Here is a 57,119-nt window from a genome sequence, read left to right on the forward strand (position 1 = left end):
GGGCGGGGGCGGGGGCGGGCCGGGGCCGTTCCGCTCCGGAGCGCATGGCGTCGCCGACGAGCAGCCCCCACTCGTCCGCCCCGACCGACGGAAGCCCGCCCGAAGCGGGACCGCCCCGCCCGGCGGCGACTTCGGGGACATCACCTCCGGTCAGTCCCAGGAACCGGGCGGTGTCCAGGGCACGCTCGGGGTCAGCGCCGTTCACCGCCGCGAGCACGGCGGCCACGGTCGCGGCGTCCACGATCCGGTCCTCAGCCCTTCGCACGAGGTCGCGGACCACGCCACGGCCCGTGCGCCCGTTGGAGAGGCCGGCCACCAGGGCGGCGATCCCGTCGACGGCGGCCTCGTGGTCGGCGAACCGGCCGACGGCGCCCGCCAGGCCGTCGTCGTCCCAGTCGTCGGGGTAGGCCACCCGCGACCATTCCCCGTCCCACCAGTAGACGAAGTCCGCTCCGGACCGGCGCGCACGGCCCAGCCAGTCCCACGGAAGCCAGTCGGGGGCGCCCCCGAGCGGGTCCACGGGGCGCCGATGCCCGCTCGCGGGAGAACTCGCGTGGTCGTTGCCGAGCAGCATGGCCCGCCCGCCCTCGACGAGGACCAGACGGAATCCGTCTCCCCGACCGCCGACCACCAGGGCGCCGTCCGCCGCCGTGCACTCCCCCTGCCCGCCGGTACAGCCCACGCACACCACCGCGAGTGCCCCGCCCCTGGCCCAGAGGTCGGCCGGCGGCGGCAGGTCGGACGGTAGTCCGGGCCGGTGGAACCGCATCATCGGTCCTCTCCGCGCGGGAGCGCTGTGAACTCCGGTTTCACGTGAAACATCACGTGCCCGACGCCTGTTCCTGCGCCCCGGGTGGACATGGCGAGGACACGACATGACGGCGGAACGACATGGCGACCAGTCGACATGACGACGGGGCGGTGGCCGTCCTCCGGCCAGCGCCCCGTACGGCCACCCCGCCCGGAGGCGGAGGGCCGTCTCACACCGAGGTCCGCTCACCCACGTGCAGGTCGACGCCCTTCGGCTCCTTGACGAGTGACACCGCGACGAAGGAGACCACCGAGGCCGCCACGATGTAGGCGCCGATGGTCCACGAGGCCTGGAACCGATCCAGCAGCAGTTCCGCGATCATCGGGGCGAACGCGCCGCCGATGATCGCACCCACCGCGTAACCGATCGAGACGCCGGAGTAGCGGATCGCGGCCGGGAACATCTCCGCGTACAGCGCCGCCTGCGGGCCGTAGCTCAGCCCCATGCCGAGGGTGAACACGAAGACCGCGGCGGTGTAGGCGACGATGCTCCGCGTGTCGATGAGCAGCCACATCGGCACCGACCAGACCGCCAGCATGACGTAGCCGATCTGGAAGGTGCGCACACGGCCGATCCGGTCGCTGAGCCACCCGCCGTACAGCGTGGACACGAGCCAGCCGAACGAGGCGAACACGGTCGCCAGCAGCACGGGGCCGCGCTCCATTCCCAGGCCGAGCTCCGCCTCGGGACGGGACGCGTAGGTGGCGATGAAGGCGATGACCAGGTATCCGGCGGCGTTGTTGGCCAGGAAGATCAGGGCGGACAGGACCACCTCGCGGGTGTTGCCCTGGAAGAGCCGACGCAGCGGAGTGGCCGCGGTGGCGCTGAGCTCCCGCATCGACCGGAAGACGGGGGACTCCTCGACGGACTTGCGGATCAGGTGACCGACGATGATGAGCAGGAAGGACAGCAGGAAGGGGATGCGCCAGCCCCACTCCGCGAAGGCGTCGGCACCGACGATCGCGGTGATCAGCCAGACGACGAAGGTCGCGAGGATCATCCCGCAGGGCACGCCGATCTGCGGGTAGGCGCCGAAGAGGCCCCGCCTGGTGGTCGGCGCGTGCTCGACCGACATCAGCGCGGCGCCACCCCACTCACCGCCCGCGGAGAACCCCTGGAGCACACGCAGGGTGATGAGCAGGACGGGGGCGACCACACCGACCTGCGCGTAGGTGGGCAGCACGCCGATGAGGCAGGTGGACAGCCCCATCATCACGAGGGTGCCGACGAGGACCCGTTTGCGACCGAGCCGGTCGCCGAGGAAGCCGGCGACGACGGCGCCCAGGGGCCGGAAGAGGAACGAGATGCCGATGGTGGCGAAGGACAGGACCTGGGCGGTTCCGGGGCTGGCCTCGGACAGGGGCGCGAGGAACAGCGGAGCGAGGACGATTCCGGCCGCCTGCGCGTAGATGAAGAAGTCGTACCACTCGATGGTGGTGCCGACCATCGTTCCGGCGAGGACGCGGCGTCTCTCCCGTCGTTCGGCGGTGGGGCCCGCTGGTGCGACCTGGGGGTCGGAAGATGCCATGGGGGTACTCCGTTTGCTCTCAACCGGCCCGCTCGGGACCGGATCTGACCATCGGACCCGCGATCGGTCAACACCGGACGAGTCCGAGGACACCATGTCATGTGACTCAATCCACTTTTTAATCGGGGTGGGTCTTTTCGCAGCTCGATGGCTATGAACTGACCGAACGGTCGGTGAGTGTTCGGAAGCACCGCGCCATCGCGCCAGGAAAGTCCCTGATCGGAGCGGTGGGCGGTGGGGAGCGGCGGGGGGGCGGTGGCGCCAGTGGAGGTCGGGGGCCGACAACGGGACGGCGCGGGTCGGCCCACCGGCGACGGAGGGACCGGGCGGCGACCCGAAGAAATCCGGCCCCGGAGGGAACCGGTGGCTTGGTTAACAGCAATAGACCACTTAGGTAAACAAAACATCCCATTTGCCACCATTGCCACGAATCACTCCATACCCGCTCTCCGGGAGTGAGCCACAGCGGCGTGGGCCGTGCCCAGGGTGTCGTCACCCGGTGGGGCCCATCGAGATTCTTGGGGAGGATCATTTGCACGCGGAGCTCAGTCGGATCGATGCCGCGGACGTGCTGGAACTCCGGTTCGCGGCCGAGGAGGAGCTCGGGGCCGGTCTGGCCCTGCTACGGGACGGGGCCGACGGGGGCTCGGTCCCGATCCCGGACGTCGAACGGGAGGGCAGGGTCCTCCGCGCCCGTCTCGCCGACCTCCCGCTGGAGGACGGAACCTGGAACGTGGTGTCGATCGACCGCTCGGGACGCCCGGCGCCGGTCCTGACCCGCGACTCCGGTCTCAGCCTCAGCGGCAGGTTCGACTACGTACGCCAGCGACGCACCCGTGACCTGCGCACGATCCGCGACCCACGGGGGCGTTTGCGGCTCGTGACGTCCAGTGTCACCCCGTACGCGGAGGTGGAGTGGGTGGAGGTCGGCACCGACACGATCACCGTCTCGGGCTTTTTCGCCTACACCGCCGGCGGGGACGGCGCCGCGGTCGGCGAGGTCGTCGCCCGTCAGCGGAGCCTCGACGGTGTCGTGACCGCTCCCGCCGCGCTTGACGGCGACGCCTTCCGCTGCGCGATCCCGCTGGAGCCGATCGCGGGCGCGCACGAGCCCGAGCGCAAGCACAACGAGTGGGACCTGTGGCTCAGAACGCCCGACGACCAGGCGGAGCTGCGCCTCGCCTCGCACGCCGACGACGTCGTCGGCAAGAAGGGCAAGGTCGTCTTCGCCCGGGCGGACCTGGCCGGAGGGGGCGGTGACGGCGGACCCGCGGTGCGGATCCGGCCCTACTACACCGTCAAGGACGAGTTCTCCCTCCTGGCGACCGAGCGGAACGAGGCCTCCGCGTGAAGATCGCCTTCCTCATCGCCAACGGCTACGCGATGGGCGGAACGATCCGCACGGTCTACAACCTCGCCGAGGGGTTGTCCGCCCACCACGAGGTGGAGATCGTCAGCCTGGTGCGGCACACCGACACCCCGTTCTTCCCCCTCCCCGAAGGGGTGGGGCTGCGTGCCCTGTCCACGACCGGGGTCGCCGAGAAGACGTTCCACAGGCTGCCCGGCCTGGCCAGCCTCCGCTACCGCGAGCGCGCCATCTCCCAGCTCGTCACCGGAACGGAGGCCAAACGGGCGAATTTCTTCACCGCGCGATCGTTGTCCGCGCTCCGCCGGTACCTGCGGGAGACCCGGGCCGACGTCGTCATCGGAACCCGTCCCGGCCTCAACCTCCTCCTGTCCCAGTGGGCGCCGGACCGTGTACTCGCCATCGGCCAAGAGCACGTCAACCTGGGGAACCACTCCGACGAACTGCGTGAGGCCGTCACGCGCCACTACCCCCGCCTCGACGGGATGACCGTCCTGACGGAGGCGGACCGGTCGGCCTACCGAGACCTGCTCGACGCCGCACCGGAGTGGCTGGCCGCGGTACCCAACCCCCTGCCCGCGCGCGACTACCCTCGGTCGACCCAGGACAACCCGATCATCGTCGGGGCCGGACGCATGGCCCCCGTCAAGCAGTACCCCAAGCTCATGGAGGCGTTCGCGGTCGTCGCGCACAAGCACCCCGAGTGGCGGCTGCGCATCTACGGCGGCGGGAAGCTGGACAAGAAGCTGCGCAAGAAGATCGTCGAACTGGGGCTGAGCAACCAGGTCACGCTGATGGGGCGGACCAAGGACCTCACCGGGGAGCTGGCGAAGGCCTCGCTGCTCGCGGTCAGTTCCCGTGTGGAGGGGTTCGGGATGACGATCATCGAGGGCTTCTCGGTGGGCGTCCCGGCGGTCAGCTTCGACTGCCCGCACGGGCCGGGGGAGATCATCGAGGACGGACGCAACGGACTGCTCGTCCCCGACCAGGACGTGGACGCGCTCGCCGCCGGTCTGCTGCGGCTGGTCGAGGACCGGGACGAGCGGCTGCGCATGGGGGAGGAGGCGGTTCGGTCGGCCTCCTCCTACGCCATGGAGCCCGTCATCGAGCGCTGGAACGCGTTCCTGGCCGAGCGGCTCGCCGCCAAGGAGGCCGGGCGGCGCTCCCGGCGTGTCCGTCCGGCGGGACCGAGCGAGGTCGTCGCCTGAACCGGGCAACGCACCGGCCGCCTCCGCTCACGGAGGAGACGGCCGGTGCGTGCTGGTGCCCCGGCCCCGGCCCCGGCCCCGGCGGGCGAAGGTGTCAGTCCTCGGCCGCCGTTCCCGGATCCGACGTGGCCTCGGCCGCGTCCTCCCGGGCCCCGGCACCCTGTTCCCCGGTCCGCGCGGCCTCCTGCGGAGCCTCCGTGACGGCGGCGATCGACTCCGCGAGCCGCCCACCCGCCTCGGCCGCTCCCGTGTCGCCCGCGGCCTCGGCCCTGGCCACGATGTCCTCCAGCAGGGCGACGGCGGTGCCGCTCGCGATCAGGTCCTCGTACAGATCCGCGTACGCCTGCTGGTAGAGCGCCTCGAAGCCGGCGTCGGCCAGGAACCGTTCCTTGAGTTCCCCGCTGCCCCGACCGCCCATACCGCCGGGGGCCTCCGCGGCGTCGGGCGCCTCCATCCCCTCGGGAAGCTCCATCCCCTCGGGCGGTTCCGCTCCGCCGGGCGGTTCCATCCCCTCAGGCGTCCGCCACCCTCCGGGCGCCCGCGCTCCGACGTCCTCGCCCGTGCCTGCCTCCGCCGCCCCGCCCGCGCCGGGCCCCATGCCCATCGCGTTGAAGGCCCCGTTCAGGTCCCAGGACAGCACGGTGAACCGCTCCCCCTCCGTGTCGTACCAGAGGTAGTAGTTGTTGCCGGGGCCGTCCATGGCGTCACCGTTGGAGATGAGGTCCTGGAGGGCCAGGTAGCGGGCGAAGGCCTCGGTGTCCAGGTACGTGTCGAGCTGCTGGGCGAACTCCTCGTCGTCCGCCTCCCCGATGAACTCCAACAGGTCCATGACGGGCTGGAGGTCGTATCCTCCCTCGTCGTTGATCTGCTTGAAGGCGTCCTCGTAATCGGTGGGGTCACCGCCCAGGTACTCCAGGGACCCCTCGGCCCTGCCCTTGTAGAGGACGCCCTCGCCGAGGGAGTCCGCCCACACGGCGTCGGGCGCGTCCAGGAGGATGCGGACCGCCGTGTCCCCGCCGTTGACCGTGACGGAGGTGAACGTGTAGTCCTGCGTGGTCTGCCCGTCCGCGGCGGTCAGTTCCAGGGCCAGGGCCTCGTTGAGCGCGGTGTCCGAGGCCGAGGTCGCCGGGCGCAGCGCGATCTCGGTGTGCCCCTCGTAGGCGCGGCCCTCGGCGAACTCGTCGAAGCTGATCAACCACGGGAGCGTCTCGGGCCGGTCGTCGGACAGGGTGGTCATGTTCATCCCGCCACCGGCCCGACCGGTGCCCGTCTCCTCCCCGTCCCCGCCGCCGTCCTGGCGCAGACTCATGAGGGTCGAGTTGCCCTTGAGCCGAAGCCCGACGTCGGTGATCGCGGTCCCGTCGATGACGACGTCCGCCCGGATGTACTCCTTCTCCCCCTCCTCGCGGAAGGTCTCCAGCATCTCCTCGTACTCGGACTCGTCGAAGGTCACCTCGATGGTGTGCTCCCCGCCGTCGAACGGGTCCGCGGCGCCCTCGATGTCGTTGGTCACGGTGTCCGCCGAGACGAGCTCGGACGTGACGTAGGGACGGACCCTCGCCCCTCCGAAGACCAGGACGAGGACGGTCAGGGCCACGAGCACGGCCGCTGCCGCCCTCCAGTGTTGGCGGACCCGTACGGGGATCCGGTGGCGCGGGCGGGTGTACCGCGTCCGGCGCGGCCCGAGGTCGTCGTCGGCCATCGCGATCACAGGTCCGTCTGGTCGTATCCGGTCAGGACGGTGACCTTCTGACCGGAGTTGAGCGCGCGCAGCCGCTCGATCACGTCACCCGCCCGGACGCCCTTCTTCAGACGTGCCGTGTAGGCCATTTCCACCAGGGCGCCGCCGCGCACGGTCTCGGTGCTGATCAGTTCGTACTCGTCGGTGCACCGGACGAGGACGTCGTCGATCGCGGGCTCGTAGTCGGTGCCGTCGGCGGGGACCTGCGCCTTGACGACCTGGCGCTGGACGTTCAGCGCGAACCAGTTGAAGCGGTGCATGAGCACGATGACCGCGCAGATGACCAGGGTGGCGATGATCGCCAGCGTGTAGAAGCGGGTACCGCAGGCCATCCCCACTCCCATGACCAGGAAGATGAACCCGACGTCGCGGGTCTCCTTGATCGCGTTGCGGAAGCGGACCACGGACAGCGCGCCGACGAGGGCGAACGCGCGGGCGATGTTGGAGCCGACCACCAGCATGATCAGGGCGATCAGCATGCCCAGGATGACCAGGGTGTGGACGTAGCTCTGGCTGTAGGAGATGTTGCGGTGCGTGGAGCGGTAGGTCCAGGCCACCACGAGGCTGGTCACGAAGGCCAGCGAGAGTGCGAGGACCACGTCCGTGACACTGAACGTGCCGGACAGGTCGGTGATGCCGAAGTCGAGGTTCATGGTGTGCTCTCGGGGTCGGTGCGGTCAGGAGTGGAGGGGGTGGAGGTCGGCGCTCCCGGTGTCGTGAACGGGGCCGTGCCGCGCGGGGACGGGGCCGTGCTCGGATCCGTCCCCCTCCGGGACGTGGAAGACCGAGCGCGGCGCCATCCCGAAGGCCTCCACGCTCTGGCAGTACTTGGAGATCCGTTCGACCTGGAGATCGAGCCGTGCGGCCATGTCCGTCACCCAGTAGGGCGCGCGCTCGTTGGCCTTGACCTCCATCACCACGAGGTGGGGGTCGACGATGTAGCGGCTCTCCGCTTCCGCGCGCAGGTCGAAGTCGCGGTCGCGGCCGCGGACGCGGTGGTCGAGGGTCACGCGCAGACCGAGGTCGGCTCCGGTGCCGACGTAGGGCTCGCGGCGGTACCCGGTCATGGCGGTGGGACGCAGGTCGAGCCGGTGGACCAGGTCGAGGACCTCGTCGACGAAGGCCTGGTCGGTGTCGGCGTGCTCGACCCTGACACGCCGGTCGCACAGGTCCCTCGCCACGTCGTAGGGGAGGAGCACGCGGCGCTTCTGCGTGACGCGGTTGACCCGCTGCTTGATCTCCACCGACACGGGCGTGTCCTCCGGGGCCGCTCCAACCTCGCCGTAGCGGCGTACGCGCAGCTTCCGGCGGAACCTCAGCCCCTCGATCTTCTCGTGGTAGAAGCGCAGCGAACGGGTGTCGTAGTAGACGCTCCAGACGCCGTATCCCCGTCCTCCGCCGTTCCGGTCGGCGCTCATGCGGGCGGCGAGCTCGGCCCGCACGTCGGCCACCCTGGACACGGGGACCAGGTACTTGAGTTCGTACCGGTTGAACGCGTGCAGGGTGCTCGACGTCCGCAGCCGGTGGCCGGTGTCGCCGGGTCCGCCGTCGGGTCCGGCGCTCCTCGGGGCTCGTGGTGGTCGCACGTCGGGTGCCCTCCTCTCGTGGTGACGTCGAGAGGGACACAAGTCGACATGTGTGTGACGCGGGGGAGAACTTCCTGGGAGTTTCCTGGGAGTACCGGAGAGAAGCCCAGGTGGGAGGCGGGATCGGACCCAAGGTTGGAGTCGGGTGAGAAGACGGGGTGCGGGGTTCGCGGCGGATGTCGACATGGTGATTCGCCGTGGAGTCGACGGATCGACCGGTCGACACGACCGGCCCCGGCCCCGGCCTCGGCCCCTGGGCCGGGGCCGGGGCCGGGGGCGGGGCCGGGGCCGGGGGCGGGGCCGGTGACGGTGGGAGGCAGGGTGCCCGCCGTGGGGGAGACTGGAACGGTGAGCACCGACAACACCCGCCCCGAACCGCCGGTGACGAGCCCCTCCATCATCGTGTTGACGTTGGCGCGCCGCGTCGAGGCCGAACTCAACACCGCGCTCGCGCCGCTGGACCTGACCGTCGCACGGCTCGCCCTGCTCGGCCACGTCGCCAGCCTGCCGGGGGCGTCGTTCAGCGAGCTCGCCCGGATGGGCGGGGTCACGGTGCAGAGCGTGCACACCGGGATCAGGGCGCTCCAGTCCGCCGGGCTGGTGCGCGACCTCACCGCCCGAGCCGGGTCCGCGTCGGAGATCGAGTTGACGTCGGAGGGCGCCGCTCTGCTCGGCCGGGCGCACGAGGTGATCGTCGGCGTGGACGAGCGGATGTTCGGGCCGGAGGCGGACCCGGTTCCGCAGGAGATCGCGCGCACCATCCGCAGGGCGTTCGCCTCGGGCGGCTGACCCCGGTTCCCGCTGGCGCGGGACGGTTCCCGGCCCTTTTCCACCCCCACCTTCAACATGGCTGAAGCTCAGGGTAGGCTTCAGGCAATCTGAAGGTTGGAGGGAGAAACGGTGGAGAACGTCCTGCTGTCCGTCCACGTCCTGGCGAGCATCGTGTTCGTCGGGGGAGTCGCCGTCGCCACGAGTCTGTTCCCGCGGTACGCGCCGGTGGCCGAACCGGTGTCCGCACCCACCGCCGGGGCACCGCCAGGTGCCGCCGTCCCGTCCGAGGACGAGCGGAGCCGACGGGTCGCGCTGTCACTGCACCGCGTCACCCGGGTCTACTCGTTCCTCGGCGCCCTCGTCCCCATGGCCGGAATCGCCCTGGCCGTCGCGCAGGGGCGGATGGGCGAGATCTGGGTCAACGTCTCCATGGCCCTCACCGCGGCCGCGGCCGTCCTTCTGGCCTGGCAGATCCACCCGCGCCAGCGGCGGGCCCTGGCGGTACCGGGCGACGTGAAGGCGCTGAGCAGGCTCTCGATGGTCACGGGGGTCTTCAACCTCCTGTGGGCGACCGTCGTCGTGCTCATGATCGTCCGCCCCGGCGACCACGCCTGACCGCCGCCCCACCCACGAACGCACGGAGGAAGAACCCATGACCAAGCCCCACCCCATGCCCGAGTACGACGGCCTGGACCTGCCCGACACCGACCTGGCGCTGAGCGCGACGCGCTTCGCCCGCGACGCCGAGCACCCGGCGGTCTTCAACCACAGCGTGCGCACCTACCTGTACGGGCGCCACCTCGGCGAGCACCAGGGCCTGCGCCCCGGGCACGACTACGACGACGAACTCCTCTACCTCGGGTGCGTGTTGCACGACGCCGGCCTCAGCGACGAGGGCGACCGGGACCAGACCTTCGACGTCGACGGAGCCGACCTGGCCGCCGAGTTCCTCTCCGACCGGGGACTCGCCGACGATCGGGTGGAGGTCGTCTGGGACGCGATCGCGCTCCACCTGAGTCCCCACATCGCCACCCGCAAGCGTCCCGAGATCGCCCTGGTGACCGCCGGAGCCGGGTTCGACCTGGGGCCCCTCGGCCCGGGCGGGCCCGCGCTCCCGGAGGAGTTCGTCGCACGGGTGCACGCCGTGCTGCCCCGTCTGCACGGAGCGGCGGTGCTCCACGACGCGATCGTCGGGCAGGCGCTCGCCAAGCCGCACAAGGCACCGCCGTTCACCTTCGCGGGGGAGCTCGTCCGCCAGACGACGGGAGGGCGGTGGCCCACCTGGCGGGAACTGATGACCGCCGAGCCCACCTGGAACGACTACGACGGCTACCCGCCCGCCGCCTGAGCGGGGCGCCCCCGCCACGTCAGGCCGGGGCGCCCCGGCGAAACTCGACGAGGAAGCAGCCGAACTCGACCGCGCGGGCGTGCACGAGCGCGACCCGCGGGTCGGCGAACAGCTCACGCAGGGCGTCGTCGACCTCAAGCGCCCCCTTCCGGCCCCGGGACGCCTCGACCAGCCGCCCGCCCAGGATGCGCCCCCGGGAGTCGTAGGCCCGCAGGCCCCGGCGCGCCCCGTGGAGGACGGGCGGGGCCGCCGAGTCACCGGCGGGCCCGGAGCACTCCTCGGCGTGGATGAAGACCGGCCCGCACTCGTCGTAGGGCCCGGGGTCGACGCCGCCCTCGGCCGCCCAGCGACGCAGCGGAGCGTACGTGACGAGCGCCATCCGCTCGCCCGGGATGCTCCGCCGCAGGCAGCAGCGCAGCGGAGCGCCGCCCTCGTCGTCGGTGAAGGCATCCCGGCCGTGTCCGGCGTCGTCCCGGACGCGCAGTCCGGCGAGGACCGCGGGACCGATCGCCCGCATGTGGTGTGTCGTGGCCATGAAACCAGTATCGGACCCCCTCCCCGCGTCCGCCAGCGGATCTCGGACATCGCGTTCCCCGCAGGGTCGGAGCGAAGGCCCGCCGGTTCAGGGGCGGGCGACCCCCGTGCGGTACGCCCACACGACCGTCTGGAGCCGGTCACGGGTACCGATCTTGGCCATGGCCCGTCCCAGGTGCGACTTCACCGTGCTGGTTTCGATGAACAGCGCCCGGGCGATCTCGGCGTTCGACATCCCCTTGGCGAGCGACCGGACGATGTCGGCCTCGCGGGCGGTGAGCAGATCCAGCGCGTCGGCGTCGGCCGCACACGGGGGCCTGCGTCGGGCGAACTCGGTCATCACCCTCCGGGTCACCGCCTGGTCCACCAGCCCCTGCCCCCGGGAGAGACGGCGCACCGCGTCGACCAGCTCGTCGGGATCGGTGTCCTTGAGCACGAACCCGCTCGCGCCCGCCTCCAACGCGCCGAACACGTACTCGTCCAGGTCGAACGTGGTGACGACGAGGATCTCCGGCGCCCCGCTCCCGAGCCGCTCGAGGATCTCCCGGGTCGCGGACAGCCCGTCCCCGCCGGGCATGCGCACGTCCATGCAGACGACGTCGGGCATGAGGCGGGCGGCCGCCTCCACCGCCGTGGGACCGTCCCCGCACTCACCGACCACCTCGATATCGTCGGCCAGGTCGAGGATGACCCGAAAACCCGTCCGGACGATGGACTGGTCGTCCACCAACAGCACCCTGATCACCGTTCGCCCCTCCGCTCCACCGGTATCTCCCAACGCACCCGCCAACCACCGGGCCCGGTCGGCCCGACCTCCAGCGCCGCGCCCACGACCTGAGCACGTTCCCGCATGCCGAGGACTCCCAGACCGCGGTGCTCCCGGGCCGTCGCCCGCGCGCCGCCGGCACCGTTCTCGATGTCCAGGACCACGCGCCCGGACTCGTGGCGGACCAGGAGGCGGACCCGCGCTCCGGCCGCGTGGTCGCGGGCGTTGGACAGCGACTCCTGGACCACCCGGTAGGCGGTGACGTCGGCGATCGGCGGCAGGTCGTGAGCCTCCCCCTCGCGGACGAGGTCGATGTCGGCGCCCAGATCGCGTTCGGCCGCCACGAGCCGGTCCAGGGCGGCCAGCCCCGGCACCGGCGCTCCCCGGGCGCCCGGTTCGCCTCGGTGGTGCAGGCCCCCGCTCTCCTCGTCGGGGTCGCGCAGCGCCCCCACGACCAGTCGCAGACTCGCCAGGGTCTCCTTCCCCTGGGCACGCACCCACGCCATCGCCTTCCGGGCGGCCTCGTCGTCGCGGCCGACCAGCCGTTCGGCGGCGCCCGCCTGCACGACCATGCCGGACAGGTGGTGGGCGGCGATGTCGTGCAGCTCGCGGGCCATTCCGGCGCGCTCAGCACGGATCGCCGCCTCCAGGCGCTCCCGTTGGGCGCGGGCCTCCTCGTCGGCGCGGATCCGCAGCAGGTCGACGTAGCGGCGCCGCGTCCCCACGTAGGCGCCGACGAGCGCCGGGATCACGAACACCGGGAGGCCCGCGAGCAGCAACCCCAGCGACGCCGTCAGGGGGCTCTCCGAGATCAGCGGGAGCGTGATCTCGGGCGCCAGCCGCCCTATGACCAGGCTTCCGGCCGCCCAGTGCAGGAGGGTCGCGGCGACGACGACCGCCGCGAGCCGTCCGGGCCTGAGCCGGGTCCCGCAGGTGTAGGCGGCGACGAACAGCGCCGGCCCCTGGAGCCCGACCTCGGCCGGAAGCAGTGCCACCATGGTGACCTGGAACACCGTCGCGCCCAGGAGACAGGCGACGGGGTGACGGCGGCGTGCGCACACCGTCAGGGACTGGGCGACGAGCACGGCGGCGAGGGAGATCCAGGTGCCGGTCGGCACCACGACACCCTCCAGGTACTCCAGTGACGCGAGCAGGAACCCGACCAACCCGATCGAGACCGCGGTCAGCGCCACCGCCAGCGCCACGTCGCGGCGCCTCTCCCCGCGCAGCCCCACCCGGTCGAGCGTGTCGTCGACCAGGGCTGCCGCGGCGAACGGAGAACCCGGCGCCCATCGCACCGGCCCGTCGTCGTTCGTCACCGCTTCCCCCTCCGTTCCGTCCCGAGCATGATGCCGGGGTCAGTACGACACGTCGACCGCGACCAGCCCGTACGCGAGCGCGAACCACTGCACGCAGAGCAGCGCCGCCAGGACCAGCGAGGCTCCCGTCCAGCGCTTCCACCCGGCGCGGCGGCGCACCTCGTCGAACAGCGCCCACGCCGCGGGGAGGACGGCGAGGATCCCCAACAGCTGCAGGCCTTGAAGCCCGCGCAGGGCCGCCTCGGGGACATCCCGCAGTCCCAGGAGCATGACGACCACCACGGCCCATCCGACGAGGGCCGTCAGCGCGGCGGCCACGCCGACACGGGTGAGCACCCGGGCCGCGCGTCCGGTCCCGTCCCGGTCGGGGCGGGGCTTCCGTCGGCGCGCCAGCGCCCCGATCGGCCAGGAGAGCACCGCGACGAACAGGACCGCGACGGACGACAGCAGGACCGGCAGCACCAGGGACGCGTCCTCGGAGGGCTCGGCCCGCAGGAGGGTGAACGCCGGGTCGAACACGATCGCCGCCATCCGGCCGTCGGACTCCCGCATCGTGAGCGTGCGCTGCCCTCCGACCTCACGCCACACCCACGGCTCGACCTCCTCGTAGACCGCGGGGGTCAGGGTTCCCGGCCCCGGGCTCACCAGGATCGTTCCGTCCTCCCGGGCCTGGATCCGGGTCTGGGTGAGGAGGTCGAACACCGACATGAAGGTGCTGTGCATCGTTCTGGACGCCGTGTAGACGCCCTCGGCCATCGCCGCGTGCTCGGCGGCCGTGTCCGTTCCCTCCGGGACCCGCCCCTCGCCCGGCAGGTAGCGGTCGGCGAACCCGTCGACGACCGCCTCCCGCAGGCGCAGGCTGTCGGCGCCCTCGTGGCCCCCGCCGTTGAGCGCCACGAAGATCCCGGTGCCGTGGTCGGGCTGGATCCGCACGTGGGCGTGGAAGTAGAGGGTGTCGCCGCCGTGGCCGAGCGCGCGGCGACCGTCACGGCCCTCCTCGAAGAACCCCAGTGTCATGCGCGGACCCTCGGCGAGCGTGCCCAGCGTGTCGGCGTCCAGCGCGGGGGAGTGCATGAGGGCGAGCGTCTCGGGGGTGAGCGGGGCCGTGCCCGGGTCGGCCTCACCAAGGTGGGCGAGCATGAAGCGGGCCATGTCCGGGGCCGAGGTGGTCAGCGCGCCCGCCGGGGCGTCGTCGACGACCTCGAAGCGCCCGGCCGGCCCGGTGCCGTCCGTGTACCCGTTCGCCAGACGCTCGCGCAGGTCCTCGGGGAGCGGCTGGGAGAAGGTGGAGGAGTCCATACCGAGCGGCTCCAGCACCTCCCGATCCACGTACTCGTCGAAGGGGACCCCGCTGACGCGTTCGACGACATAGCCCGCGAGCGCGTTGCCGTAGTTGGAGTAGGCGGGGACGGTGCCGGGCGGATACACCTGGGCGGGCGGGTCCTCCGCCAGGTAGCGCCGGAGGTCGGGGGCGCCCTCGAAACGGATCATCCCCCTGATGCGCTCCTCGAAGCCGGGGGTGTGCGACAGCAGGTGCCGCAGGGTGACGGGGTCGTCGAACTCGGTGGGAACGGTGAAGTCGAGGTACTCGTCGACGTCGGTGTCCAGGTCCAGGGTCCCGTCCTCGACCAACGTCATCACGGCGGTCGCGGTGAGGAGCTTGGACACCGATCCGACGCGGAACAACGTGTCCTCGGGGTCGACCGGTACGGGTTCGCCACCGTCGGCGCCGGTGTCGGCGTACCCGTAGCCGCGGGCGGTGAGGAGTTCACCGTCGTGGACGACCGAGACGACCGCGCCGGGAATGCCGGTGTCGTCGAGCGCGGCGGGGAGCAGACCGTCGAGCCAGGCGTCGACGTCCCGCGCGGTGAGGTCGGCGGCGGCGGGCACGGGGGTCGCGGGAGCGGGGAGGCCGCCGGTCGCGGGGGCGGAGCAACCTGCGGCGATCACGGCGAGGACGCCCGTCGAGGCCGCCAGGGCGGCGACGGGACGTCGGCGGGGGCGCGGGGGTGGGGCGGTGGGGGTCACGGTCCCTCTCCTTCCGGTGGGGTGACCCCAGCGTCGCGAACCGGACCGGCACGGCACATCGGGCACGGATCGGCATTCCGGTTACGACCTTCGGAGGAGGCGGCTCCCCCGCTCGGCGGACATGTCACCTTGTCGACTCATCGCCGGAGCGATGTCTCGACATCCCGCCCCGCGCGGACGCCCACCGGCCTCGGGTGTGGACGCCGACGCCACCGCTCCCGTCCGGAGGCCTACCAGCCCCAGGCGGGCCGGGTGAAACGCCAGCCCTGCGACTCCATCTCCGGAACGAGCTGGTCCACGGCGGCGACGGTCTGGCTCCGGTCGCCGCCGCCGTCGTGCAGGAGGACCACCGAGGTCGGCGTGATGGCCGCCCGGAGCCGGTCGACCAGGACGCCGGTTCCGGGGGTGGACCAGTCGAGGACGTCCACACTCCAGCCCAGGGGCCGCATACCCATCTCGGCCGCCACCTCCGGCGATTGCCCCCAGGCGCCGAAGGGCGCGCGGAAGTAGCGGATGCGGGCGTCCGGCGCCGCCGCGTGGATCGCGGCGTTGGTGGCCAGCAGCTCCTCGCGGACCTCTTCGGGGGACCAGCCGCTCACGTCGTCATGGCTCATCGTGTGGTTGCAGAGTGTGTGGCCCTCGTCCACGATCTCGCGGACGAGTTCCGGGTACCGCAGCGCCTGGTCGCCCAGCACGCAGAACACGGCCCTGACACCGTGTTCGTCCAGGACGTCGAGCAGCCGCGGGGTGTTGTCGGGGTGGGGTCCGTCGTCGAAGGTGAGGGCGACGGCCATGCCGCCCCTCTGGGTCGAGTCGACGATCTCGGGGCTGACCGCCCCGGCGGAGCGCGCGTACGCCGGTCCCCCGGCGCACAGGACGAGTCCGACGGAGAACAGGACCGCCAGGAGGCGGGCCGCTGCCGGGGGGTGTCCGATCCTCTTCGTCACACAGGCCTCCTCAGCCGTGCTGCACGCGAAGTCTTCAGAAAACTTTGTTAACAATTACAGCGAGAAAGATAGACAGCCCCCGGACACGGTGTCAATGGAAGCGGGTGCCCTCCACCCGGCGCGGGCGGAGGGCACGCGATCGCTACGCGGGACCGATGTCGACCCTCACGTCCGTGAACGACACCGCCTCGTCAGCGCCCCGGTACCCGGTGGAGCGGGCGTCGAGGGACAGGTCGACGCGCAGGCGCGGCCACCGCTCGTGGGAGAGGCCGTGGGCACTGGTCCGGGTCGTGCTGTCGACGAGTTCACGGGCCAGCCGCAGCATCTGCCCCGGCTCACCGGGGCGGGCGTCGGGGGACGAGAAGACGTCGCGCCCCCGGCGGACGTCGCCGGACTCCGGGACCAGATCCGACTTGTCGGCCGACGGGAACGCCGTCCACGTGTCCGCCCGGTAGGTGTCACCGTGGGTCAGGGACGTCCAGCGCACGCCGGTCGCCGTCCAGACGCCCTGGTCGGAGCCGGCCGAGGTTCCCCTCAGGTCCAGGACGTGGACCGCGCCGGAGCCGACCACCCGCAGGCCGCCGTCCGCGGAGGCGACCAGCGCGGTGTCCTCGTCGACGCCGAACACCCGGTCCTGTCCGGTGTCCAGCGCGAGCCTGGCCATCCTTCCCTGCCTGCCGCGTTCGGCGAAGTGGGTGTCCACCAGACCGTGGGAGAAGAACCCGAACCCTCCCTCGGGAACGTAGCCGAGCACACCGGGGTCCTCGAAGTAACCGGGACTGGAGCCGTCGACGATCGCGGGGTGGCTGTCTCCTCCGGTGACCATCGGGCCCGCCTGCTGGATGACGGCGCCCGCGCTCGTGCCCGCCACGACGGCGCCCGCGGCGGCCCGCTCACGGACCGCCGCGAGCACGGCGCTGTCCTCGTGGCGGTCCCCGCGCAGCAGGGTGGTGACGTAGCGGTACTGGTCGCCCCCGCCGAAGAGGAACCCGGTCATGTCACCGACCCGGGCGGCGACCTCCGCCGACTCGGCGTTCTCCGGATGGTCCAGGTCGACGGGGATCCACTCCGCCTCCCCGGCGCCGTGGGCCTCCAGCAGGTCGACGTAGTACTCCCCGTTGCAGCGGCTGTTGTTGCAGTCGGGCGTCCCGGCGTCGGGGTCCTCGGACTCGGGGCGGGACGAGGCGGTGATGACGCCGATACGCGCGTCGCCGCCGCCCGCGAGCCGGACGATCTCGTCGTAGATCCGGTCGTCGGCCAGCGAGCCGCCGACGAGGACCACCGGACCCGCGTTCGACGCGGCGGCCGCCGGCCCGTTCGGCGCGGCGGCCGCCGGTGCGGCGGAGCCGAGCAGTGCGGCCGCCAGTCCGACGGCCAGGGTCACGGCCGCCGAGCGCGGCCGGGTGGGGCGTCTCTTCGATGGCATGGGCATCCTCCTGGGAGATGGGGCCGCCTTGGTCAGCGGACGGCCCGGAACGCTGCCCCCTGTTCGCCCCGCGCGCGTGCGCGGGGACGTGTGTCGGCGCCGGGAAGAGCGCCCGGTGCCGCCCGTTCAGCCCTCGACGGCCGACGCCGCGGGGGGCTCGGTCCGGAGCGCCCCCTCGCCCGCCGTCCACAGGGCCAGCTCCGCGAGCAGAGCCGTCCTCGGGGCCACCGAGTCCAGGTCGAGCCACTCGTCGGAGCCGTGGTCTCCTCCGCCCACCGGACCCAGCCCGTCCAGGACGGGGGTCCCCCGCTCGGCGATGAGGTTGGCGTCGGCGCTCCCGCCGGTCGGTACGGCGGCCAGGTCGATCCCCGCCCGCCGGGCCAGGTCGAGGTACCGGTCCCGCAGCAGGGCGTCCCCGGCCCCCGGGGTCCAGGGCGGAGCCGGGGCCACCACGGCCGTGGCCGCCTCGACCCCCGGGACCAGCGCCGTCGAGGCGATCTCGTCGATCGCCGCGAGAACGGCGGAGTAGGAGGACGGGAGGTCGGCGCGTACGTCCAGGACGAGGGTCGCCGATTCCGGCACCACGTTCGGGCGGTGGCCCGACCGCATCACGCCGATGTTGACCCCCACGTCCGGCCAGAGCCCGTTGAGCCGCTCGATCCGAACGGCCGCCCGCGCGCAGGCGAGGGCGGCGTTGGCCCCCGCCTCGCGTTCGATGCCCGCGTGGGCGGCGCGTCCGCGGAAGGTGACCTCCACGTCGGCGACGCCCTTGCGGCCTGTGACGACACTGCCGTCCTCACGGGCACACTCCAGGCACAGGGCCGTGTCCGCCTCGTCGGCGAGCCCGGCCAGCAGGGGGCGGCTGCCGAGCGAGCCGATCTCCTCGTCCGGCCCGCAGTAGACGACGAGCTCACCGGACCGCCAGTGGGGGGCGACGAGCTTCAGGGCGGTGACACCCGAGAGCAGGCCCCCCTTGTCGTCGCAGACACCGGGACCCCTGGCCCACCTCCCCTCCTCGACCGTGAACGGTCTGCGCACGGCCGTGCCCGGCTCGAAGACCGTGTCCATGTGGCCCGCCAACAGGAGCGTCGGCCCCGGAGCCGGGCCGCGCAGACGGCCCACGACCGCGTGCCCGAGCGGGCCGCCGTCCGGGTGGCGCACGGGCAGGCGCTCCACCTCCGCGCCGGCCTCGGAGAGGTAACCGGCGACCCGGCCGCCGACCGCGTCCACACCCGCGGCGTCCAGTGACCCGCTGTCCAGACCGACCAGCTCGCGCAGACGCTCCACGTACTCGGGGAGCAGTCCCCGGGCCTCCTCGCACCGACGTGCCACCGGATCCATCACAGCACCTTCGAAAGGAACGCCCGGGTCCGCTCCTGCCGGGGGGAGTCGAGAAGCGTGTTCGGATCGCCCTCCTCGACCACCACTCCGCCGTCCATGAACACCAGACGGTCGGCGACCTCGCGGGCGAATCCGATCTCGTGCGTGACCACGATCATCGTCATGCCGTCCCGGGCCAGCCCCCTCATGACCTCCAGGACCTCGCCGACCAGCTCCGGGTCCAAGGCGGAGGTCGGTTCGTCGAAGAGCATCAGCTCGGGGCGCATCGCCAGCGAACGCGCGATCGCGACCCGCTGCTGCTGGCCGCCCGACAACTGGCCCGGATAGGCGTGGGCCCGGTCGGCGAGACCGACCCGGTCGAGCAGTTCCAGGGCGTGGCGGCGGGACTCCTCCAGCGGCTCGCGCTTGACCTGGACCGGGCCCTCGACGACGTTCTCCAACACGGTCATGTGGGGGAACAGGTTGAACCGCTGGAAGACCATGCCGATCTCCCGGCGCTGGGCGGCGATCTCGCGCTCACGCATCTCGTGGAGCCGGCCACCCCTCTGGCGGTAGCCCACCAGGCGCCCGTTCACCCACAGCCGTCCGCCGTTGATCTTCTCCAGGTGGTTGACGCACCGGAGGAAGGTCGACTTCCCCGAACCCGACGGCCCGAGGACGCAGCAGACCTCTCCCGCGCGGACCCGGAGGTCGATGCCCCGGAGGACCTCCGTCCTCCCGAAGCGCTTGCGCACACCCTCGGCGGCCACCATCGTGTCCTGGTCCATTCAGATCCCCTCCCCGCGGCCGAGGAGCCGGGAGAGCGTCCCGGGCGGCCTCTCACCGAACCCGCGCCCGAAGCGCTTCTCCAGGTAGTACTGTCCGAGCGAGAGCAGACTGGTCAGCATCAGGTACCAGAACACCGCGACGGTGAGCAGCGGGATGACCTGGAAGTTCTGCGCGTACACGTTCTGGACGGCGGTCAGCAGGTCGCTTCCGCCGATGACGGAGACCAGGGCCGTCATCTTGAGCATGTTGATCGTGTCGTTGCCCATCGGCGGGATGATGATCCTCATGGCCTGCGGCAGGACGACGCGGCGCAGGATCCTGACCGGCCCCATCCCCAGCGCCTGCGCGGCCTCCGTCTGCCCCCGGTCCACCGACAGCATGCCGCCTCGGATGATCTCCGCGGCGTAGGCGACCTCGTTCAGGGCCAGCCCCAGGACGGCGGCGACGAACGGGGTGACGACCAGGCTCGTCGGCTCGTCGAGCAGGGCGATGTCGGTGAACGGAACGCCGACGAACAGCCGGGGGTAGAGCGCGCCGAGGAAGCCCCAGAAGATGATCTGCACGAGGAGCGGGGTACCGCGGAAGAACCACAGGTAGACCCACGACACCGTGCGCAGAACGGGGTTGGCCGACATCCGCATGGCCGCGACGACGACCCCGCCCGCCACGCCGATCACCATGGCGACGACGGTGAGGACCACCGTGATGCCGATGCCCCGGAACACGAAGTCGCGCGTCAGGTAGCTCAGGACCAGCCGGATGTCCAGGTTCGGGTTGGTCAGGAGGGACCAGAGCAGGGCGGACGCGCACGCGGTGACGGCCGCCGCCGCGAGCCAGCGACCGTAGTGGCGCACCGGAACGACGGCGAGGTCGGCGTCGGGCGGAGGGGACTCCGTCGCCGAGGTGGGCGGCGCGGCTGGAGCGGGCATCACTGTTCCTTCCAGGGGCGTGTGTGTCGGGGAGGCGGCGGGATCAGTCGATCGCCTGGTTGACGGTGGCCTCGTCCAGGGCGATGGGCTCCTGTCCCCACTTGGCGAGGATCTCCGTGTACGTCCCGTCGTCCATCAGGGACTGGACCGAGGACCGGTACGCCTCGACCAGCTCCTCCTCGCCCTTGAGGAAGCCGAAACCGTTGGGGCTGGCCAGGTAGCCGTTGGGGTGGTCCGGGTCGACGACCAGCTCGGCCTCGCCCTCCAGGGACGCCGCGGTCTCCACCAGGTTGACCTGGGTCGCTCCCACGGCGTCGACCATCCCGGCGCTGAGCGCCGTCACCGCCTGGGGGTTCTCGGGATAGCTGGTGATCTCGATCGGCTCGGCGCACTCGTCCTCGGCGTAGCCCTCCAGGATCTCCTCCTGCCGGGAGGCCTGTTGGACCCCGACCCGGAGACCGCACAGGTCGGCGATCGACGCGATGTCGAGAGGGTTCCCGTGCGAGACGAGGATCCCGGTGCCCGAGGCGGTGTAGTCGACGAAGGACGCCACGTCCTGCCGCTCCCGGTTGTCGGTGATACCGCCCACGATCACGTCGTACCTGCCCGCCTGGAGTCCGGGGACGAGGCCGTCGAAGGGCTGCTGCTGGAAGTCGGTGTCCAGACCCAGCCGGGCGGACGCCGCGACCATCAGGTCGTGGTCGAGCCCGGTGAACGAGTCCTGATCACCCTCCTCGGCGAAGGCGATGAAGGGTTCGTAGGGAGCGTTCGTCGCCACCGAGACGACGCCCGCGTCGCGGATGTGGGCGGGAAGGCCCTCGGCCAGCTCGGAGTCCGGTCCGACGGTTCCCACGCCTTCGATGGAGACGGGCCCGAAGTCCCCCTCGGGCTCTCCGCCGCCGGATCCGCCACAGGCCGTGGCCATCAGGGCGGTCAGGGAGACGGCGACGGCGACGCCGCCCATGCGTGTGGTCATCCTGTTCCTCCTCGGACGGGGGCCAAGGCCCCAGGGGATGGAACAGACGTTACGTTTCACTCTTAGAAAGGGCAACATGTAATGAATGAAACGTTACTTGGCCGAGACGTGCCCCACTGGAACATCCGTGAACCAGTGGCCCTCAGAGCAGGTCGAAACCCCGGCTGGCGTCCTCGAAGCGACGCATGCGCTCCTCCGCGCGACCGCCCAGGGAGTCCATGACCCCGGCGACCAGGGCCTCGCAGACCGCCATGGCCGGGACCAAGGAGTCGTACGCCGACACCGAGTCGACGTGGACGGGCAGGACGACGTCGGCGACCGCGGAGATCGGCGACAGCCAGCGGTCCGTCAGGAGGACCACCTTCGCCTCCCGGCGCGAGACCTCCTCCGCCGCGTGGAGGGACCACGCCTCGTACCTGCGGAAGTCGAAGACCACGAAGACGTCCCCGCGTCCGGCCTCCGCCAGCAGGTCGGCCCGTTCGACCGGGGTGTCGGGCAGCGTGACGGCGTTCCCCCGGACCTGCATCAGGTGCAGGGCGAGGTACTGGGCCAGGAGACGGGAGAAGCGCCCGCCCCAGGAGACGACCCTGTGCTCGGGCTCGCCCATCAGGCGGACCGCCTCGTCCAGTTCGAAGGCGGGAAGGCTCTCCAGGGTGGCGCGCACGGCGCCGCCCAACGTCCGGGCGGCCGAGGCCGCGAGACCGGCGCGATCCGCGTCCGGCCGCCGGTCGTCCCTGGCGGAGGCGTAGGCCGCGAGCGGCGACTGCTCGCGTTCCCCCAGCTCACCGAGGAGACGACGCTGGAAGCCGGGGTAGTTGTCGAACCCCAGCCGTCCGACGAACCGCAGTACCGTCGGCGCACTGACACCGGCGCGCTCGGCCAGCAGTCTGACCGTCTCCAGCCCGGCCGCCGGATAGTCGGCGAGCAGGGCGCGCGCGACCCTGCGCTCACCCGTGCTCAGACCGCCCTCATGGGTCCGGATCATGTCCGCGATGCTCGGCAATGCCACACTCTCCTCCTTGCGTAACAGATGTTACATAACGGCACTCGCACGGAGTACCGGAGAGGGGAGGAGATCGCGCCCGCCGACGCCGGGCGGATCACGGCCGAGTTTCGCTTTACTGACCGGTAAGTAACTTCTATCCCGCCAGCCATGGTGACGAGGAGCACACAGGCCTATCTTCTCTGCAGTGATGGCCCCCCATCACACCCACCCCCACCATCCCCCCACCCCTTCACACCCCCACGCACGCCCGCCGTGCGGTGAAAGGCCCCCGCTGATGATCCGTCGCTCCTGTTACGTGCTGCTGTGCACCCTCCTGCTGCTCGTCTTCGCCCCCCTCGCCGCGAACGCCGAGTCGAACGTCCACTACGTCGCCCTCGGGGACTCCTACTCGTCGGGTACGGGCGCGGGATCCTACGACCTCTCGTACTCCTGCCAGCGGTCCTCCCGGGCCTACCCCGCGCTCTGGGCCGAGCGGAACGCCGTCCAGTCCTTCAGCTTCGACGCCTGCAGCGGCGCGACGTCCGCGAGCGTGCGCAGCGACCAGCTCGGCTCCCTGTCCGCCGAGACCACCCTGGTCAGCGTCACCAGCGGGGGCAACGACGCCGGATTCGTCGACGTCGTCCTCGCCTGCAGGACCGGAACGGACCAGGACTGCTTCTCCGCGCTGGACGACGCCGAGCTCTACATCGCCGAGACCCTGCCCGGTGAGCTGGACCTGCTCTACGCCGACATCCGCGCGGGCGCCCCGTCGGCCCACGTCGTGGTACTGGGCTACCCCCGCCTGTACGAGACGACGCCCTGCTTCGGCGCCATCAGCGTCGAGCGGCGTGAACGCGTCAACGCCACCGCCGACACCCTCAACGCGGCGATCCACGACAGGGCGAGCGCCCACGGGTTCGCCTTCGCCGACGTGAGCCCCTCCTTCGAGGGCAGGCGTATCTGCGCCTCCTCGCCCTGGATCCACGGTCCCACCTGGCCGCTCTCGAGCTCCTACCACCCGAACGGCAGCGGCCACGACTCCGGCTACCTCCCCGTTCTGGCCGGAGCCGTCGGCTAGGCACGCCGGAAGAGACGTGTCCACCGCGCCCTCCGCCCCCGGCGGGCGCGGTGGACACGCCGGCCGTCACACCGGTCGCGGCTCCGCGCCACGAACGCCCCGCCCCCTGACCGGCCTGGTCACCCGTTTGGCCACGCACGGCGGCATCCCCGACGCGGTCTCCGGCGCGCGGCGCTGGTAGACGCTGGGAGGTACACCGACCAACTCGGTGAAGCGGGTGCTGAAGGTGCCCAGCGACGAGCAACCGACCGCGAAGCAGACCTCGGTGACGCTGAGGTCGCCGCGCCGCAGCAGAGCCGTCGCGCGCTCGACGCGCCGGGTCATGAGGTACGCGTACGGCGACTCACCGTAGGCCAGCTTGAACCGGCGGCTGAGGTGACCGGCGGACATGTACGCGCCGCGGGCGAGCGCCTCGACGTTCAGCGGCCGCGCGTACTCCCGGTCGATCCGGTCGCGGACACGGCGCAGCCGGGCGAGGTCGCCCAGTCGCCGCTCCTCGGCGCGTGCGCGCCCCCACGAGGGGTGGCACATGGAGAACTCCTTTCCGTCGATGTCCGTGAGCCCGTGACCAGTCGGGTCAGCGCACCTCCTGGATGCGGATCATGTTGCCCGCCGGGTCGCGGAAGGCGCAGTCGCGGACGCCGTACGGCTGGTCGGTCGGCTCCTGGACGACCTCGGCGTCGAGGGCCTGCACCTTGTCGAAGGTGCCGTCGAGGTCCGGGGTGGCCAGCAGGATCCAGCCGTAGGTGCCCTTGGCCATCATCTCGGCGATGGTGCGGCGCTCGTCCTCGGTCATCCCGGGGTCGGCGTCCGGCGGCGCCAGGAGGATGGACGTGCCGGGCTGGCCGACGGGGCCGACCGTGATCCAGCGCATCTTCCCCTGGCCGACGTCGGTGCGGACCTCGAAGCCGAGGACGTCGCGGTAGAAGGCCAGGGACGCGTCCGGGTCGTCGTGCGGAAGGACGGTGGTGTGAATGGTGATGTCCATGACGATCAGCCTAGGGAGCACACCCCGACCGGCGCTTCTCGATTCCTGACCGGCCCGGCCGCCAGCCCCGCGGCACGCCCGCCGGCGGTCGCCGCGTCCCGGCCTCAGTCGCGGACGACCTCGTACCGCAGGCAGGCGAAGGGCCCCTTGAGCCCGGCCTCCAGCGCGCGCAGCCGCACCCGCCCGTCCAACAGGGGAGCGCCCCCGCCCAGGCTGACCGGGGCGACGGACACGACGACCTCGTCGAGCAGGCCCAGCCGGGCCAGGTCCGCGGCCAGACGGCCGCCCCCGACCACCCACACGTCGCGCCCGTCGGCGGCCTCGACCATCTCCCCGTGCAGGTCCCGCAGCTCACGGTCGGTGTCGGCGCTGGCGAAACGCAGGTCCCCCTCGACCCGGGGAAGGTCGCGGTGGGTGAGGATCCAGGTGGGGGCCCGGTAGGGCCAGGGCTCGCCGCCCGTGTGCTCCCGGACCCACTCGTAGGTGGTCGCGCCCAGCACGATCGCGCCCGCGTTCTTGATGAAGTCCTCGACCTCGCTGAGGGCCTCGCCGCCCTCCGATCCCGGTTCGCCCCCCTCCACCGAGAACAGCCACTCCAGGGAGTTGTCCTGGTCGGCGATGAACCCGTCGAGGCTGGTCGCGGTGTTGTACACGGTCTTCACGGTGTGTCCCCTCGTCGTTCGTTGCGGTCGTGCAGCCATTCCAGGGGGTCGCCGTGGCCGACCTCGATCCCGGCCGAGCGCAGCATGTGCCGGACGGCCTGTCTGCGGTGCGCCGAGTACGTCAGGACGTGCGCCACGACCCCGCCGAGCATGAAGCTCTCCGGCGGATCGCACAGGGCGTCGATGAGCCGGTCGCCCCAGGCGTCTCGACGGCCCATGTCGTCCACGGCCGCGATCCAGCGCGCGCCCGCCTCCTCGTGGCGGGACCGCAGCGACTCGGGGTCGTCGGCGCCCCGTTCGGGGAAGTCGGAACCCTCGATCGAGGCCAGCCAGACCTCCTTGGTCCACACCAGGTGCTCCAGGGTGGCGGCGACGGACTCCTCCGGCCCGTCCCAGGACAGAACGGTGCGACCGGGGTGCCACGCCCTCCGGTAGTCCTCCTCCGGCAGATCCGCGGCCAGGCGGAGGAGGAACGCCGTGTCGTCCACGTCGTGGTGGATCTGCAGCGCGGTCAGGTCCATGGCGGGACGGCTCCTCGGGTTCCCCTCCACCCACAGGTGGAGCGGCGGGTGGAAGTGGACGCCGTTCGGAGAGGGCAGCCACCGTCCGCTCCCCGCGGTGGTGGCGCTGGGCGGGTGGCCGAAGGCCCGCGCGAAGGCGCGTGTGAACCCCTCGACCGACGCGTATCCGGCGGAGAAGGCCGCGTCGGTGACGCTGGTGCCCTGGCCGATCTGCCAGGCGGCCCGCTCCAACAGGACCCGTCGGCGCAGCGCGACCGGTGACTCCCCGGTGTCGCGGGAGAACCTCCGGCTGAAGTGGAACGGTGAGGAGTGGGCGCGGCCCGCCATATCCGACAGGCGCGCGTTGTCCTCGTCCAGGACGGCGTCGAGGAGTTCACGCAGACGGTCGCGCCCGGACGGCGGTTCGTCGGTGGGAACGGTCATGCGACCAGTATGTTCGCGCGGCGGCCGTCACCGCTTGACCGATCTTGCCCTGTGGCGGCGGCCCCGCCGGCGGGCCACGCGCGGAGGGGGCGGGGCTCCGCGTTCCGGTGGACGCGTCCCCTTGTCGACTCGTCGCCGGATCGACTCGTCGACCCCGGGGGGCCGCCTCCAGCCCCCCGGCGACGCGAGCGGGGTGACGAGCGTGCGCCCGCTCACGCCGTGTCGTCAGACCTCCCGCTGGGCGCCGATCTCCGTGATCAACCGCTCGACGCGCGTCCTGATCTCGTCGCGGATCGGGCGGACGGCCGCCACGCCCCGCCCGGCCGGGTCGGGCAGGGCCCAGTCCAGGTAGCGCTTACCGGGGAAGATCGGGCAGGTGTCCCCGCAGCCCATGGTCACGCACACGTCGGAGGCCTCCACGGCTTCGACGGTGAGGATCTTCGGGCTCTGGCCGGTGATGTCGATGCCGACCTCGGCCATCGCCTCCACCACGGCGGGGTTGAGCGCGTCGGCCGGGGCCGAGCCCGCCGAACGCACCTCGATCCGGTCTCCGGCCAAGTGGCTGAGCCAGGCGGCGGCCATCTGGGAGCGGCCCGCGTTGTGCACGCACACGAACAGGACGGACGGCGTGTCGGAGTGGGACATGGTGCGGGGCCTTCTCGTCTCGGTGGAGAGCGGGACCGGAACAAGGGTCCTCACTCAACGCATCAGCGTTTGATGATGGGATAATATCAGCACATGCTGATGTCAGTTGAAGGTGACCTGATCAAGGCGCTGGCTGATCCGCTGCGCATGCGGATCGTGGCCCTGCTCGCCCACGAGACCCTGTGCACCACGCACCTGGTCGCCGAGACCGGCGCCAGGCAGACCAACCTGTCCAACCACCTGCGGATCCTGCGCGAGGCCGGGGTGGTCGAGACCGAGCCGTGCGGACGCTACACCTACTACCGGCTCCGCCCCCAGGCGCTGGAAGGACTGGCCGGAGCCCTGGGCGAACTCGCCGCCACCGCCCGCGCCACGGCCGCCGCCGACCGGAAGCGGGCCTGCACGTGACCCGCACCGACCCCCCGACCGCCCCCGCACCGCCCGCCGCCCGCCTGTCCACCCTCGACCGCCTCCTCGCGGTCTGGATCCTGCTCGCCATGGCCGCCGGCCTGGGCCTGGGCCGCCTGGTCCCCGGCTTGGACGCCGCGTTGGCCGCCCTGGAGGTGGGCGGGATCTCCCTGCCCATCGCCCTGGGCCTGCTGATCATGATGTACCCGGTGCTGGCCAAGGTCCGCTACGACCGCCTGGACACCGTCACCGGCGACCGCCGCCTGCTCGTCTCCTCCCTGGCGGTCAACTGGATCGTCGGCCCCGCGGTGATGTTCGCGCTGGCCTGGATCTTCCTGGCCGACCTGCCCGAGTACCGCACCGGCCTGATCATCGTCGGCCTGGCCCGCTGCATCGCCATGGTGATCATCTGGAACGACCTGGCCTGCGGCGACCGCGAGGCCGCCGCCGTGCTGGTGGCCCTCAACTCCCTCTTCCAGGTACTGGCCTTCGGCCTCCTGGGCTGGTTCTACCTCGACCTGCTCCCCGGCTGGCTGGGCCTGGACACCGACGGTCTGGCCGTCTCCCCCTGGCTGATCGCGGCCAACGTCGTGATCTTCCTCGGCATCCCCCTGGCCGCCGGGTTCCTCACCCGGTACCTGGGCGAGCGGCGGATGGGCCGCGAGCGCTACGAGAGCGTCTTCCTGCCCCGGATCGGCCCGTGGGCGCTGTACGGACTGCTGTTCACGATCGTGTTGCTGTTCGCCCTGCAGGGCGGCACCATCACCAGCCGACCGCTGGACGTGGCCCGCATCGCGATCCCGCTGCTGGTCTACTTCGCCCTGATGTGGTCGGGCACCTTCGCCCTGGGCAAGGCGATCGGGATGGGCTACGAGCGCACCAGCACGCTCGCGTTCACCGCGGCGGGCAACAACTTCGAGTTGGCGATCGCGGTGGCCGTCGCCACCTTCGGTGTCACCTCGGGCCAGGCGCTCGCGGGTGTGGTCGGCCCGCTGATCGAGGTTCCGGTGCTGGTGGGGCTGGTGTACGTGTCACTGGCCTGGCGGCGAAGGTTCACCACCCGAAAGGAGTGGTGACCCGACGGGGCCCGGGTGAGACGGGCGCCAGCGGACCCCGCCCCTTGAACGCATCCCGTCACGACACACCAGCGATGTGCCGGGGCCACGGCGCCCCGGCACGTGGGAAGGGCCGGGAACGCACATGGAGCAACGGACGGTCGACGTCGCGGTCGTCGGCGGCGGACAGGCAGGGCTCGCGGCCGGATACTTTCTACGCCGGGCGAGGATCGACCACGTCATCCTGGACGGTGGTTCCGCCCCGGGAGGTTCGTGGACCGAGTACTGGCACTCACTGCGGCTGTTCTCACCGGCCGGCCACAGCATGCTGCCGGGCTGGTGGATGCCCGCCGAGGACGGGCACGAGTACCCGAGCGCGGCACACGTGGCCTGGTACCTGGCCGAGTACGAGAGCCGCTACGAACTCCCGGTACGCCGTCCCGTCCACGTGAGGGGTCTGGAGCGGGCGGAGGAGGCTCTGCGTGTGGTCACCGACCAGGGGGAGTGGCGGGCCCGCTTCGTCGTCAGCGCCACCGGCACCTGGGGTGGTCCCCACCTCCCGAACATCCCGGGGCGCGAGGAGTTCGACGGCAGACAGCTGCACACCGTCGACTACCGGGCACCGGAGGAGTTCACCGATCAGCGGGTCGTGGTGGTCGGCGGCGGCAACTCCGCGGCGCAGATCCTCGCCGAGCTCTCTCAGGTCGCGGACACCACCTGGACCACGTCGCGCCCTCCGCGCTTCCTACCCGACGACGTGGACGGCCGGGCCCTCTTCGCCATCGCCACCCAGCGCCAGCGCGCCGTGCGAAACGGTGGCCGGGCGGCACGGGGTGTGAGCGACCTGGGCGACATCGTGATGGTGCCGACCGTCAGGGAGGCCCGGGACCGAGACGCGCTCAAGGCCGAACCGATGTTCACCCGTCTCACCCGCACGGGCGTGGCCTGGGCGGACGGAAGTGAACTGACCTGCGACGCGATCGTGTGGTGCACAGGATTCCGGCCGGCCCTGGACCACCTCGCGCCCTTGGGGCTGGCGAACGGAGCGGGCCGGATAGCGCTGGAGGGAACCCGCGCGGTCGGCGAACCGCGGCTGTTCCTGTTGGGCTACGGCGACTGGACCGGGCCGGCCTCGGCCACGCTGGTCGGTGCCGGGCGCACGGCCAAGACGACGGTCGCCGAGATCACCGACGCTCTGGCTCACGAGGAATAGCGCTCCCGGCCGCGGGAGTGTCCGGGGCGGCTGAACAGCGCTGCCACGGATCCCGCGGCCGCCAGGGCGCTCAGTGCCGCGAACGCCCCCGCGTACCCGCCCAGTGCTCCGGCCAGCGACACACCGATCCAGGGGGCGAGCGCGGAGGCCAGCATCAGCGGGACGTGCATCACCCCGCTGACCCCGGCGTAGACCGCCGTGCCCCACCGTTCGGCCACCGCCGTGGCGTGCAGCAGGGTGAGCACACCGCGCGCCATGCCCGCCAGGACGGCGACCGCCACGACCAGCCCCCAGGGTCCGGGCACCAGCGCCAGGAGCAGGGATGTGGCCGCGCACGCGGCCAGGACGATCACCGTTCGGGGAACGGGTGCGGTTCTCCGTTCCAGGTGCGCGTAGACCAGACGTCCCGCCACCTGTCCGAGTCCTCCCAGGCCCAGTGCCCAGGCCGCGGTCGTGGTGTCGAAGCCCCTGGACTCCAGGAGGGGGACGAGGTTGACCACGCCCGCGTGCACGGTCAGCGCCCCAGCCGCCAGGGCTGTGGTCAGCGCCCAGAAGGCTCGGCTGCGGATCACCGTTCCCACCGTCGTCCCCGGTCCGCCGAAGCCCTCGTCCGCGCCGAGCCCCGCCCATGCGCGGGGGAGGGCGAAGGCGTGGAGCGGCACGACCACCAAGGCGACGACCCCGCCCAACACGAGGTAGGCGCCCCGCCACCCCCACGCCTGTTCCAAGGCCGCGGTCACGGGCGCGAAGACGGTGCTCGCCAGCCCGCCGGAGAGCGTCAACGCGGTCAACGCCCGCACCCGTGCGGCACCGTACCAACGGGTGAGGGCCGCGAAGGCGGGCGGATAGTACAGCCCGGCCATGGCGGTCCCGGCCACGATCCACGCCAGGGCGAAGAAGACCGCGCTCGGGGCCAGGGCGATGCCCGCCACGGCCGGGACGGCGATCAAGGCCGCCCCGGTCATCACCGGCCGTGGGCCGTGCGTTTGCAGCAACCTTCCCACGAGGACTCCGGTCAGACCCGCCGTGACCTGGGCCGCGGAGAAAAGGGCGGTGACCGTGGCCGAGGACCAGCCGGTGTCGGCGGTGATCGCCGTGGCCAGCACCGGGAAGGCGTAGAACAGCACCCCGTAGCTCGTGGTGACGGTGACGCACAGGACCGCCAGCCCCCGGCGCGCTCCGACCACGGGTACGGAGGCGTCGGGGGCACGAACACGCACGGGTCTCAAAGGGTCCCGGCCGGCGCGGTGAGCTCGACCTCCTGGGGACCGCCCGCCGAGCAGCAGCCGTTACCGGCCTCCGCCGCCGCCTCGGCCTCTGAGGCGTCGGACAGGCCGGACCCGCCGCACACCCCGGTCTCGGGCAGGACCAGCTCCACCCGGTCGGCCGCCTCGTGGTCACCCGCGACGCGCGCGGCGATACTGCGCACCTGCTCGTATCCGGTCAGGGCCAGGAACGTGGGAGCGCGGCCGTAGGACTTCATCCCCGCCAGGTAGAAACCCTCCTCGGGATGGGACAGCTCCTTGGCTCCGTGGGGGTAGACCGTACCGCAGGAGTGCACATTGGGGTCGATGAGCGGGGCCAGTTCCACCGGGGCCTGGAGCGTCGGGTCCACCGCCAGCCGGATCTCGGAGAGGAACGACAGGTCCGGGCGGAACCCGGTCAGCACCACCACCTCGTCCACCGGCTCCAGCGGCTGTCCGTTCCCGTCCACCAGCACCGGGCGCCCGTGCTCCGAACGGACCTCGGCGGCCCGGAAACCGGTGACGACCCGGATGTGCCCGGCCTCGACCGCCGCCTTGGCCCGCAGGCCCAGGGCCCCGCGCTCGGCGAGCTGGTCGGCCTCTCCGCCTCCGAAGGCGTCACCGACCCCACCCCGGCGCAGCACCCACACCGCCGTGGTTCCGGGCTCCTCCTCAGCGAGCGCGGCGAGGGCGACGATGGTGGTCAGAGCCGAGTGGCCGCGCCCCACCACCGCCGTGGCGCGGCCCGCGTGGCGGTCCCGCACCCGCGGATCCGCCAGGTCGGGGATCCGGTAGGAGATCCGCGCCCCAGCGGTGTCCTCGCCCAGGGCGGGCAGTCCGTCGGCGCCCAACGGGTTCGGCGAGCCCCACGTCCCGGAGGCGTCCACCACCGCACGCGCCAGGACGCGCTCCTCGCCCCCCTCGGTGCGCACCCGTACCGTGAAGGGCTGCTGTTCCCGAGCCGCGTCGACGACGCGATCCCTGCCCAGACGGCTGACCCCGGTCACCTCGGCGCCGAACCGCACCCGGTCTCCCAGCGCGTCGGCCAGCGGAACCAGGTAGGACTCGACCCACTCCCGTCCGGTCGGGTAGACATCGTCGGCCGGACGCCGCCAACCGGTACCGGTGAGCAGCTTCTCCGCCGCCGGGTCCACCAGGTCGCGCCAGGAGGAGAACAGACGCACGTGCCCCCACTCGGCGACCGCCGCCCCGGCCCGGCCACCCCTCTCCAGGACCAGCACCGGAAGATCCCGATCGACCAGCTCGGCCGCCGCCGCCAGCCCGGCGGGCCCCCCGCCGATCACCACTACCGGAAGCTCTACGGTCATGACACACCCTTCCATCGATGAGCATCTATGCAATGAGACTCTATCGACGCGAATCAATGGATGCAAGCATCGATATGCGTCGATAATGGGGGTATGAGTATGTTGAGCGCGCAACGCGATGCACACGTGCTGCCACCCGCCGACGCCGAGACCTACGCCGCCTGGTTCGCCTGCCTGGCCGAACCCATGCGCGTCCGACTGCTGCACGCCATCGCCACCGCCTCGGGGCCGATCAGCGTCGGAGAACTCGCGAAGTCGGTGGACATCCGCCAGCCCACGGTCTCCCACCACCTGCGCAAGCTCGCCGACGTGGGCTTCGTGACCCTGGCCAAGGCGGGCACCACGACCCAGGTGGTGGTCAACCCGACCTGCTGCACGGGCCTACCCCACGCAGCCGACGCCGTCATGGGCATGCTCAACGCCCGCCCCTGCTGCCCCACCGACCTGCCCCCCGGCGTCACCACGCGCGCCATGACCGACACGGACCTGGACGCGGTGCGGGAGATCTACGCCCAAGGCATCTCCACCGGCCACGCCACCTTCGAAACCGAGGTCCCCGAGGCGGAGAGGTTGAAGAACACGTGGCTTCCCGAGCATCGCTGGGTCGCCGAGGCCGACGGACGCGTGATCGGGTGGGCCGCCGCCGCACCCGTCTCCCAACGCGAGGCCTACGCCGGGGTGGCCGAGACATCGGTCTGCGTCGCCGAGGGCGCCCGCGGCCGGGGAGTGGGCAAGGCACTGCTGCACCGCCAGGTCACCGAAGCCGACGCGGCCGGGATCTGGACTCTGCAAACGTCGATCTTCCCCGAGAACCGCGCGAGCCTCGCCCTGCACCACCAGGCGGGCTTCCGCACCGTCGGCGTGCGGGAGCGCATCGCCCGCCAGCGCGACGCATGGCGCGACACCGTTCTGCTCGAGCGTCGTCGTCAAACCGACGGCGGTGCGGCCGACGACGCGCACCGCACCACGGGCTCCGGCTGTTCGAACTGCTGAACACCGCGTACCCGCGCCTTCGATCCGGGCCGGCGGCGACTTCGGTCCCCGGCCCGGCGGACGTCCGTTCGAGACGCTCTAGGTGAGCGCCGCGAGCACCACCTGTTCATCGCCCCACCGGGCGCGAAGCCGACGCCGCCCTTCGGGTTCACGGTCGAGGACGTACGGGAGCAGCACCTGGCCGCCGGGGTCCGTGCCGGCACCGCCGGCATCGGCCCCGGATTCGGTGGAGACCAGGACCTGCTGTGCCCTCCGCTCCACCATCCGGCCGTCCTCCCAGACCTCCATCTCAGCCTGCTCCTGCTCACCGGTCAGGGCCCGCCGATAGCACGCGACGGCCACCTCGTCCTCGGTTCCGTCGTAGACCCAGCGTGTTCCCAGAGTGGAATGCTCCATGGTTCCCACGAGGTGGTCGTCATGGCCGTACAGTGGCGCGCCCCTGTACGTCAACGGCAGGTGGATGAGACGGTCTCCGCGCCGGAGCAGGAACGCCTCCACCCCGACCTCACCCGCCGGATCGTCGAATCTGTACTTTCCGAGCACCTGGTCACGTCCTCGGCCCGCCCACGGACGGCCGTCCAGCCAGGCTCCGATCAAAGTCATTTTACTCGGTGTGACACTGGCCTTGTGAATGATCGCCATGTGCATCAGTGTCCAGCATCGAACTCCAGGGAGGGATACCGCCCCCCGTGTCCGATTCCGGCCATCTCATGTAGACCCCGGTTGCGCCGTGGATTCTGATCGCCGAAAATCTTTATTCTGGGCATACGTACACCCGCCACACGGCCATCGCCCGTGCGTGAAACCAGTGTGCCACCTTACCCGTTGCCGGGAAACTCCGACAGGGCCACGCGGACCGACGGTCCAGAGAATGACACGCACTCGGCCATCAGCAGTGAAACACAAGAGATCGGATGACCCCACCGAACCCCTAGGGTGACGTTGGGTCACATGAAGTCATCACTGCTGCTCAGAAAACTCGCTCCTCTCCCCAGATGCGGCCTGTCGAGAAGATGCCTCAGTAGCGACTGAGGAATTCCTCAGTCGGACGGCAGCCGACCGCGCACCGAAGCAGGCCCTGGAGGACCCACGCCCTGGCTCCGCCCCCACCGAAGAACCGGCCGCCGGCTTCGAGGTTCGCGCGCCGCAGGAATCCGCGCCTCCGCCAGGCCCTCGCCTTCTTTTCCCATCATCAGGGACCTGCCGCGCAAGGATGGCCGACATTCCACCACGAACAGCATCAAAGCGACATTTTGCACCCTCACCCTTCCGTGCCGCCGCCGTCCCACATAGGCCGCCACCGCCCCTTCGGCAACGACCTCCGACCGTCGCGTTGACAGCACTTCCAGCGATTTATACTTTTCCCTTCGCGCCCTGTTCGCAGGGTGAATTTCCGAACCGAAGCTCCGTTGACAGACACCCCCATGACCGGGTCAAATAACCGCGGAGAAAACAGGCGAGAGGGAAAATAAATCGATGACGAGCGCCTCCGATAAATCTGGTCCACGCCACCAGGAAATAGCCCACGATCCACTTGACACCGAGAGTCTGGCGGCCTGCGCGGAGAATGCTCTGGACCTGTCCGACGTTCTCTCACCGGCGGCCTCCACATCGGCCCCGGCCCTGGGGGGCGGCCTGAGGAGTTCCCTCCGCACCGCACCGCACGGACTCGCGCGCACACCACACACGCCGACCCGCCTGCTCGGCGTGCACAATCCCACCTCGGCTCCGGTGGCCTTCACCCTCGCCGACCACTTTCCCGACGTATCCGCGGGCGAGGCCCACGCAGTCTTCCTCGGGGGATCGGTCGACACCTCGGGGCGAAGCCGAACGGACCTCCGTTTCCTCCTTCAGCCGGGGGCCCATGTGTGGTTGGCCCAGACCAAGGCACCGCTTTCCTCTCCCACACCGCCCGATCCAAAAAGGGCGGCGAACCGATGAGCCCTGCCCCGAAGGACGCTCAACGGACCGCGCTCATCACCGGCGCCGGAAGCGGAATCGGCGCGGCCACCGCCCACCGGCTGGCCGCCGAGGGCTACCGCGTCGTCCTGACCGGTCGGCGGGTGGGCGCTCTGGAGCAGGTGGCCAAGCGCATCACGGCGGACGGGATGACGGCCGACGTCCAGCCCATGGACGTCACCGATCCGTCGGCCATCGCGACCGTCGTCGACGGCCTGGTCCGCTGCGACGTCCTCGTCAACAACGCCGGGGGCGCCATCGGGACCGAGGAGGTCACCGACGCCGACCCCTCCGACTGGCGCACCATGTTCGAGACGAACGTCATGGGAGCCCTCTCCACCACGCAGGCCCTGCTCCCGCTCCTCACCGAGAGCGGCGACGGGACCGTCATCCTCATCTCCTCCACCGCCGCCTTCACCGTCTACGAGGGAGGCGGCGGGTACAGCGCCGCCAAACACGCCGAACACGCCCTGGCCGGGACCCTGCGCATGGAACTGTGCGGCCAGCCCGTGCGCGTCGTCGAGATCGCCCCCGGCATGGTCCACACCGAGGAGTTCTCCCTCAACCGCTACCGCGGAGACACCGATCGCGCCGCGGCCGTCTACGCGGGGGTCGACCGACCCCTCGTGGCCGAGGACGTCGCCGACGCGGTCGCCTGGACGGTCACCCGTCCCTCCCACGTGAACGTCGACTTCCTCGTCATGCGCCCACGCGCCCAGGCCGCGCAGCACAAGGTCCACCGGCAGGGCTGACCGCCTCCCGCGGTCCCCGCTCCCATCTCCCCTCGACCCAAGGATGGACACAGCCGTGACACGACCGACCCGCAACCCGATCATGGACCTCCCCGAGGTCGGCATCACTCCCGTCAAGGATGTCGACGCCACAGTCCCCGTCGTCGGATCGAAGAGCTACACCAACCGGTTCCTGACGATCGCGGGACTGGCCTCCGAACCGACCGTCCTGCGCCACGCCCTGCACTCACAGGACACCCTGCTCCTGGCCGAGGCCCTGCGTTCCTTCGGACACGTGGACGTCGAAGCCGACGCCGGCGACGAGACCTTCTCCGTGATCCCCAACGGGCGTCCCATGCGCGCACCCGACACCGACATCGACATGGGGAACGCGGGCACGCCGATCCGCTTCCTGATCACCATGTCGGCCCTCGCGGAGGGTCGAACGGTTCTGACGGGGAACAAGCGCATGCGCGAGCGACCCATGGGCCACCTCCTGGAAGCGCTCCGCGCGCTCGGCGTCGAGGCCCGCAGCACCGAAGGGAACGGCTCACCGCCGATCGAGATCGGCGGCGGCACTCTGCGCGGCGGCTTCGCCCGTATCGACGGAACCGTGAGCAGCCAGTTCACGAGCAGCCTGCTCATCAGCTCGGCCGGAACGGAGCTGGGCCTCGAGCTCGTCGTGGACGGAGACCCCGTCTCCAAGCCCTACATCGACATGACGATCGCCGCGATGGCCGCCGCCGGGGTCCCCCTCTGGCGGTCGGGGTACGAGCGCTACGCCGTACCGGGTGCCGCACGCTACCGAGGAGGCGACATCACGGTGGAACCCGACGCCTCCGGCATGTCCTACTTCCTCGCGGCCGCCGCGATCACCGGCGGGAGGGTCACCATCCCCGGAATCAACTCGGACTCCGTCCAGGGGGACGTCGGCCTGGTCACCGCCTTCGCCGACATGGGGTGCTCCACCAGCTCCGACCCCACCGGCACCACGCTCACGGGCGGACCGCTCACCGGAATCGACATCGACATGTCGAACATGCCCGACGTCGCCCCCACCCTGGCCGTCGTCTCCGCCTACGCCCGAGGCACGACACACATCACCGGAATCGGCAACCTGCGCGTCAAGGAGTGCGACCGGATCGACGCGGTCAGCACCGAACTCCGGAAGATGGGCGTCTCCGTCGACACCACCGAGGACACGATGACGGTCCACGGCGGCGGGGAGCCCCAGGGGGCGGTGATCGACACCTACGACGACCACCGGATCGCCATGGCCTTCGCCGTGGCGGGCCTGCGCACCCCCGGTGTCATCATCCGTGATCCCGCGTGCGTCACCAAGTCCTTCCCCGACTTCTGGGATCGCTTCGAGTCCCTGCGAGGTGGCCGGTGACCGCCCTCGCGCCGGGCGTACTGCTCGTCCTCGACGGGTGGGGCCACACGGACCCCGGACCCGCGAACGCCCTCACCGCCGCACGCACCCCCGTTCTCGACGACCTCACCCGCGGACGCGGCGGACGGTTGCTCGACGCCTCCGGAAGCGCCGTCGGCCTTCCGGAGGGAACCGTGGGCAACTCGGAGACCGGCCACCTCGTCATGGGGGCGGGCCGTGCCGTGGAATACGACAGCCTGCTCGTCGAACGCGAGGTGCGTTCGGGCGGCCTGCGCTCCCACCCCCTGCTGTGCGACGTGTGCGGAGAACTCGCGTCGAACGGGGGAACCCTCCACCTGGTGGGACTGTGCTCGGACGGACGGATCCACTCCGACATCGACCATCTGCCCGAGATCCTTCGGGCCGCCTGGAACACCGGGCTCCACCGGGTGCGGATCTGGGCGATCACCGACGGTCGGGACGTGGCCGACGGCACGGCCGGGCACTACCTGTCGCGGCTGGAGGCCATGACCGGTGACCGAGGGATCGGCGCGGTCTCCGGGGTGGTCGGGCGCGACTACGCGATGGACAAGAGCGGAAAGGACCACCTGACGGCCGCGGCCGTGCGGCTGCTCCTCGAAGGCGAGGCGATACGCACCGTCGCCACCGCCGAAACCGCCGTACCTCTCACAGGCGGTGACGGCTCGATCCCGCCCACGTCCGTGACCGGTGTCTCGGGGCGTCCGGCACGTGTCGAGGACGGCGACTGCGTCCTGTTCACCAACTTCCGTAGCGACCGGACGGCCCCGCTGGCGGACATGGTCGCGGATGGGCTCGCCGAGAGCGGTCGCACCCGGGTTCGCCTGCTCAGCCTCGCCCAGTACGACACGAGCGCCGAGATCCCAGCGCTCGTCCCACGGGCGGACGCCTCGGGCGGTCTCAGCGATGTGCTCGAAACCGCCGGTGCGCGGACATCGCGCGTCGCGGAGCCGGAGAAGTTCGAGCACGTCACCTTCTTCCTCAACGGCCGCGACGCCCGCCCCAGGGCGGGGGAGGAGCACCACAGGGTCACCGGCGCTCCTGACGGGCCGGTCCACGAGCACCCGGAGATGAACGCCGCGGGAGTGGCCGAGACCGTGGCGGAGGCATGCGCCCGTGATGACATCGACCTCACCGTGGCCAACCTCGCCAACATCGACGTGGTCGGGCACACCGGGAACCTCGACGCCACACGGCGGGCCGCCGAGTCCGTCGACGCGGCGGTGGCGCGCATCCGCGCCGCCGCCCTGGCCGCGGGCCGGTGGATGCTGATCGTCGGCGACCACGGCAACGCCGAGCAGATGCTGCGGACCGTCGGGGACGCGCAGGAGGAAGTCCCCTACGGCGGGCACACCCGCAACCCCGTCCACTGCGTGCTGGTCCCGGCGGGTGCACGGCGAGGCGCCGCTCTGTCGACCGCGTCCCCCGCGGCGATCACCTCCGTCGCCCCGACCGTCCTCCGCCTGCTCGGGCTTCCCGTCCCCGCCTCGATGACCGCTCCCTCACTCCTGCGGGAGTCCGAACCCGCCCCGGCGGGCCCGAGCCTGACCGGAGCCACCAAGGAAGGGCACCGATGATCTCCGCCGAATTCTTCTGCGACGAACTGGAGCGGCACGGCTTCGGCCTCGCCAGCGGGGTCCCCTGCTCGTACTTCGGCGGACCGATCTCCCTGCTGAGCCGGACCCGGGGCCGTTACGTCGCCGCGGCCAACGAGGGGGGTGCGCTCACCACGGCCGCCGGGGCCGCTCTGGCGGGCGAGCGCGCCTACGTCATGGTGCAGAACTCCGGTCTCGGCAACCTCGTCAACCCCCTGACGTCGCTGGTCATGACCTACAAGATCCCGGTGCTCACCTTCGTGAGCCTGCGTGGCTGGCCCGACCCGGCCGGCGACGAACCACAGCACGCCGTGATGGGGCCGACCACCGCCCCCTACCTGGATCTCCTCGGTCTGCCGCACTGGACACTGCGCGCGGACGCCGACGAGACACGCTTCCGGACGATCCTCGACAGCGCGACGGCCGCGATCGACGAGGGGCACGCGCCATTCGTCCTCGTGGAGAAGTACGCGGTCGGCTCCGCGGCTCCGGCTCCCGGGGAGGCGCGCGAGCGGGCGGATGCCGACCGGATGGACAGCGCCGACGCCATCCGTCTGGTCACCAAGCTCGTCGGTGCCGCCCCGGTGGTCGCGACCACCGGCTACACCGGGCGCGAGCTGTTCGGGGTCGAGGACCGGCCAGCCAATTTCTACATGCAGGGCTCCATGGGACACGTGTCCTCGCTCGCCCTGGGCATCGCCCTCAAGCGACCCGACCGCCCCGTCATCGCCCTCGACGGCGACGGCGCCGCGCTCATGCACCTGGGCGCGCTGTCGGTGATCGGTGCCCAGGCCCCGGCCAATCTCGTCCATGTCGTGCTGGACAACGGCATTCACGAGTCGACCGGCGGCCAGGACACGACGTCGGGCACCACCGCTCTGGAGCACGTGGCCGCTGCGGCCGGATACGCCGACGCCAGGCGGTGCGCCAGCCCTGAACGGCTCCAGTCCGCTGTCGCGTCCGCGCTGTCCTCACCGGGGCCGCACATGATCGTCGTGCCGACCCGGCCCCGCAACGGCCCCATGCCTCCGCGCGCGACCAACACCCATCCCCCCGAGGCCATGCGGGACCGTTTCGCGTCAGCGATGCGCGGTCCCGCCTCCGAGGGCGACTGACCCAGTCCGCCCACCGACCCAGCCACTCCGCTCTCTTCCTCGAAAGGACCGCAGTATGCCCGAAATCTCCTCCCGGACCATCGCACTCTGTGCCGCGTCCGCCGCCCTCGCGCTGACGGCCGCCTGCGGCGGCGCCTCGAACGCCGACAGCGCTTCCGACCCGGACACGCTCATCATGGGCCTGATCCCGAACGAGAACGCCGCCTCCCTGAACGCCTCCTACGAGCCGCTCAGGGAACTGATCGCCGAGGCCTCCGGCAAGGAGGTGGAGCTGGAGGTCATGACGAACTACGCCGCCCTCATCGAGGCCCAGCGCGCGGGCACCGTGCACATCGCCATGTACGGGCCGTTCAGCTACGTCCTGGCGAAGGACTCGGGGGTCGACATCTCCCCGATCGCGGCCGAACTCTACGAGAAGGGCGGCGACCCCAGCTATCACTCCTACATGGTCGCCCGGGCCGACAGCGGGTTGAGCGAACTCTCCGACCTGCGCGACAAGACGGTCTGCTTCGTCGACCCCAACTCCACCTCCGGACGTCTCTACCCGTTGTCCGGACTGATGGAGGCGGGTCTGGACGAGGGTGACTACACGGAGAGGTTCGCCGGCGGGCACGACGCGTCCCTCCTGGCGGTCCGGGACGGGGACTGCGACGCGGGGGCCGTCCGCGACCTGCTGTACGAGGAGGTCCTCCCGGAGCAGGAGGGCATCGACCACGACGACTACACCGTGCTCTGGAAGTCCGACCCGGTGGTCAACTCCCCTCTGGCCATCCTCGACTCCCTGGATCCCGAACTCCGGGAGTCGGTCGGCGAAGCGATTCTGGAGCGGGGGAACGCCGACGCCCTCGGGGTCGACGACATCGCCGGCTACTGGGGGTTCACGGAGGCCGACGACGCGTTCTACGACCCCATCCGCGAGCTCTGCGAGATCACCGAGGCCGAGGCCTGCGAGGCGGGTTAGCGCACACCCGCACCGGCGACTCCCCTCCCCGATGAACGATGCGAGGTTTCCATGGCAGACCACGCGGTACACGACGATGTCGATCGTGAGCCGGCCGTCTCACTGACACAGGTGACGAAGGAGTTCGACGGCGGAGTGACCGCACTGCGCGGGGTCGGATTCGATGTCCCGAAGGGGCAGATCCTGGCGCTGTTGGGCCGCTCCGGCTCCGGAAAGTCCACTCTGCTCAGGCACATCTGCTGTCTGCACAGGCCGACCAGCGGAAGCCTGCGGGTGCTGGGCACCGACGTGGCGCGGGCGCGTGGCCACCACCTGCGCCGGCTCCGCCGCAGGACCGGTTTCGTCTTCCAGCAGTTCAACCTGGTCGGACAATTGAGCGTGCTGGAGAACGTCTGCAGCGGCGCGCTCGGACGGCTCGTGGGCCCCCGGCTCGGCCTGTTCTCCTACGCGCGTTCCCTCCGCGTGGAGGCGCTGGACCATCTCGACCGGGTCGGCATGGCCGACCTCGCGTTCCAGCGCACGAGCACACTCTCCGGCGGACAGCAACAGCGGGTGGCCATCGCGCGAGCGCTGATGCAGCACCCGGCCATCCTCCTCGCCGACGAACCCGTCGCCTCGCTGGATCCGGACAGCGCCGACACCGTCATGCGGCTGCTGCGCGAGATCGCCCGTGAGCGATCCCTGACGGTCATCGGAAGTCTGCACCAGGTCGACCTGGCCCTGGGATGGGCGGACCGCGTCATCGGGCTCCGTGACGGCGAGGTCACCTTGGACGCCCCCGCGGCCACTCTGGACACCACGACCGCGATGGAGGTCTACGGCATGGCGCCGAGGACCGAGTCGATGGCACTGGACGTCACCGGATGATCGCGCCGCCACCGGTACGGCCCCCCGTACCCCGCTCCCTGCCGACGGGCCCGCGGCGTCCCCAGAAGAGCACGGGAGTGGTCCTCGGATTCCTCTGCCTGTTCGTCGGCACGGGTCTCTGGTCCCTGCGCTCCCTCGGGGTGGACTTCGCCGCCCTGGTACAGGGGGTCGCCAACGCCGAGGTGTTCATCCGGCAGACCTGGCCCCTGTCCCTGCCCAGCGGAGAGGAGATCCTCCGGCAGACCGGTATCACGCTGGGTACCGTCTTCCTGGCCACCCTGCTGTCCATCGTGCTCAGCCTCCCGTTGTCGGTGTGGGCGTCGTCGGTGACGACCCCCGGTACACCGCACCGGCTCACGTCTCGGGGACTGATCGTGGCCGCCCGTGCCGTACCGGACGTCGTCCTGGCCATCCTCTTCGTCCGGTTGTTCGGTCTGGGTGCGCTCCCCGGCGTCCTCGCGATGGGGCTGCACTCGATCGGCATGGTGGGCAAGCTCTACGCCGACGCGATCGAGCAGACGTCACCCGGGCCGCGGGAGGCGCTGACCAGTATCGGCGCCACTCGCGGACAGCGACTCCTCACCGCGGTCGTTCCCCAGGCCCTGCCGGCGTTCATCGCGATCGGGCTCCACCGCTTCGACATCAACCTGCGGGTGTCGGCCGTCCTCGGGATCGTGGGCGTGGCGGGGATCGGGTTCGAGATGGCCCACGCGTTCGCCCGCCTGGACTTCGGCCTCGGGATCGCCTGGGCACTGATCCTGTTGGTGCTGTGCCTGCTGACCGAAATGGTGTCCACTTCGATCCGCCGGGTCCTCCTGCGCGGGTCGGGCGACGGTGAAATCGAAGCGCACGGACCGCTCACCCGGTGGTTCCGGGGGCGCCGCGCCCCGGCCACGGTCGCTCCGGCCGCGGCCCCCCGGGACACCGCGCCGCCGGAAACACCGCGACGGGTCTCACCTCCGTTCACGTTCGCCCGAGCGCGGAACTGGATGTACGCCGTGGTCGTCGTCGCGGCCGTGGTGGCGTCCCTGTTCGGCAGCGGTGCGCTGGAGGCGAACGCCGCGGCCGGCTGGTCGGGCTTCCTCACGACACTGGGCCTGTTCTGGCCGCCCGGGGACGCGGGGATGCTCGACGTGCTGCTGCTCGCGCTGCTGGAGACCGTGCAGATCGGCTTCGCGGCCACCTTTCTGGGAGCGCTCCTGGCGGTGCCCGTCGGGACGCTCGCCGCCCGGAACATCTCGGGGAACAGGGTGGTGCACGGAGTGTTCCGCGGGTTCGTCCTCGCGGTCCGCGGGTTGCCGGAACTGGTCCTGGCGATCGTGTTCGTCGTGGTGATCGGTCTGGGGCCGGTCGCCGGAGCACTCGCGCTGGCGCTCGGGTCCGTCGGTCTCCTCGGCAAACTCGTCGCCGATTCGCTCGAGGAGATCGACGCCGGCCCGCTGGAGGCGATGTCGGCGCTGGGCTCGTCCAGGACCCAGCGCTACTTCACCGCGGTCCTGCCCCAGGCGGCCCCCGCACTCATCGGCGGGCTCCTGTACCAGCTCGACGTGAACATCCGGTCCGCGACTCTGCTCGGACTCGTCGGCGCCGGCGGGGTGGGCTTCTACCTCCTCCAGGCCACGCAGACCCGCGAATACGACGTCATCACCCTGATCACTCTGATGACGTTCGCGGTGGTTTTCGCCCTGGAACTGGTCAGCATGCTGCTGAGGCGTCTGGTGCGGTGAGCACACCACAATCGACCAACATCTATGGTTGACATCAGTCAAAGCTGTTGTTATTACTGGATACAAGAAAGACGTTCTCCCACCCGGAGGTCCACCCGAGGCTCCGCAGACCGAACAGAATCCATCCCGGAACCACGCCGACGTGGCCCTCCAAGCACGGAGGCCCCTGCCCCGGACTCCGTGCGCCAACGGCCACTCGGCACGCGGAGCATCGATTTCCATCCGGCGAACACCGGCGGTTCGGCAGGAAGAAAACAGATTGGAGGCCAGATATGGCCGGAGGACTCTTCAAGAAGCTCATCGGCGGTGACTCCAAGCAAGAGCTGGACAGCTGCTGCGGCGCCGTGAACGTCACCGAGGAGGAAGAGGAGACACCCCAGCCCGAGCCCCAGGCGAAGGCCGACACAAAGGCTGAGGGAACCCCTTCTCGCTGATCCGGGAAACAAAAAAGAGAACCCAGGAGAGCCGGTCTGGAGGCCCTGGGTTTCACTCGAGCAATAGCGCTGCAACCCGCACCGGTCATTCGGTGCGGGTTCTTCTCGTGCCAAGAGGGGAACGAAAAAATTTCACCTCACCCACACTGTCTGGCTGAATCTTTCGAACCCCTGACCACCTGCCCATACGCGACAACTTCCGACACGTCCAGGGCGAAACTGAACGCTCCGGTAGAAAAATATGAACCACCCCCTCTGGACATGTCCGACATGTCGAACCTAGGGTTCATCTCAGTCAAGCGAACACCATTCAGGAATCGAAGGGTCGACCCCGAAGGGCGGCCCCGAAGGCCGATACCACCACACCGCCCTCTCCACCAGCCAAGAGCAGACAGCAGACATGTCGATGGCCGCGCATAGGGAATGCACGGCGAATCCCCGACCCTCCGAACGTCGGACCACACCACCGTGGACGCGAACCTGTCTAACCTGCACGAAAGCGGAGAACGATCACAGTGAGCGGAATCCCCACCATCGACCGGCAACCTGACAGGGAGCGCTCCGCTCCCAGCAGGGAATCTCGGTCGGTAACCGTTCTCGCCATCAAGATCGGCGGAAGCCTCTTCTCTGACAAGAGCGTCGAGAACAGCCTCGATATACCCGCGATAGCGGACTACGCCCGCATCATCGCCAAGATCTTCCATGAGAATCGCGGCCGCCTCGTGTTCATCACCGGCGGTGGAGCTGTGGGGCACGGAGCACTCCGCGGAAACGACGACGCCGACCCGTTCGGCTGCATCCCCCTCACCAAGGCGCTCGCGGACGTCCGCTGGGCGTGGACGCAAGCGCTGCGTCACGAGGGTGTCCGGGTGCTTCCCCTTCAACTCGGTGCCATGTCGGTCCTGAACGAGGACGGATCGTTCTCGGTGCGCGGTGACGTCCTGACCAAGGTGCTCGACACCGGTTCCCTTCCGGTGCTGTCCGGCGACAGTGTGCTCGGCGCGGACGGCCGACTCCACGGTCTCTCCAGCGACCGGGTGCCGGAGTTCCTCGTCCGCGCCCTGGGTCCGGGCCTGCGCGTGGTCAGCCTGACGGACGTCCCCGGGATTCTGTTGGACGGCCCGGGCGGCAAGGACGTCCTCGCCCACGTCGACCCGGCCTCTCCCGAACGCGCCTACTCGGCGCTGTGGGCGAAGAGCCCGTGGGACACGACGGGAGCGCTCAAGACCAAGCTCGACGCACTCCTGGCCAGCGCCTCGGCCGGGGCCGAATGCTTCATCATGCGCGGATCCGCGCGCGGCGCCGACTACGACCACCTGTTCAGCCCCTTCGCCGACTGGCCGGAGGGCGTCTCGTGCACACGTATCTCGTCCCGCCCGGTCATGACCTGAGCCACCGCGCGGCGCGCGACCACCACGACCTCACGGCGCGAGTTCGCACCGTGATCCGCGAAGGGGCCGAGGAGGTACCGGGGCCACCTGGTTCCCCTCCGGTCGACCCGCCCCCACGCGGGCCGACCGGACCACCCCGCCTCCTCAGCCGCTTCGCCACCGCCACATCACCGAAGGAGAGAGAAATGGCGACCACCCCTGCCCTCGAGGAAACCTACGGCCAGAGGATCAAGGACCGCCGCGAGCACATCAAGATGGACCGGGAGTCCTTCGCGAAGGTGCTGGGCCTGAGCGTCGACGACGTCGTCACCATGGAGGAGAAGGGCGGCGGCGAGCTGACCCTCGAGAAGCTGACCCAGATCGCCGGCATCCTGGGAACCTCGACCTCGGAGCTCACCCCCGGGTTCGTCACCGACCTCGACGGGGGTGTCCGCGTCCAGGCCCCGGACGACAACCCGGTGGTCGAGGGCATGCGGGGCGGCACCGAGTACTACACCTACAACTGCCTGGTGCGTACCCGGACCCTGCCCAAGCTCGTCCCGCTGATGCTCGAGGTCAACGTCGACGACCCCGACCAGGCGGCGTTCAACAGCGGCCATGACGCCCACGAGGTCATCTACTGCATGGAGGGCGACATCCACCTCAAATGGGGTGACCCGGCCGCTCCCAGAGAGGCGACGATTCCGCAGGGCGGCAGCTTCTACATCGCCCCGAACGTCCCGCACACCCTGACCGCGACCAAGGGCTCCGGCCCGGCCAAGGTGGTCTCGGTCAACTTCTGATCCCCGTCGGATCGGACCTTCGGCCCGGTGGCCCCGTCCTTCGATGGGGCCACCGGCTCTTCGCCTTCTCCGCCACGCTGCTTCCACGATGAACCCCGTTTCGCACGGTCGTGGGACGACAGGGATCAGACCAGCAGGGGGATGATCAGGCCACCGGAGATGGCGACCGCCAGGATGCTGGCGACGTAGGCGCCGACCAGGCGCGGCTTGAAGATCGCGGCCAGCATGGACAGCTCGGGAAGGCTGGCTCCGGCGCCTCCGATGATGAGGGCGAACACCGGACCGAGCCCCATACCGGCCGAGTTCAGGGCGAGGCCGATGGGGAGGGCGGACTCCGTGCGGATGTAGAGGGGGATACCGATGAGGGCGGCGACCGGCACGGCGAACAGGTTGTCGGGGCCCGCGACGGAGGTCAGGAACGTCTGGGGGACCGCACCGTAGATGAAGGCGCCGATCGAGACCCCGATGAGCATCGGGATCGCCAGCGGCTTGAAGAACGACACGGCCTGGTCCCAGGCGGGACGGGCCTCGGCCTTGATGCCCTGCCACGGGGCGTCACTGTGCCCCTCAGCGCTGACCTTCACCCGGCGGACGTACTTCTCCATCCCGAGCGCCTCCAGGACGAGGGAGAGCACGATCGTGCCGGCGAAGACCACAAGGGCGTAGCCGGCCATGACCTTCCAGCTGAAGAGGATCCAGGTGATACCGAGGATGATCGGGTTCATGAGGGGCGAGGCGATCAGGAACGCGGCCGCGGCCCGGAACGGCGCCCCGACCTTCAGCATGCCCATGAGCATCGGGAGCGTGGAACACGAGCAGAAGGGGGTGAGCGCACCCAGGACCGCCCCCTTCAGAGGGGCCGCCATCTTTCCTCCGGCCAGCCAGAGCTGGATCCTCTTCTCGCCCAACCGGCGCTGCAGTAGGGCGACGATGAACGCGACCGCGAAGAAGAGCACAACCAGCTCAACCGCGATCGTGCCGAATGTCTTGATCGTCTCGATCCAGGTTTCAGACATCTGTTGGTTCCTCTGGGGGGGTAGTCGCTTCGTCGTCTTCCTCGCTGAGGCAGCACGCCTTGGCGCCTTCGGGGGTCAGTGCCGCGAGCGAGGCGAGCCAGCGGACCGGCATCCCCAGCTCCTCACAGCAGAGGGCGTACACGTTGGACCGACCGCGAGGCACGACCTTGACCAGCTCCTGTTCACGCAGGGGGCGCAGGTGGTGGCTGATGAGGGTCTGGCTGAGACCGGTGGCCTCCTGGAGCTCCTTCACGGTGTGCGGGCGCTCGGCGAGCAGAAGGCACAGGATCGTACGGTTCTCGTCGGCGAGTGCCTTCAGCTTGGGCACGAGCAGCCTCGCCCGCTCCCAGTTCGACAGCTCTTCGCCTTCGAGCAGCCGGATGTCCAGTTCCTTCGACATAACCCTACTCCTATCAACAGTAATTATTCATGTCAACAGTCTTCGCTGTTACATGACTCGGCGGCGCCCCGGCGCGTCAGGCGAAGGTCGCCGACACCCCCTGATCAGAGCGCCGCCATCGCACCACCCATGATCCCATCAGCGAGGGCTGTTGCCATCAGCGAACCCGGTTCGGCGAGTGAACATCCGGGGGCTTCGCTGCGGGCGCCGCGGGGAGGGGCGCCCGCGCACCATTCGCACGGCCCCGACTGGAACCAGTCCTGGTCAGAAAGCAGACCAGAAAGCGGAACACCGGCATTCCCCGGCTACGTTGCCCGCCACCGACCCGGTTCAGCGTTGTACCAGTGCGACCAGACAAAAGAACGCCGCGTCCGTCGTACGGACGGAAGAACCCACGTTGACTCCTCCTGTTCCCCTCTCACCCGGTCCTGTCTTCCACGACCGATATTGACCATGAGCCCACGTGACCACGCCCGCCCTCTAGGAACCGACCGGAGCAACCATCCACTGAGGACTCAATACCGCCGTTTAGCACATAAGGCGCCAAACGTCCCAGAAGGACAGGACAAGAGATCGCCTTTTGATTGAAATCAGAGAGAATAATCTTTATTCTTGGTGCCTGTGAGTACTCGCGTCAGCATGGGGCCGACACGCCGTGTATGTCGGCACACCCCCGCACTTCTTCTCCCCGTCCGGATCGTCCACGGACGCCCCGCCCACACGCTCCGCACCACATACGGTCCGGATCCGACCCATGCCGACAGAATTCGGTGTATCACCGGCGCCCGAACCGAATCCGGCACGCCGATCATGGATGGCGTTCTTCCCCAAAGGAGCTGAGATGGCGACCACTTCGGAGCGAGTCCCGGTCGATCTCCTGTTGGACGCCGACTCCCCTCGGGTGGAAGGGGTCGACCCCGACCACGTGGAACGTCTGACCGAGCGGATCGACGAGCTACCCCCGATCCTCGTGCACCGAACGACGATGCGGGTCATCGACGGCATGCACCGCCTACAGGCGGCGCGGTTGAGCAACCGCGCCACCATCGAGGTGATCTACTTCGACGGCCCGGACCCCGACTGCTTCATCGCCGCGGTCGAGGCCAACATCCGGCACGGGTTGCCTCTGACGCTGTCCGACCGCAAGGAATCCGCCAAGAAGATCCTGGCCACCCACCCCGAATGGTCGGATCGGGCGATCGCCGCCAAGGTCGGATTGTCCGGAAAGACGGTCGGTGCCCTGCGGCGTTCCTCGGTGGACCCCGCGGCCCAGTCGGCGGTCCGGGTCGGACTCGACGGTCGCGTCCGAGCCGTCAACCCCGACGAGGGCCGACAACGGGTCGCCGACCTCCTGGCTCGGAGCCCGGACGCATCGCTTCGGCAGATCTCGCGGATGGCCCGTGTTTCCGTGGAGACCGTGCGGGACGTCCGCGAACAACTGGCAAGCGCGAACGGACCCCCAGCACGCGAAGAACCCCCTTCGCCCGACGGAGACGGCGATACGGTCGGCGAAGTACGGGTCACCGCGGATCATCCGGCCTCGACAGGGCTGGGCGAACGGGTGGACACGAGGAACCGGGGAACAAAGCAGCGCTCCGCCGAAGCCCGCCCCATCGACCTCGGCGTCGTACTCGACTCACTGAAGAAGGATCCCACCCTCAGGTACAACGACGAGGGCCGCACGATGATCCGTTGGCTCGAAACCCGTGTCATACGCCATGACGAAGCGGATCTCGTCGAACACATCCCCCCGCACCAGGCCGCGAGAATCGCAGCCGTGGCGCGCGCCTGCGCCATGAACTGGAACGTCATAGCGACCCTCTTGGAACGCCGTGGGGAGCAGTCGTCCCCCGCGAACGGCACCTGACAACCAACAATCACGAATGCGATCCCGACCAGGAGAACTTGGTCGGGGTTTCCTGCTTTCCACTGAGGCTGACCTCAGAATAGGATGCGATCTCGCTCTCCGGCAAGGAAAACCGGAACACTCCGCTACTGTCGCCACCGAAGCACGGCAAGAATCGCATATCCTTCGACCACAAGGTGAGAACGGTTCCACGCCCCGAGAGAGATCGTAACCGCCACCCTCGGGGTCGCAAAACCACCGATGTTCCTTCGGAGAAAACCTCGCGATGATCCTTCCATGCCATGGACGCAAGGCGCCGCCACCGGAAGACAGGCTGCGGAGCGACGTTCTCATGAGTCCCAGGTTCCGCGCCCCGAAGGCGTGCATATCTCTTCATGGTGTGCTTCGATTTCCTCCCAGAGATCGGGACGCCGTTCGGCCGCTCCATGCCCCACGCCACCCTGTACCCCGACGAGGGACGGGGCGGCCAGCGGCCTGAGCCCTCCCAGACCAGGCTCTCCACACAGCAGACCACCCAGGAAGGCGGGGCCACGACCTCTCGGCGACAGCAAGGTACTCGGGATCGGGCCTGGAGAGGGCCACCGGAAAGGTCGCGGTCACCGCAACAGGCATGGCCTGCCCTGGAACAGGCCCCGAAGTCCCGACGGATTTCGAGCGACCGGAAGGAGCAAGGCCTTGTCCACGTATTTTCACGCGGCGAACATTGAGCTGATGAACGCCGAAGTTTCCTTGGAGCAGCGGTCCAGACTGCACGCGGTACTGGCGGACAGCGCCCGCCTGGCCATCACCGACGCCCTGCGGACCGGGGACGCGTCCCCCAGCGAACTGGGCGACCTGGTGGGGATGCGCTCCAACCTCGTCGCCTATCACCTGCGCGTCCTGGAGGAGGCCGACGTCGTCATTCGCGTCCGTTCCGAGGCCGACCACCGTCGGGCCTACATCCGGCTCCGCCCCGAGGCCCTCTCGGCGCTGGCACCGGCCACTCTCCTGCACGCACCACGCGTGGCGTTCGTGTGCACCCACAACACGGCTCGTTCCCAACTGGCCGCCGCACTGTGGGAGAACCACAGTCACGTCCCCGCCGTATCGGCCGGAACGCACCCTGGAACCCACGTCAACGAAGGGGCACTGATCACCGCCAGACGTCACGGCCTGTCGCTGAGCTCACGGACCACCGCCCACGTGGACGAGGTGCTGCGCGAGGGAGACCTGATCGTCGCGGTCTGCGACAGCGCGCACGAGGAACTCCCTCCCAGTCGCGATCGCCTGCACTGGTCGGTCCCCGACCCCCTGCGGGTGAACACCGGCGCCGCCTTCGAGGAGGCCTTCACCCATATCAGCGACCGCGTCGAACGACTCGCGCACGCCGTCCGACACCAGAAGAGACCGTGAACGTCCGACTCCGCCGTCAGGACCGCCCGTGCCGACCACAAGAGCCTGGGCCCCGCCCATGACGTGACGCCGGCGAACAGCTTCTGCCGCACAGGCTGCGGGGCTTCGGTTGATCCGTGACGAGACCGAACAGCGGATCCGCGCCCTGTGGAGGTCGCCGTCTGAGCGCGCTGACCGCGCTCCGCGGCTGAGGAGCCCACCTGACACAAGATGGTCGATGTCACGACCTGTGGACATGGCGACATGTCTCCCCTCGCACGTGGCTCCACCTCAGGGGAGACCGGCGACCGGGAGGATCAGAGCGTTCACGGCCCGGGAACCATACGAACTCCCCAGTTCCCTCGGCCTGATGACGACGCAACGGACGGCCGCCTGCGGACGGGTCGACATAGCGATTCGGTCTGTTGTCGACTCCGCGTCCAGCTGGTGCTGTCCAGCGCCGGAGAGCGCGGGTTCTGAGAGGGGATGCCGTGGAATCCGGACCAGATGACGGTCAAAAGAGAAAGAGCCCTGCTCTCCTACCGGAGAAGCAAGGCTCTGACCAGGGAAATCTGGGTGGGCGTACCAGGACTTGAACCTGGGGCCTCATCCTTATCAGGGATGCGCTCTAACCGACTGAGCTATACGCCCTCGTTCCTCGAGGAACTCTACCGCATCCCGGTGCGTGGAGCGAACCGGGAGATGACGCGGAAGCCAGAGGGACACGGGCGACCGCGTCCCTCTTCACCTCCCATTTTACCGGGTTTCCGGAGTGCTCGGGCCACCCCCTCGGACACGGGTCCGGCCCCGGGCACGGCGCCCGGGGCCGGACCCGCCAAGGCCCTACTCGGCCTCGGTCAGCGTGACGTCCACGCCCCCGACCAGGTCGGCGACCAGGTTGTAGACCATCGCGCCCACCGTGGACAGGGCGGTGATCAGCACGATGTTCAGCGCCCCGATCACGCCCGTGTAGCCCAGGACGCGCCCCGGGGAGAACCAGGCGGCCGGGTCCAGGCCGAGTTCACCCTCACCGGTGTTCCCCTCGCCCTCCAGGAGCGCCTCCATCATGCTGGTGACCTCGTCGAAGACACCGAGCATGGACAGGGTCGCGTAGATCACCGCGACCGCGACGAACAGGACGATGAAGCACACCAGGGACACGACGAAGCTGAACTTCATCACGGACCACGGCTCCACACGGGAGACCGTCAGGTGCGCCTTGCGGCTGGACATCGTCGCCTTCACGGCGCCCGGCCCCTCGGGGACCGAGGCCTTGGAATCGGTCACTGCCGTCTCTCCCGCCTCCGCGCGGTCCTCCACGGAATCCTTCTCGGGCTCCTGGTCGGCGGCCGCGAAGATCGGGGTCGAACGCTCGGGCTCCTCCGGCTCGGTGTCGGCGGCCCCCTCCGCGTCAGAGGTCTTCGCCTCGCCGGAGGCCTTCCCCGTGTCCTCCTCGGCGTCCTTCTCCTCCGTGGACTCCTCGCCCTCGGAGGACTTCGCCTCGGCGGTCTCCGTGTCCGTCGGCTCCGGCTCGGTCGCCTCGACCGTGCCCTTCTCCGCCGCCTCGTCTCCGGCGGTCACCGCCGTGTCCGCTTCGGATTCGTTCGTGGGGGTGTTCCGCTGGTTGTCAGACATAGAAACGTTACCGCTGGACTTTCGTTGAGACGGGTGAATGCCGCGAAGAGTGGTGTCCCGTGGGGTTCACGAACGGAACCCCACGGGATCAAAAGGACCTAACGCGCAGTCTAGGCCTCGGGGTTTCCTTCCCCGGTCACCGCGCCCTCGGCCGTGTCGTCGGCCCCGACCTCCTCGGCCTCCTCAGCGGCCTCGGCGTTGCGCGCCACGGCCACGATCTTGTTGCCCTTGTCGAGGTTCATCAGGCGCACGCCCATCGTGGTGCGGCCGGACTGCTTGACCTCGGCGGCGCCGGTGCGGATCACCCCGCCCGCGGACGTGATCGCGAAGATCTCGTCCACCTCGGGGTCGACCATCATCGCCCCGACCAGCTTGCCGCGGGCCTCCACGACCTTGGCCGTCAGAACGCCCTTGCCGCCCCGGTTCTGCACCGGGTACTGGTCGGCCGGGGTGCGCTTGGCGTAGCCGTTCTCCGTGGCCACCAGGACGTCGGAGGACCCGTCCCCGGGCCGGATGACGTCCATGCTCAGCAGGTAGTCGCCCGACATGAAGCGCATACCGATCACACCGCTGGTCGCCCGCCCCATCGGACGCAGCGACTCGTCGGAGGCCGAGAACCGGATCGCCTGGGCGTCGCTGGAGATCAACAGCAGGTCGTCGTCGGGGAAGACCAGTCGCGCGGCGATCAGCTCGTCGTCCTCGCGCAGGTTGATCGCGATGATCCCCGCCGAACGCGCCGAGTCGAAGTCCTCCAGGCGCGACTTCTTCACCAGCCCCTCGCGGGTGGCGAGCACCAGGTACGGAGCCGCTTCGTAGTCGCGCAGCGCCATGATCTGCGCGATCTCCTCGCCCGGCTGGAACGGCAGCAGGTTCGCCACGTGCTGACCGCGCGCGTCCCTGGCCGCCTCCGGCAGCTCGTAGGCCTTCGTCCGGTACACCCGGCCCTGGTTGGTGAAGCACAGGATCCAGTGGTGGGTGGTGGTGACGAAGAAGTGCTGGACGATGTCGTCCTGCTTCAGCTGCGCCCCGCGCACGCCCTTGCCGCCGCGCTTCTGCGCCCGGTAGTTGTCGATCCGCGTGCGCTTGGCGTACCCGCCGCGGGAGATCGTGACGACCACGTCCTCCTCGGCGATGAAGTCCTCCATCCGCATGTCACCCTCGAACGGGATGATGTGCGTGCGCCGCTCGTCGCCGTACTTCTCGACGATCTCGGCGAGCTCCTCGCGGACGATGGACCGCTGGCGCGGGTCCGAGGTGAGGATGTCGTTGTAGTCCGCGATCTGCGCCATCAGCTCGTCGTACTCCGCGGTGAGCTGGTTGCGTTCCAGCGCGGCCAGCTTGCGCAGCTGCATGTCGAGGATGGCGCGGGCCTGGATGTCGTCGATCTCCAGCAGGCCCATGAGGCCCGTGCGCGCCTCGTCGGCGGAGGCGCTGGCGCGGATGAGGTTGATGACCTCGTCGATGCGGTCCATCGCCCGCAGCAGTGCGCGCAGGATGTGCGCCCGCTCCTCGGCCTTGCGCAGCAGGTAGCGCGTCCGGCGGACGATGACCTCGATCTGGTGCTTGACCCAGTGCCGGATCATCTGGTCCAGGCGCAGGGTCCGCGGCACCCCGTCGACCAGCGCGAGCATGTTCGCGCCGAAGGTCTCCTGGAGCTGGGTGTGCTTGTAGAGGTTGTTGAGCACCACCTTGGCGACGGCGTCGCGCTTGAGCACGATGACCAGGCGCTGACCGGTGCGACCGCTGCTCTCGTCGCGCACGTCGGCGATGCCGCTGACCTTGCCGTCCTTGACCAGGTCGGCGATCTTCAGCGCCAGGTTGTCCGGGTTGACCTGGTAGGGCAGCTCCGTGACCACCAGCGTCTGGCGCCCGCGGCCGTCCTCCTCGACCTCCACGACCGCGCGCATGGTGATGGAGCCGCGCCCGGTCCGGTAGGCCTCCTCGATCCCCCGCTTGCCGACGATGAGTCCGCGCGTGGGGAAGTCCGGGCCCTTGACCCGCTCGATGAGCGCGTCCAGCAGCGCCTCGTCGTCGGTGTCCGGGTTCTCCAGATACCAGTTGACGCCGTCGGCGACCTCGCGCAGGTTGTGCGGCGGAATGTTGGTCGCCATACCGACCGCGATCCCCGACGAGCCGTTGACCAGCAGGTTCGGGAACCGGGCGGGGAGGACGACGGGCTCGGAGGAGCGGCCGTCGTAGTTGGGCCGAAAGTCGACGGTCTCCTTGTCGATGTCCCGGAGCATCTCCATGGCCAGCGGCGCGAGCTTGCACTCGGTGTAGCGCATGGCGGCGGCCGGGTCGTTGCCCGGGGAGCCGAAGTTGCCGTTCGGGTCGACCAGCGGCATGCGCATCGACCACCACTGGGCCAGGCGCACCAGGGTGTCGTAGATCGCGCTGTCGCCGTGCGGGTGGTAGTTACCCATCACGTCACCGACGACGCGGGCGCACTTGAAGAACCCGCGGTCGGGCCGGAACCCGCCGTCGTACATCGCGTAGAGCACGCGCTGGTGGACCGGCTTGAGTCCGTCGCGCACGTCGGGCAGGGCGCGGCCGACGATGACCGACATCGCGTAGTCGAGGTAGCTGCGCTGCATCTCGACCTGGATGTCGACCGGCTCGATCCGGTCCCTCGCCGGGGCCTCAACAGCGGAGTCCGCACCCTCGGGAGAGTCCGGGTTGTTCGCATCCGTCACGGATGTCGATCCCTTCTATGAAGCTTCGTTGAGCGTGGTTCTCCCGCCCGGCCGCCGCCCGCGGGCGCGACCAGGGCGGCACGGACCTAGATGTCCAGGAAGCGGACGTCCTTGGCGTTGCGCTGGATGAAGGAGCGCCGGGACTCGACGTCCTCGCCCATGAGCACGCTGAACATCTCGTCGGCCTGGGCCGCGTCCTCCAGGCTGACCTGGAGCAGCACCCGGCGTTCGGGGTCCATGGTGGTGTCCCACAGCTCGTTGGCGTTCATCTCGCCCAGGCCCTTGAAGCGCTGGACCATGTCGCGCGGTCGCGGGTCCTTCTTCCCGGCGGCGATCCCGGCCTCGATGACCCGGTCGCGCTCGGCGTCGGAGAAGGCGTAGCCCGCGTCGCTGCCGCGCTGGTCCCACTTGATCTTGTACAGCGGCGGCTGTGCCAGGTAGACGTGACCGGCCTCGACCAGCGGCTTCATGAAGCGGAACAGCAGGGTGAGCAGCAGGGTGCGGATGTGCTGGCCGTCGACGTCGGCGTCGGCCATGAGGATGATCTTGTGGTACCGCAGCTTGTCGGCGTCGAAGTCCTCGTGGATGCCCGTGCCCAGCGCGGTGATGATCGCCTGGACCTCGTTGTTCTTGAGGATGCGGTCGATCCTCGACTTCTCCACGTTGAGGATCTTGCCGCGGATCGGCAGGATCGCCTGGTGGTGCGGGTCGCGTCCGCCCTTGGCGGAACCGCCGGCGGAGTCACCCTCGACGATGTAGACCTCGCACTCCTCCGGGTTGGTCGACTGGCAGTCGGACAACTTGCCGGGCAGGGAGGTGGACTCCAGCAGGGTCTTGCGGCGGGTGAGGTCGCGGGCCTGGCGGGCGGCGATCCGGGCGCGGGCGGCCTGGCTGGCCTTGGACACGATGTCCTTGGCCTCGCCCGGGTTGCGCTCGAACCAGTCGCGCAGGTGCTCGTTGGTGACCCTCTGGACGAAGGACTTGGCCTCGGTGTTGCCGAGCTTGGTCTTGGTCTGGCCCTCGAACTGCGGGTCGGCCAGCTTGACCGAGATGATCGAGGTCAGGCCCTCGCGGATGTCGTCACCGGTGAGGTTGTCGTCCTTGTCCCGCAGGAGTTTCTGGTCCCGCGCGTACCGGTTGACCAGGGTGGTCAGCGCGGAGCGGAAACCCTCCTCGTGGGTGCCGCCCTCCGCCGTGTTGATCGTGTTGGCGAAGGTGTGCACGGACGAGGTGTAGGACTGGTTCCACTGCATGGCGATCTCGACCGAGATGCCGTCGCCGTCCTCCTCGAAGGAGATGATCGACGCGTGCGCCGGCTCCTTCTTGGCGTTGATGTGCCGGACGTAGTCGGACAGGCCCTCGTCGTAGTGGAAGGTGTTGACCGTCGGGCCGCCGTCGGTGTGCTCGGGCCGCTCGTCGCGGATGGTGATGGACAGCCCCTTGTTGAGGAAGGCCATCTCCTGCATCCGGCGGGCGAGGGTCTCGAACGTGAAGACCGTGGTCTCGAAGATGTCGCCGTCCGGCCAGAAGGTGATCTGGGTTCCGGTCTCGTCGGTCTCCTCACCCCTGACCAGGTCTCCGGTGGGCGCGGTCATCTCGTAGTGCTGCGTCCACACGTGCCCGTCCTTGCGGATCTCCACGTCCAGCGCCGTGGACAGCGCGTTGACGACGGAGACGCCCACACCGTGCAGACCGCCGGAGACCGCGTACGACTTGCCGTCGAACTTGCCGCCCGCGTGCAGCGTGGTCAGCACGACCTCGACGGCTGGGCGCTTCTCCACGGGGTGGAGGTCGATGGGGATGCCACGGCCGTTGTCGGCCACACGCACGCCGCCGTCGGCCATCAGGGTCACCTCGATGGCGCTGGCGTGCCCTGCCAGCGCCTCGTCGACGGAGTTGTCGACCACCTCGTAGACCAGGTGGTGCAGGCCCCGCTCACCGGTGGAACCGATGTACATCCCTGGGCGCTTGCGTACTGCCTCAAGCCCCTCAAGGACCGTGATTGATCGAGCGTCGTAGGCCAAGTGGGAACACCCTCCTGCTGGGGACGCCTGCCGGCCGTGGCCGAGCGGACGACGGTCAGCCCGCGGAGGCGGTGACCGAAGGGGTCGGCATACCGCGACACCAGGGGGATCACCACATCACCGTACGGGCCGTCCGCCCACCCTCTCCTGGGGGCGTGGGACCGGCTACAGGCATCTGAAGAACCGACTCCATGATACCCCGCG

51 protein-coding genes and 1 tRNA gene (1 of these 52 only partly in view) are annotated in these 57,119 nt (G+C 70.2%); 22 read left to right on the top strand and 30 right to left on the bottom strand.

Annotation, left to right across the window (positions count from 1 at the left end; genetic code table 11):
* Together KIK06_RS22025 and KIK06_RS22030 are read right to left on the bottom strand one after the other, a co-directional pair.
* Positions 1–772 carry the 5' end (the start) of a hypothetical protein gene (locus KIK06_RS22025; RefSeq protein WP_268644920.1) on the bottom strand. 887 nt of this gene lie to the left of the window's left edge, so only the first 772 of its 1,659 coding nucleotides appear in the window; it begins with the start codon at positions 770–772; its stop codon lies off the left edge, out of view.
* Between the two features lie 208 nt (positions 773–980).
* Complete coding sequence (locus KIK06_RS22030) at positions 981–2,339, bottom strand: MFS transporter (protein WP_442789788.1); 1,359 nt, start codon at positions 2,337–2,339, stop codon at positions 981–983.
* A gap of 532 nt (positions 2,340–2,871) precedes the next feature.
* Between KIK06_RS22030 and KIK06_RS22035 the strand changes: the two genes are divergently transcribed.
* Together KIK06_RS22035 and KIK06_RS22040 are read left to right on the top strand one after the other, a co-directional pair.
* On the top strand, positions 2,872–3,690 hold the full coding sequence (locus tag KIK06_RS22035; protein ID WP_268644921.1) for a hypothetical protein: 819 nt from the start codon (positions 2,872–2,874) through the stop codon (positions 3,688–3,690).
* Positions 3,687–4,913 (top strand): glycosyltransferase family 4 protein, encoded by a 1,227-nt coding sequence (locus KIK06_RS22040; RefSeq protein WP_268644922.1) that lies wholly within the window; start codon positions 3,687–3,689, stop codon positions 4,911–4,913. The genes KIK06_RS22035 and KIK06_RS22040 overlap by 4 nt, the downstream gene beginning before the upstream one ends.
* A 94-nt stretch (positions 4,914–5,007) precedes the next feature.
* Here the strand turns inward: KIK06_RS22040 and KIK06_RS22045 are convergent, their stop codons facing one another.
* The 3 genes from KIK06_RS22045 to KIK06_RS22055 are packed head-to-tail and all read right to left on the bottom strand — an operon-like array spanning position 5,008 to position 8,240.
* Complete coding sequence (locus tag KIK06_RS22045) at positions 5,008–6,615, bottom strand: CotH kinase family protein (RefSeq protein WP_268644923.1); 1,608 nt, start codon at positions 6,613–6,615, stop codon at positions 5,008–5,010.
* A gap of 5 nt (positions 6,616–6,620) precedes the next feature.
* Positions 6,621–7,307 carry a DUF4956 domain-containing protein gene (locus KIK06_RS22050; RefSeq protein ID WP_017601620.1) on the bottom strand — a complete coding sequence of 229 codons (687 nt, stop codon included), beginning with the start codon at positions 7,305–7,307 and terminating at the stop codon, positions 6,621–6,623.
* A 24-nt stretch (positions 7,308–7,331) separates the two neighbouring features.
* The gene (locus KIK06_RS22055; RefSeq protein ID WP_268644924.1) at positions 7,332–8,240 is read right to left on the bottom strand and encodes a polyphosphate polymerase domain-containing protein; all 909 of its coding nucleotides are present in this window, start codon (positions 8,238–8,240) and stop codon (positions 7,332–7,334) included.
* A 348-nt stretch (positions 8,241–8,588) separates the two neighbouring features.
* On the opposite strand from KIK06_RS22055, the gene KIK06_RS22060 reads away from it, so the two are divergent.
* The 3 genes from KIK06_RS22060 (at position 8,589) to KIK06_RS22070 (ending at position 10,359) form a co-directional block, all read left to right on the top strand.
* Positions 8,589–9,029, top strand: coding sequence for a MarR family winged helix-turn-helix transcriptional regulator (locus tag KIK06_RS22060; protein WP_017601622.1), 441 nt, complete (start codon positions 8,589–8,591; stop codon positions 9,027–9,029).
* Between the two features lie 111 nt (positions 9,030–9,140).
* The gene (locus KIK06_RS22065) at positions 9,141–9,626 is read left to right on the top strand and encodes a hypothetical protein (RefSeq protein ID WP_268644925.1); all 486 of its coding nucleotides are present in this window, start codon (positions 9,141–9,143) and stop codon (positions 9,624–9,626) included.
* Positions 9,627–9,663: 37 nt separating this feature from the next.
* The gene (locus KIK06_RS22070) at positions 9,664–10,359 is read left to right on the top strand and encodes an HD domain-containing protein (protein ID WP_268644926.1); all 696 of its coding nucleotides are present in this window, start codon (positions 9,664–9,666) and stop codon (positions 10,357–10,359) included.
* A 19-nt stretch (positions 10,360–10,378) separates the two neighbouring features.
* Here KIK06_RS22070 and KIK06_RS22075 read toward each other — a convergent pair whose 3' ends face one another.
* The 11 genes from KIK06_RS22075 to KIK06_RS22125 form a co-directional block, all read right to left on the bottom strand.
* A complete protein-coding gene (locus KIK06_RS22075) occupies positions 10,379–10,894 on the bottom strand; it encodes a DUF1203 domain-containing protein (RefSeq protein WP_268644927.1) in 516 nt (171 codons plus the stop codon).
* Between the two features lie 87 nt (positions 10,895–10,981).
* Entirely contained in the window at positions 10,982–11,638 is a 657-nt protein-coding gene (locus KIK06_RS22080; protein ID WP_268644928.1) for a response regulator transcription factor, read from the bottom strand.
* Entirely contained in the window at positions 11,635–12,978 is a 1,344-nt protein-coding gene (locus KIK06_RS22085; protein WP_268644929.1) for a sensor histidine kinase, read from the bottom strand. The genes KIK06_RS22080 and KIK06_RS22085 overlap by 4 nt, the downstream gene beginning before the upstream one ends.
* A 39-nt stretch (positions 12,979–13,017) precedes the next feature.
* Positions 13,018–15,006 carry a serine hydrolase domain-containing protein gene (locus KIK06_RS22090; protein ID WP_268644930.1) on the bottom strand — a complete coding sequence of 663 codons (1,989 nt, stop codon included), beginning with the start codon at positions 15,004–15,006 and terminating at the stop codon, positions 13,018–13,020.
* Positions 15,007–15,236: 230 nt separating this feature from the next.
* Positions 15,237–15,953: a polysaccharide deacetylase family protein gene (locus tag KIK06_RS22095; protein WP_268644931.1), complete on the bottom strand. Its 717-nt coding sequence runs from the start codon at positions 15,951–15,953 to the stop codon at positions 15,237–15,239.
* Between the two features lie 142 nt (positions 15,954–16,095).
* Complete coding sequence (locus tag KIK06_RS22100; protein ID WP_268644932.1) at positions 16,096–17,379, bottom strand: cyanophycinase; 1,284 nt, start codon at positions 17,377–17,379, stop codon at positions 16,096–16,098.
* A gap of 126 nt (positions 17,380–17,505) precedes the next feature.
* On the bottom strand, positions 17,506–18,720 hold the full coding sequence (locus KIK06_RS22105; RefSeq protein ID WP_268644933.1) for a M20/M25/M40 family metallo-hydrolase: 1,215 nt from the start codon (positions 18,718–18,720) through the stop codon (positions 17,506–17,508).
* Positions 18,720–19,487, bottom strand: coding sequence for an amino acid ABC transporter ATP-binding protein (locus KIK06_RS22110; protein WP_327084660.1), 768 nt, complete (start codon positions 19,485–19,487; stop codon positions 18,720–18,722). The genes KIK06_RS22105 and KIK06_RS22110 overlap by 1 nt, the downstream gene beginning before the upstream one ends.
* Complete coding sequence (locus KIK06_RS22115; protein WP_268644934.1) at positions 19,488–20,417, bottom strand: amino acid ABC transporter permease; 930 nt, start codon at positions 20,415–20,417, stop codon at positions 19,488–19,490.
* Positions 20,418–20,460: 43 nt separating this feature from the next.
* Positions 20,461–21,393 (bottom strand): ABC transporter substrate-binding protein, encoded by a 933-nt coding sequence (locus KIK06_RS22120; RefSeq protein WP_268644935.1) that lies wholly within the window; start codon positions 21,391–21,393, stop codon positions 20,461–20,463.
* Positions 21,394–21,535: 142 nt separating this feature from the next.
* Positions 21,536–22,402: a MurR/RpiR family transcriptional regulator gene (locus tag KIK06_RS22125; RefSeq protein WP_268644936.1), complete on the bottom strand. Its 867-nt coding sequence runs from the start codon at positions 22,400–22,402 to the stop codon at positions 21,536–21,538.
* A 271-nt stretch (positions 22,403–22,673) separates the two neighbouring features.
* On the opposite strand from KIK06_RS22125, the gene KIK06_RS22130 reads away from it, so the two are divergent.
* Positions 22,674–23,456, top strand: a complete 783-nt coding sequence (locus KIK06_RS22130; protein WP_268644937.1) for an SGNH/GDSL hydrolase family protein — start codon at positions 22,674–22,676, stop codon at positions 23,454–23,456.
* Between the two features lie 66 nt (positions 23,457–23,522).
* Here the strand turns inward: KIK06_RS22130 and KIK06_RS22135 are convergent, their stop codons facing one another.
* The 5 genes from KIK06_RS22135 to KIK06_RS22155 all read right to left on the bottom strand — a co-directional run bounded on the left by KIK06_RS22135 (position 23,523) and on the right by KIK06_RS22155 (position 26,695).
* On the bottom strand, positions 23,523–23,987 hold the full coding sequence (locus tag KIK06_RS22135) for a helix-turn-helix transcriptional regulator (RefSeq protein ID WP_268644938.1): 465 nt from the start codon (positions 23,985–23,987) through the stop codon (positions 23,523–23,525).
* A 46-nt stretch (positions 23,988–24,033) separates the two neighbouring features.
* The gene (locus tag KIK06_RS22140; protein ID WP_026128136.1) at positions 24,034–24,444 is read right to left on the bottom strand and encodes a VOC family protein; all 411 of its coding nucleotides are present in this window, start codon (positions 24,442–24,444) and stop codon (positions 24,034–24,036) included.
* Positions 24,445–24,548: 104 nt separating this feature from the next.
* On the bottom strand, positions 24,549–25,106 hold the full coding sequence (locus KIK06_RS22145) for a dihydrofolate reductase family protein (protein ID WP_268644939.1): 558 nt from the start codon (positions 25,104–25,106) through the stop codon (positions 24,549–24,551).
* Positions 25,103–26,050 carry a helix-turn-helix domain-containing protein gene (locus tag KIK06_RS22150; protein WP_268644940.1) on the bottom strand — a complete coding sequence of 316 codons (948 nt, stop codon included), beginning with the start codon at positions 26,048–26,050 and terminating at the stop codon, positions 25,103–25,105. Before KIK06_RS22150 ends, KIK06_RS22145 begins: the two co-directional genes overlap by 4 nt.
* A 225-nt stretch (positions 26,051–26,275) precedes the next feature.
* A complete protein-coding gene (locus KIK06_RS22155; RefSeq protein WP_268644941.1) occupies positions 26,276–26,695 on the bottom strand; it encodes an arsenate reductase ArsC in 420 nt (139 codons plus the stop codon).
* 93 nt (positions 26,696–26,788) lie between these two features.
* Here KIK06_RS22155 and KIK06_RS22160 point away from each other — a divergent pair, with 93 nt between their 5' ends.
* From KIK06_RS22160 to KIK06_RS22170, 3 genes are all read left to right on the top strand, one after another.
* Positions 26,789–27,103 (top strand): ArsR/SmtB family transcription factor, encoded by a 315-nt coding sequence (locus KIK06_RS22160; protein WP_268644942.1) that lies wholly within the window; start codon positions 26,789–26,791, stop codon positions 27,101–27,103.
* Complete coding sequence (arsB, locus tag KIK06_RS22165) at positions 27,100–28,179, top strand: ACR3 family arsenite efflux transporter (RefSeq protein ID WP_017601637.1); 1,080 nt, start codon at positions 27,100–27,102, stop codon at positions 28,177–28,179. The genes KIK06_RS22160 and arsB overlap by 4 nt, the downstream gene beginning before the upstream one ends.
* Before the next feature lie 124 nt (positions 28,180–28,303).
* On the top strand, positions 28,304–29,371 hold the full coding sequence (locus tag KIK06_RS22170; protein ID WP_268644943.1) for an ArsO family NAD(P)H-dependent flavin-containing monooxygenase: 1,068 nt from the start codon (positions 28,304–28,306) through the stop codon (positions 29,369–29,371).
* Here KIK06_RS22170 and KIK06_RS22175 read toward each other — a convergent pair.
* Both KIK06_RS22175 and KIK06_RS22180 read right to left on the bottom strand, forming a co-directional pair.
* On the bottom strand, positions 29,359–30,591 hold the full coding sequence (locus KIK06_RS22175) for an MFS transporter (protein ID WP_268644944.1): 1,233 nt from the start codon (positions 30,589–30,591) through the stop codon (positions 29,359–29,361). The genes KIK06_RS22170 and KIK06_RS22175 overlap by 13 nt on opposite strands.
* 5 nt (positions 30,592–30,596) lie before the next feature.
* On the bottom strand, positions 30,597–31,943 hold the full coding sequence (locus KIK06_RS22180; RefSeq protein WP_268644945.1) for an FAD-dependent oxidoreductase: 1,347 nt from the start codon (positions 31,941–31,943) through the stop codon (positions 30,597–30,599).
* Between the two features lie 93 nt (positions 31,944–32,036).
* Here KIK06_RS22180 and KIK06_RS22185 point away from each other — a divergent pair, with 93 nt between their 5' ends.
* Positions 32,037–32,936 carry a helix-turn-helix domain-containing GNAT family N-acetyltransferase gene (locus tag KIK06_RS22185; RefSeq protein WP_268644946.1) on the top strand — a complete coding sequence of 300 codons (900 nt, stop codon included), beginning with the start codon at positions 32,037–32,039 and terminating at the stop codon, positions 32,934–32,936.
* 78 nt (positions 32,937–33,014) lie between these two features.
* Here KIK06_RS22185 and KIK06_RS22190 read toward each other — a convergent pair whose 3' ends face one another.
* Positions 33,015–33,578: a maltokinase N-terminal cap-like domain-containing protein gene (locus KIK06_RS22190; protein WP_268644947.1), complete on the bottom strand. Its 564-nt coding sequence runs from the start codon at positions 33,576–33,578 to the stop codon at positions 33,015–33,017.
* Positions 33,579–34,873: 1,295 nt separating this feature from the next.
* Between KIK06_RS22190 and KIK06_RS22195 the strand changes: the two genes are divergently transcribed.
* From KIK06_RS22195 to KIK06_RS22240, 10 genes are all read left to right on the top strand, one after another.
* Positions 34,874–35,647 (top strand): SDR family oxidoreductase, encoded by a 774-nt coding sequence (locus tag KIK06_RS22195; protein WP_268644948.1) that lies wholly within the window; start codon positions 34,874–34,876, stop codon positions 35,645–35,647.
* A 55-nt stretch (positions 35,648–35,702) separates the two neighbouring features.
* Positions 35,703–37,019, top strand: a complete 1,317-nt coding sequence (gene aroA / locus KIK06_RS22200) for a 3-phosphoshikimate 1-carboxyvinyltransferase (RefSeq protein ID WP_268644949.1) — start codon at positions 35,703–35,705, stop codon at positions 37,017–37,019.
* Positions 37,016–38,614 (top strand): 2,3-bisphosphoglycerate-independent phosphoglycerate mutase, encoded by a 1,599-nt coding sequence (gpmI, locus tag KIK06_RS22205; RefSeq protein ID WP_268644950.1) that lies wholly within the window; start codon positions 37,016–37,018, stop codon positions 38,612–38,614. Before aroA ends, gpmI begins: the two co-directional genes overlap by 4 nt.
* Positions 38,611–39,747 carry a phosphonopyruvate decarboxylase gene (gene aepY / locus KIK06_RS22210; protein ID WP_268644951.1) on the top strand — a complete coding sequence of 379 codons (1,137 nt, stop codon included), beginning with the start codon at positions 38,611–38,613 and terminating at the stop codon, positions 39,745–39,747. Before gpmI ends, aepY begins: the two co-directional genes overlap by 4 nt.
* Before the next feature lie 55 nt (positions 39,748–39,802).
* Positions 39,803–40,708, top strand: a complete 906-nt coding sequence (locus KIK06_RS22215) for a phosphate/phosphite/phosphonate ABC transporter substrate-binding protein (RefSeq protein ID WP_017602260.1) — start codon at positions 39,803–39,805, stop codon at positions 40,706–40,708.
* A 51-nt stretch (positions 40,709–40,759) separates the two neighbouring features.
* Positions 40,760–41,575 (top strand): phosphonate ABC transporter ATP-binding protein, encoded by an 816-nt coding sequence (gene phnC, locus KIK06_RS22220; protein ID WP_017602261.1) that lies wholly within the window; start codon positions 40,760–40,762, stop codon positions 41,573–41,575.
* Between the two features lie 77 nt (positions 41,576–41,652).
* On the top strand, positions 41,653–43,302 hold the full coding sequence (gene phnE / locus KIK06_RS22225) for a phosphonate ABC transporter, permease protein PhnE (RefSeq protein ID WP_268644952.1): 1,650 nt from the start codon (positions 41,653–41,655) through the stop codon (positions 43,300–43,302).
* A gap of 272 nt (positions 43,303–43,574) precedes the next feature.
* On the top strand, positions 43,575–43,736 hold the full coding sequence (locus tag KIK06_RS22230; protein ID WP_268644953.1) for a hypothetical protein: 162 nt from the start codon (positions 43,575–43,577) through the stop codon (positions 43,734–43,736).
* A 515-nt stretch (positions 43,737–44,251) separates the two neighbouring features.
* The gene (locus KIK06_RS22235; RefSeq protein ID WP_017602264.1) at positions 44,252–45,127 is read left to right on the top strand and encodes an amino acid kinase family protein; all 876 of its coding nucleotides are present in this window, start codon (positions 44,252–44,254) and stop codon (positions 45,125–45,127) included.
* A gap of 185 nt (positions 45,128–45,312) precedes the next feature.
* Entirely contained in the window at positions 45,313–45,909 is a 597-nt protein-coding gene (locus tag KIK06_RS22240; RefSeq protein ID WP_017602265.1) for a cupin domain-containing protein, read from the top strand.
* A gap of 125 nt (positions 45,910–46,034) precedes the next feature.
* Here KIK06_RS22240 and KIK06_RS22245 read toward each other — a convergent pair whose 3' ends face one another.
* A complete protein-coding gene (locus KIK06_RS22245) occupies positions 46,035–46,925 on the bottom strand; it encodes a permease (RefSeq protein WP_017602266.1) in 891 nt (296 codons plus the stop codon).
* Entirely contained in the window at positions 46,918–47,325 is a 408-nt protein-coding gene (locus KIK06_RS22250; protein WP_017602267.1) for an ArsR/SmtB family transcription factor, read from the bottom strand. The genes KIK06_RS22245 and KIK06_RS22250 overlap by 8 nt, the downstream gene beginning before the upstream one ends.
* Positions 47,326–48,166: 841 nt before the next feature.
* On the opposite strand from KIK06_RS22250, the gene KIK06_RS22255 reads away from it, so the two are divergent.
* Positions 48,167–49,192: a ParB/RepB/Spo0J family partition protein gene (locus tag KIK06_RS22255; RefSeq protein ID WP_268644954.1), complete on the top strand. Its 1,026-nt coding sequence runs from the start codon at positions 48,167–48,169 to the stop codon at positions 49,190–49,192.
* Between the two features lie 711 nt (positions 49,193–49,903).
* Positions 49,904–50,584: an arsenate reductase/protein-tyrosine-phosphatase family protein gene (locus tag KIK06_RS22260; RefSeq protein WP_017602269.1), complete on the top strand. Its 681-nt coding sequence runs from the start codon at positions 49,904–49,906 to the stop codon at positions 50,582–50,584.
* A gap of 556 nt (positions 50,585–51,140) precedes the next feature.
* On the opposite strand, the gene KIK06_RS22265 is transcribed toward KIK06_RS22260, so the two are convergent.
* The 4 genes from KIK06_RS22265 to gyrB all read right to left on the bottom strand — a co-directional run bounded on the left by KIK06_RS22265 (position 51,141) and on the right by gyrB (position 56,915).
* A tRNA-Ile gene (locus KIK06_RS22265) sits at positions 51,141–51,214 on the bottom strand.
* Between the two features lie 192 nt (positions 51,215–51,406).
* Positions 51,407–52,198 (bottom strand): DUF3566 domain-containing protein, encoded by a 792-nt coding sequence (locus KIK06_RS22270; RefSeq protein WP_268644955.1) that lies wholly within the window; start codon positions 52,196–52,198, stop codon positions 51,407–51,409.
* Between the two features lie 110 nt (positions 52,199–52,308).
* On the bottom strand, positions 52,309–54,891 hold the full coding sequence (gene gyrA, locus KIK06_RS22275) for a DNA gyrase subunit A (protein ID WP_017600669.1): 2,583 nt from the start codon (positions 54,889–54,891) through the stop codon (positions 52,309–52,311).
* A gap of 86 nt (positions 54,892–54,977) precedes the next feature.
* Positions 54,978–56,915, bottom strand: coding sequence for a DNA topoisomerase (ATP-hydrolyzing) subunit B (gene gyrB, locus KIK06_RS22280; RefSeq protein ID WP_083924289.1), 1,938 nt, complete (start codon positions 56,913–56,915; stop codon positions 54,978–54,980).
* Positions 56,916–57,119: the final 204 nt, after the last annotated feature.

It is taken from the genome of Nocardiopsis sp. EMB25, from assembly GCF_026797795.1.
GTDB lineage: Bacteria > Actinomycetota > Actinomycetes > Streptosporangiales > Streptosporangiaceae > Nocardiopsis > Nocardiopsis lucentensis.

Excerpts from the sequence above, each read along its gene's own strand:
- KIK06_RS22195 (WP_268644948.1), top strand. The coding sequence starts at position 34,874 with ATGAGCCCTGCCCCGAAGGACGCTCAACGGACCGCGCTCATCACCGGC.
- KIK06_RS22245 (WP_017602266.1), bottom strand. The coding sequence starts at position 46,925 with ATGTCTGAAACCTGGATCGAGACGATCAAGACATTCGGCACGATCGCG.
- KIK06_RS22135 (WP_268644938.1), bottom strand. The coding sequence starts at position 23,987 with ATGTGCCACCCCTCGTGGGGGCGCGCACGCGCCGAGGAGCGGCGACTG.
- KIK06_RS22190 (WP_268644947.1), bottom strand. The coding sequence starts at position 33,578 with ATGGCGATCATTCACAAGGCCAGTGTCACACCGAGTAAAATGACTTTG.
- KIK06_RS22180 (WP_268644945.1), bottom strand. The coding sequence starts at position 31,943 with ATGACCGTAGAGCTTCCGGTAGTGGTGATCGGCGGGGGGCCCGCCGGG.
- KIK06_RS22240 (WP_017602265.1), top strand. The coding sequence starts at position 45,313 with ATGGCGACCACCCCTGCCCTCGAGGAAACCTACGGCCAGAGGATCAAG.
- KIK06_RS22170 (WP_268644943.1), top strand. The coding sequence starts at position 28,304 with ATGGAGCAACGGACGGTCGACGTCGCGGTCGTCGGCGGCGGACAGGCA.
- KIK06_RS22140 (WP_026128136.1), bottom strand. The coding sequence starts at position 24,444 with ATGGACATCACCATTCACACCACCGTCCTTCCGCACGACGACCCGGAC.
- phnC (WP_017602261.1), top strand. The coding sequence starts at position 40,760 with ATGGCAGACCACGCGGTACACGACGATGTCGATCGTGAGCCGGCCGTC.
- KIK06_RS22260 (WP_017602269.1), top strand. The coding sequence starts at position 49,904 with ATGAACGCCGAAGTTTCCTTGGAGCAGCGGTCCAGACTGCACGCGGTA.
- KIK06_RS22115 (WP_268644934.1), bottom strand. The coding sequence starts at position 20,417 with ATGCCCGCTCCAGCCGCGCCGCCCACCTCGGCGACGGAGTCCCCTCCG.
- KIK06_RS22110 (WP_327084660.1), bottom strand. The coding sequence starts at position 19,487 with ATGGACCAGGACACGATGGTGGCCGCCGAGGGTGTGCGCAAGCGCTTC.
- KIK06_RS22230 (WP_268644953.1), top strand. The coding sequence starts at position 43,575 with ATGGCCGGAGGACTCTTCAAGAAGCTCATCGGCGGTGACTCCAAGCAA.
- KIK06_RS22030 (WP_442789788.1), bottom strand. The coding sequence starts at position 2,339 with ATGGCATCTTCCGACCCCCAGGTCGCACCAGCGGGCCCCACCGCCGAA.
- KIK06_RS22075 (WP_268644927.1), bottom strand. The coding sequence starts at position 10,894 with ATGGCCACGACACACCACATGCGGGCGATCGGTCCCGCGGTCCTCGCC.
- KIK06_RS22120 (WP_268644935.1), bottom strand. The coding sequence starts at position 21,393 with ATGACCACACGCATGGGCGGCGTCGCCGTCGCCGTCTCCCTGACCGCC.
- KIK06_RS22270 (WP_268644955.1), bottom strand. The coding sequence starts at position 52,198 with ATGTCTGACAACCAGCGGAACACCCCCACGAACGAATCCGAAGCGGAC.
- KIK06_RS22155 (WP_268644941.1), bottom strand. The coding sequence starts at position 26,695 with ATGTCCCACTCCGACACGCCGTCCGTCCTGTTCGTGTGCGTGCACAAC.
- KIK06_RS22250 (WP_017602267.1), bottom strand. The coding sequence starts at position 47,325 with ATGTCGAAGGAACTGGACATCCGGCTGCTCGAAGGCGAAGAGCTGTCG.
- KIK06_RS22050 (WP_017601620.1), bottom strand. The coding sequence starts at position 7,307 with ATGAACCTCGACTTCGGCATCACCGACCTGTCCGGCACGTTCAGTGTC.
- aepY (WP_268644951.1), top strand. The coding sequence starts at position 38,611 with ATGATCTCCGCCGAATTCTTCTGCGACGAACTGGAGCGGCACGGCTTC.
- KIK06_RS22150 (WP_268644940.1), bottom strand. The coding sequence starts at position 26,050 with ATGACCGTTCCCACCGACGAACCGCCGTCCGGGCGCGACCGTCTGCGT.
- KIK06_RS22185 (WP_268644946.1), top strand. The coding sequence starts at position 32,037 with ATGAGTATGTTGAGCGCGCAACGCGATGCACACGTGCTGCCACCCGCC.
- KIK06_RS22160 (WP_268644942.1), top strand. The coding sequence starts at position 26,789 with ATGCTGATGTCAGTTGAAGGTGACCTGATCAAGGCGCTGGCTGATCCG.
- KIK06_RS22070 (WP_268644926.1), top strand. The coding sequence starts at position 9,664 with ATGACCAAGCCCCACCCCATGCCCGAGTACGACGGCCTGGACCTGCCC.
- KIK06_RS22215 (WP_017602260.1), top strand. The coding sequence starts at position 39,803 with ATGCCCGAAATCTCCTCCCGGACCATCGCACTCTGTGCCGCGTCCGCC.
- KIK06_RS22255 (WP_268644954.1), top strand. The coding sequence starts at position 48,167 with ATGGCGACCACTTCGGAGCGAGTCCCGGTCGATCTCCTGTTGGACGCC.
- KIK06_RS22105 (WP_268644933.1), bottom strand. The coding sequence starts at position 18,720 with ATGGATCCGGTGGCACGTCGGTGCGAGGAGGCCCGGGGACTGCTCCCC.
- KIK06_RS22130 (WP_268644937.1), top strand. The coding sequence starts at position 22,674 with ATGATCCGTCGCTCCTGTTACGTGCTGCTGTGCACCCTCCTGCTGCTC.
- KIK06_RS22100 (WP_268644932.1), bottom strand. The coding sequence starts at position 17,379 with ATGCCATCGAAGAGACGCCCCACCCGGCCGCGCTCGGCGGCCGTGACC.
- KIK06_RS22045 (WP_268644923.1), bottom strand. The coding sequence starts at position 6,615 with ATGGCCGACGACGACCTCGGGCCGCGCCGGACGCGGTACACCCGCCCG.